The sequence below is a fragment of the Paracoccus benzoatiresistens genome (assembly GCF_026913015.1).
Lineage (GTDB): Bacteria > Pseudomonadota > Alphaproteobacteria > Rhodobacterales > Rhodobacteraceae > Paracoccus > Paracoccus benzoatiresistens.
The window spans coordinates 172,205-229,875 of record NZ_JAPTYD010000004.1 but is presented as its reverse complement, the minus strand read 5'-3'; the positions used below and the strand labels follow the sequence as shown (position 1 = coordinate 229,875).

Genomic DNA, 57,671 nt, shown 5'->3' with positions numbered 1-57,671 from the left:
CAAGGTCGCGAAGATCACCTTCACCGGCTCGACCCGCGTCGGCAAGATCCTCATGCGGCAGGGCGCCGAGACCATCAAGAAGCTGTCGCTGGAGTTGGGCGGGAACGCCCCCTTCATCGTGTTCGACGACGCCGATCTGGATTCGGCAGTCGATGGCGCCATGGCCGCCAAGTTCCGCAATGCCGGCCAGACCTGCGTTTGTGCCAACCGCATCTATGTGCAGTCGGGGGTCCATGACGCCTTTGTCGAAAGACTGACGGCACGCGTGGCGGCGCTGAAGGTGGGCGACGGCCAGTCCGATGGGGTAGCGGTCGGTCCGTTGATCAACCAGGCTGCCCTTGCCAAGGTCGAGGATCATGTCGCCGATGCCTGCGCCCATGGCGCGAGCGTTGCCACGGGCGGGGGGCGTCACGCCCTTGGCGGTACCTTCTTCCAGCCGACCGTGCTGGCCGGCATGACGGCTGCAATGAAGATCGCGCGCGAGGAAACCTTCGGCCCCGTCGCTCCGGTCTGGCGCTTCGAGACCGAGGAAGAGGCGGTTGCCCTGGCAAACGCAAGCGAATTCGGCCTTGCGGGGTATTTCTATTCCCGCGACCTCGGCCGCGTCTGGCGCGTGGCCGAGGCACTGGAGGTCGGCATGGTAGGCGTGAACACCGGCTTGATCTCGACCGAGGTGGCGCCTTTCGGCGGCGTCAAGCAGTCGGGCCTTGGTCGCGAGGGCAGCCACTTCGGTATCGAGGATTATCTCGAGATCAAATACATGTGCCTGTCGATCTGAGATGGGGCCGCCCGGATGGGCGGCCTTCTTTTTGCCTGTCTCGGCGCGGCTTGACCGCTTCAGGGGCAAGGGAGGACTTGCAGTCCTGCGTCCCCGGAACTCGGTCGGTTCGACAGGCGCGGATCCCATCTTGCGAGGTGGCGGAACGTGCAGCCCTCCTCCTCGGCCCGGGCCAGCGCTGCCTTGGCGAGATTAGGGTGGCCCAGGGCCAGGTAAACCGGAGCGATCAGGGAGGGAATGGGGCCAAGGTCCCCGGAAGACGTGAAACGCTCGATCGTCTCGTGGGCTTCATCCGTCCTTCCGGCCCGTGCCAGCGCATAGGCGAACACGCCTGACAGGCTCGATGAGCCCTCGGACAGCGTTTCGGTCAGGCGTCCATGGGCCAGGGCCTCGTCATGGAGGCTCAGCCAGCCTGCCACTTCCGCCAAGGCGGCATGAACGGTCGTCGTGAGCGGCAGAACCTGGACGGCCTCGCGCAGGACCGCCAATGCGTCCTGCGCGCGTCCGGCGCAAAAGAGCACATGGCCATAGGCTCCGATGAGGCCGGGGTTCATCGGGCTCAGGCGCAGGCCCGCCACCATGTCGGCCAGGGCCTCGTCGAAACGGCCGATGCCTCCCAGTGCCCATCCCCGGTAGAACCGGATGAGCCAGCCTTCCGGATCAAGGCGCACCGCGTCATCCAGAAGCGCGAAACCCTCGTCCTTCCCCTCGATGACCGCAAGCGAAAATCCCAGGATCGCCTTGGCGCCGCCAGCTTCGGGAAAGCGCTTGATGGTGTCGCAGGCGACGGCGGCAGCGCGCTGGCCCGCCAGGCGCGGGTGATCGTAACGCCGCATTGCCGAGGCGATATGAAGGTCGCCGATGGCGGTCAGGGCGGGAAGGTAGTTGGGATCGATGGCGACGGATTTCCCAAGCCGCTCCTGCGCCATGGCGAACTCGATCCGGCTGCGTCGTCCCAACAGTTGCAGCGCCTGCAAGAACAGTTCCTCGGCCTGCCGGAAAGACGTCTGCCAGATCGGATTGAGCGTGCCGCCGGACTCCAGGGTGTAGTGCTTGACGGGCAAGGCAAGCCGGTAACCCCGGCGGTGGAAGGTCTCGATGACCGGCTCGGCCGTGAAGCGGGCCAGCTGGGTGCGCAGCATCGACAGGCACCGCGTCAGGCTCTCGGGTCCGACAGGCTCGGTGCCCCACACCCGGTCCAGCAGCAGGCCCACGGGAAGGATGGCGCCCGAGGCCTCGACCAGGCAAGCGAGGAGCCGCGTTTCCTTGGGGGGCAGGCGGACCACCTCGTCCTTGTGACGCAGAAGGCCGTTCTCCAGCGTGAAGCCACCAAACCGGGCCAATGTCGCGGCCGGCGGCGGGGTGTCACCATTGCCCACCCAACCGTCACCCGCCTGGACCGTCCCCCTTGGTCTCATGTCGCCCTGTCTCCCCGGCGGGCCCGACTTGGGCCGACACCGGTGATCGCATCGCAGGTTCCGCGACTTGCCGGGGCTGGCTCCGGCAAGCAGCTTATGCAATTGCAGCTCTTTTCTCAACAATCGCCTTCGCTTCCGACAGCCGCTCCAAGGCCACAGCTTGCAGGTCCTTGGCCTGTTCGTCCGGCATCCGAAAGGCTGACGGCGCTGCCTGCCGATGGGCCCGCCCGTATCTGGCATAGCAGAAGGGTGTCAGTGGGACCCTTTGAACGTAAGGTCTCCATAAGGTTTGCGTGCAGTTCCCCTGCTAGCCTGAGTCCGTCGGATGAGGAGGCATCCTGATGGACAGTCGCGACGAAGCTGCCTTTTGCACGCGCCGGGACCTGATGAAGGGGGCCGCTGCGACAACACCAACCCCTGTGACCCCGGGGGAGGACCTGCACTTCACGTCCGCTGCCGAACCGACCCGGAAGATCCGCGCCAGGACGCCCTTGCCCGTGGAACTGATGGCCGCCCTCCTGGCGCGCAGCGAGCGGCTGAACCGGTTCTCAACACCCGTTACAAAGGACAGCACATCATGGTTCACAAGCTTTCCGCCGAGTTCTTCGGCACGTTCTGGCTGGTCTTCGGCGGCTGCGGCAGCGCAGTGCTGGCCGCAAGCTTTCCCGAGCTGGGCATCGGCTTCGCTGGCGTTTCGCTGGCCTTCGGTCTCACGGTGCTGACGATGGCCTACGCGGTAGGCCAGATCTCGGGCGGGCACTTCAACCCGGCTGTCACGCTGGGCCTGGCAGCGGCCGGCCGCATCCCCTGGTCGGACCTGCCGGGCTACTGGGCGGCGCAGGTGACCGGCGGGCTGGTCGGCGCCATCATGCTTTATCTCATCGCGTCCGGCGCACCCGACTGGACTGCTGGCGGCTTCGCGTCGAACGGCTATGGCGCGCTCTCGCCCGGGGGCTATGGCCTCATGTCGGCGTTCCTGATCGAGGTGGTTCTGACGGCGGCCTTCCTGATCGTCATCCTGGGCGCGACCTCGGCCCGCGCGCCCTTGGGCTTTGCTCCGCTCGCGATCGGGCTGGCGCTGACGCTCATCCACCTGATCTCCATTCCCGTCACCAACACCTCGGTCAATCCCGCGCGCTCCACCGCCGTGGCCTTTCTGGCAGAGACGGGCGCGGTGAAGCAGCTGTGGCTCTTCTGGGTGGCGCCGCTCCTGGGTGCCGCCCTGGGGGCGGTCACCTGGAACGCGCTTTTGTCGGACCGGAAACTCGACACCTCGGGCCCGCAAGCTGCGACGCCGCGCCATCCGGCAGAGTAAGGGCGGGTGCAAAGGTGCCATGCGTCCGGTTCCGCAAAGCGGCCGGACTTCGGCCCGGAGCGGCATCTGCCCGTCGCGACACGGCCCGGCCCGGACAGGTCGGCCAGGGGCTCTGCTGCATCTTCAAGCCGCCTGCCTGAGCGCGAGTCCGACAGGGCATGCGGGCCACCGATTGGATGGATGACGACGACAGGCAAAGGGGGAGGATCACAAGATGAAGCGCAGGACGTTCCTGGCGACATTGGCGGGCGGCGCTGCGGCGCCCCACCTGCGGGCTTGGCCACAGGGCGCAGCGGCGAAGGGTCCGGCGGCGCTCTATCACGGCGGCGACATCCTGACGATGGTGGGCAACGAGCCCGCCTACGCCGAGGCGGTGCTTGTGCAGGACGGCCGTATCGCCTTGGCCGGATCGCTGGCGGAAGCGCGGGCAGCGGCCCCGGCCTCCGCCGTCGAGGTGGACCTCGGCGGGCGCACCATGCTGCCGGGCTTCATCGACGCGCACGGGCATATGCCGGACTACGTCACGATGTGGGGCCAGCCGAACCTGAGCCCGCCGCCGGTGGGCGAGGTCACGGACATCCCCGGCCTGCTCGCCCAGTTCCGCAATCATCTGTCCCGCGAAACCCCCGAGCCCGGCACCGCCCTCATGGCGTCGGGCTATGACGACAGCCTGCTGGCCGAGAAACGCCACCCCACGCGGGCCGAACTCGACTCGGTTTCGGCCGAGATCCCGCTTGTCGCCGTTCACGCCTCGGGGCACCTGCTCGTCGCCAACTCCGCCGCCCTGGCACTGGCCGGGATCACGAAGGACAGCCCCGATCCGGCCGGGGGCGTCATCCGGCGGGACGGTGCCGGAGAACTGACCGGCGTCATCGAGGAACAGGCAATGATGCCGTTCTTCGCCTTGAAGCGGCAGCCGGACCACGAGGAATGGGCCCTGCGACTGGACGCGGTCCAGACGATGTACGCGAGCTACGGCCTCACCACGGCGGCCGATCACATGAGCATGCCGGACACGCTCGGACACATCCGGCGCGCCAACGCCGAAGGGGTGCTGCGCCTCGACCTGATCTCGTATCCGACTTTCCAGCTCTTCGACAAGGTGCTCGATGGCGAGGAAACCGTGGAAGGGGTCGAGTACTTTGCCCCCGGCTCGGCACAGTCCAACATGGGCCGCACGACACCACCCGAGCCCCTGCCTGCCGAGGCAAGCCTAAGGGATCCGGCGACGGGGCGGCTGCCGGTCGGGGTCTATGTGGGCCACAGCAAGATCGCGGGGATCAAGATCACCATGGACGGCTCGCCGCAGGGCAAGACCGCCTACCTGTCGGAGCCATACCTCGTTCCGCCCGAAGGCCAGGACGCCGGCTATCGGGGCTATCCCACGCTCACGCAGGAGCGGCTGGACGCCTGGATGGACGCGGCCTACCGCAACCGGGTGCAACTCATCGTCCACTGCAACGGCGACGCCGCGAGCGAGATGATGATCGAGGCGGTGCGCAAGGCCCGCGCCCTCCATGGCGACCTTGATCTGCGCCCTGTCATGATCCACAGCCAGACCGCGCGGCCCGACCAGCTTGCCGAGATGAAGGAGCTTGGCATCATCCCCAGCTTCTTCACCGCCCACACCTTCTACTGGGGCGACTGGCACCGCGACTCGGTCCTGGGCCCCGAGCGCGCGTCGCGCATCAGCGCCATGAACACGGCTGCCGGGCTTGGCCTGCGCTTCACCAACCACACCGACAGCCCGGTCGTGCCGCCGGACATGATGTTCCTGGTCTGGACGGCGGTGAACCGGATCACGCGCAGCGGCCAGGTGCTGGGCCCGGAGGAGCGGGTCAGCCCCTATGTCGCGCTCAAGGCCATCACCGATCATGCGGCCTGGCAGTTCTTCGAGGAGGGCCGCAAGGGCACGATCGAAGCCGGCAAGCTTGCCGACTTCGTCATCCTTGATCGCAATCCCCTGAAAGTCGATCCGATGGAGATCAAGGACGTCCGAGTAGAGCAGACCCTGAAGGAGGGCGAGACGGTCTTCCTGGCGGAAAGAGAGTGACAGGAACGGCTACCATTCCAAACGGGCGATCCGATTGATGCGCCATCGCGAGTTGAAGCCGCCTTGCCGTGACGGTCAGTTGCAGGCTGCGGCACGAAATTCGGGGGCGCCGTCGCGATCGACAAAGCGGAGCGTGACCGCTTCATCGGTGATCTGCATGGCAATGGCTTCGCGCCCCGCTTCCACCCCTTCCGCCCTCATGGCGTAGACAGCCTGAAACCAGCCATTGCCCAGATCCCGCTTGCCCCCGACGCGGCTATAGTCCGTATCGGTCAGGCTGAACTCGCCCGATCCGATGCGAAGGACACCTTCGCCGCCCGGACCGATGGCGCAGTTCGCGGCATCGAGGCTGTAAAGCTGAGCCGAGGCAGGGGCAGCAAGGATGGCGAGCGCGACAGCTGCAAGAACGGTTTTCATGCAAAAATATCCTTTGTCTGCAATGCGACAGAACCATTGCTGACAGCCAACCGCCTGTCACGTGACATTTTCTTGTGCCTTGGGGCTCGTTCTGCCCGAGCATGGCGGGCCGAAATGATCGCACCCGCAACTGGTACCCGAGCAACGTGTCGATGAGGGTGAGGATGATGGCCTTCGGATCCGCGACTATTCCCTACCGTTCTCGCAGCTGCTCCAGTTCCTCCCGGATATGCGCGGCTTCGGCAGGAGTGTTGGCAAGGACGAGGGCTTGCCCGAAGGCTTCGCGGGCTTCGGCGATGCGGCCCAGCTGCCGTAGGAGCGTGCCACGGAACCCATGATAATAGAAGTAGCCGTTCAACGGCTGCGCGAGTGGCTGGGTCAGGGCAAGCGCCGTCTCAGGTCCGTGGCGCTTCATCACGGCCACTGCGCGGTTCAGCGTAACCACGGGGGACGGCGCGACCTGTTCCAGGGCTGCGTAAAGTTGCTCGATCCTGGCCCAGTCTGTGTCCTCGGGACGGACAGCCTGTGCATGAAGCAATGCGATGGCGGCCTGGATCTGGTATGGTCCGGGATCCTGGCTCCGCATTGCCTTTCCCAGCAGTATTGCCGCCTCGGCAATCATCCTGCGGTCCCATCGTGTGCGGTCCTGGTCTTCCAGCAGGATCGGCCTGCCTGATGAAGCAAAACGGGCCTTTTGGCGCGAATGCTGGACCAGCATCAGCGCCAGAAGGCCCATCACTTCGGGTTCGGCAGGAAACATCCGCAGCACCAGCCGCACCAGACGGATCGCCTCGGCACAAAGCCCTAAGCGTTCGCTGTCGGGATGGGCATCGGTATAACCCTCGTTGAAGACAAGATAGAGCATGGCCGCGACGAGCTCGATCCGCCTGGCGCGTTCGGCGGGGCAGGGGGGCTCAAAGGGGATGCCTGCCTTGGCGATACGGGCCTTTGCCCTTGTGATGCGCTGTTCCATGGCGCTTTCGGTGACCAGAAAGGCCGCGGCGATGCGCGACACCGGTAGCCCCGAGACGATCCGCAGCGCCAGGGCAATCTGCTGCGTGGCCGGCAGATCGGGGTGGCAGCAGACGAAGAGCAGCCTCAGGATGTCGTCTTGGTAACCGCTGGCATCCAGCCGCTCTGCCATGTCCGGCTCGGTCGCGCCGCCGAAGGCGGGGTCGCCGGGCGGAAGCGAAACCAGACGCCCCCTTCGCCGCAGCTGATCCAGTGCGGCGTTGCGCCCCACCATGACCAGCCAGGCCGCCGCGTCCCGGGGCGGGCCTTTCTCGGGCCAGGTCTTCAGCGCCCGAAGGCAGGCCTCCTGAAAGGCCTCCTCGGCAAGATCGAGATTGCGGAACCAATGGAGCAGGGCCGCGACGGCTCTTGGCCTTGCAGCGACCAGGCGCGCCTCGATCCAGCTTGGTTCAGGTTTCCTGGTCATCAGAGATGGTTGCCTTGTCAGAGTGACGGATCAGGTCATGGGCTTCGACAAAACCCACTGGCTCGCGCGTGTCCCCCGTCCGGACGACCGCATCCTGTCGGCGGCACGGGCGGGGGTTAACCGGACCGGGGCAGGGATCACGCGACAGCCGCATCGCCCTGTGAAGAAACCAGACATCGGCTGCTCAGTCGCTCTTGGCCAGTTTCTCATCCGTGCGGCCGAACAGTTCAGCAAGTTCCGGCGTCAAGGTCTCGGCGAAATCCTCCATTTCATAGAGCGGCCGGATTTCCAGCTCGCTTGGACCCGGCATCGGGTTCGGGCAGCGTTTGGCCCAGGCAATGGCCTCGTCCATGTCGCGGACGTTCCACAGCCAGTAGCCTGCCACCAGTTCTTTGGTCTCGGCAAACGGACCGTCGATGACGAGCCGCGAAGGGCCGTCGAAGGCGATCCGCTTTCCCTGGTTCGAGGGTTTCAGCCCGTCGCCCCCAACCATGATCCCCGCATCGGCCAGTTCCTCGTTGAACCGGCCCATCGCCTCCAGCATCTCGGCCGAGGGCATTTCGCCCTTCTCGCTGCTTTCGGTCGCCTTCACGAATACCATCACGCGCATCTGTCTTCTCCCCTGGTGGACCGGCGCCTGCCGCCGTCCGGACTAAAGACGCAGGAAGCCGAGCCATCCCGACATCATGTGAAAAATTACGTGTCCTTCGGGATCACATAGCACGGATCGGCCTGGAGCGCGCGAAACAGGCCGGGCTGTATGGCAAACGCGGCCGCTACCGTCGGCCGCGACCGGCGACAATCCGATAAGCGCCGCCAGGACGTTGAGCGGCAGCCGTCACGACCCCAATGTGGGGGCGGCAGCTTCAAGGCCAAGGCCGGCGTTCAGCCTGCAGTTCATGTTTCGGATTCGGAAGTTCATTGCCATTGCAACAGCACCGGGGCCAGCCTGAGGCGGCAAAACAGTGTCAACAGCCGGGCACCCGTTGCAAAGATGGACGTTCCCTGCAACGCTTCGGCATTTACAGTCAGCAAGGAAACTCCATGATCGACGATCGCGATCGCCAGCATCTGCAACGCTGCGTGGAACTGGCGGCTCAGGCGCTTGCCAGCGGGAACGAGCCGTTCGGATCGGTCCTTGTGTCCGAGGACGGCCGGGTCCTGTTCGAGGACCACAACCGCATAGCAGGCGGCGATCACACCCAGCATCCGGAATTTGCCATTGCACGATGGGCCGCCAGCAACATGACTGCCGAGGATCGCGCCAAAGCGACGGTCTATACCTCGGGCGAACACTGCCCGATGTGCGCGGCCGCCCATGGCTGGGTCGGTCTTGGCCGTATTGTTTATGCAAGCTCGGCGGCGCAGACGGCAGAGTGGCTGGCCCAATTGGGTGTTGGCCCGCTCCCGGTCAGGCCCCTACCCATCGGCGATGTCATCCGCGACACCAGGGTTGATGGCCCGGTCGAGGAGTTCGCACGGCAGGTCCGCGAGCTTCACGTCCAGTCCCATTCCGGCTGACCCATCTGGCACAAGACTGGGGCCGCATCGCCAGCGGTTCGATGTTGCGATCAAGGCAACCTGCTGACCTGGACCTCAGGCAGCGCGTCTCGTGACAGCTGCTGCCGGCTGCAATTGATCGGGGAAGATGCCGTCCTGCACTACCCCTGCCATCTGCGGAGCATGAGCGGCCAGCTGAAGTCTGGCGAGATCGCCGATCGAATGCCAGCTTCCCCCATGCTGGTCGTCGATCCTCTCGAAAGGGTTTGTTGCCTCTCTTGCCACGCCGAACTCCTCCAAAAGTTCTTTTGTGAGTGGAGCGTCAATATGCACCCAAGACAGTGACCTTTTCAGAAACACAGGTCTTCGATCTGGCTCAGGCCAGTCTGTTCCTGTTATGTTCATGCATCCAAGAATGCAAGCGGTAAGTTTTGGCGAGCAGGCCAGCCACCGCCATTTTGGCATCGTTGAAACATGCCCCTTGGTGATCTCGGATAAACTCTTTCGAGAACCGAGGCCGTTGACAGCTGTCAACAACAGCAATCCGCAAAATGCCGGGTCGGAAACAGCCTCCCCGCGATTATGCCCGCCCTTGCAGCCACGCGCGGTGAACCTCGGAAAGATTGTCGACCAACCAGTCCGCGAAATCGCGTCCGCCGGCCTCAAGCTCGATCACTGTTCTTGTCTTGCTGCGACGGACCTGGCCCAGGACAGCGCCGTCGTCAGCCTGCAGAATCTGCGCCTTCTGCGCGGCAGGGGGCGCGCTGATCGCCGCGAAAACAGCGGCAAAGCGGGCATCCGAATTGGCGCCCCGCGCGGCAGCCACAAGTTCCGGGACGGACCGGCCCCTGGCTTTCCGTGCCAGAGCCAGCCAGCGATCACGTCCCGCCGAGGGTGCCGCACCGATGGCCCGGATCAGCTTTTCGGGCAGCGCGTCCATGACCGAAAGCATGCGGGAAATGACCGTCTTGTCGATGGACAGCGCATCGCAGACAAGTTTGCGGTCATAGCCTGCGGCAGTCATCTGCTTGGCGAAATTTGCCTTCTCGATGAAGCTCAGATCCTTGCGGGCCGAGTTTTCCTGCCCCTGTGCCATGATCATGTCGCGGTCGTTGAGGTCGCGCACCATCGCCTTGACCGGGACCCCCAGGCGGCGCATCGCCACCACCCGCCGCCGTCCGAACACCACGTCATAGCGCCCCTCGATACGGGGGGAATGCCGCAGCAACACGGGAACCTGCTGGCCATAGTCGCGGATCGACGCCGCCAGGTCCTCGATCCCCTGCGGGTCGTCGTCCAGCCGGTCGTCCAGTCCGGCATTGTCGATCATCTCGGCCGGAACCTCGATGATGGCGCGGCTTTTCAACTCGCTGATGGACTTCGACACGGCCCCGATGGCGCCGCGGTCCGACCGGGGCAGGGGGGCACGCGCCTCCTCGGGGGTGGAAGGTGCGGCCATCAGGCCCTTCAGCAGGTCCTTGCGTGCCATCATGCCCCCCTTCGGCCCCAGGCCGCCTGAACAAGCCCCTCGATCTCGCCGTTGACGGCGTTCAGGCTTTCCATCGCGCGTTCATAGGTGGCGCGGGTGAACTGCGACTTTTCAACCTCATAGAGGGTCTGCTTGGTGATCCCCGCATCCGAGATCGCGGTGGATTTCAGCACCGGATGGTTCAGGACGTGCTCGCCGAACATCGATCTCATGAAGCTGACCATCTGGTTCTGCGGACCGTCGCCCGGCTCGTAGCGGGTCACGACATAGCGCATCCAGTCATAATCCATGCTGCCCCCCGCATCGGCGACGACCCCCAGAAGATTGGATGTCATCAACAGGAACTGGCACATCGACATCACGTCCAGCATCTGCGGGTGCACGGTCACAAGGATCGCGGTCGCGGCCGACAGGGCAGACATGGTCAGGAACCCCAGCTGCGGCGGGCAGTCGATCACGACGACATCATAGTCGGCCTCGACCTCGGCCAGAACGTCGCCGATCCTGGTGAAGAAATAGCTGCCCGATCGTTCCCGCAGGGCCATGGGGGTTGCGTGCTCGAACTCCATCAGGTCAAGATTGCCGGGGATCAGGTCCAGATTGGTGAAATAGGTGTGCTGGATCACCCGGCGCAGCGGCACGGGGTCATCATAGCGGATCGCATCATAGATCGTGCCGCCATCCGGCAGGTCGAGTTCCGGCTGCACCCCGTGCAGCGCCGACAGGCTGGCCTGTGGGTCCAGGTCGATGGCAAGGACGCGGTAGCCGTCCAGGGCCAGCTTCTGCGCCAGATGCGCGGCGGTCGTCGTCTTGCCGGAGCCGCCCTTGAAGTTGATCACGGTGATGACCTGCAGATGGTCCCCCGGCCGCCGCCCCGGCAGGTATGTCCCAGGAGATTTAGCGCCCTTTTCCAGCAGTTCTCGCAGCGCCTGAATGTCGGCGGGGCTGTAATAGCGCCGTCCCCCGGCGCGCGTCTCGGGCGAAGGACCCTTGCCTTCAAGATCCAGCTTGCGCAGATAGGCATCCTTGACGCCCAGAAGATCGGCGACTTCGCCCGAGGTGAACTTGCGTAACACGCGCTTTGCATCGGGCGGGAACAGCTGTTCGCGATGTGTCTGCAGACGTTCGGACAAGGCTGCGGCATGGCCGCCGACCAGCTTGTCGATACGCGTCTTCAGCGGCATGTAGCCCATGTCCCCGTCCCTGCCCATGGTGCGGGGCGGTTGTTACGCTTTGCCCCGTATTATTCTGTTTATGGCGTAATCAGTCTGATGTTTTTGTGATTCTGGCAAGCCTCTTTCGTGCGGGCGCGGCGGGCAAACCTTGACTGACCCTGCCACGCATGGGGCAAGTGCGCCAGTTTCCCGCCGCAGGAACAGGAACCTGCGGCGAGAACCGATGTCAGTGGCAGTCGCAGGGAACCGGTCTGCCCAGCTGGGGCCGGGACATGTCGCAAGCCGGTGCGGGCTGTCCTGCCCGCAGCGCCTTGGCGGCGGCGACTAGGTTGCGCAGCGCGGCATCCACTTCGCGCCAGCCGCGCGTCTTCAGCCCGCAATCCGGGTTCACCCAGAGACGTTCGCGAGGGATCACGGCGGCTGCCTTGTGCAGCAGCGCCTCGAATTCCTGCTGCGAGGGGACGCGGGGCGAATGAATGTCCCAGATCCCCGGCCCGATTTCGTTCGGATAGGAAAGCTCGGTAAAGACATTCAGCAGTTCCATGTCGGAACGCGATGTTTCGATGGAAATCACATCTGCATCCATCGTGACGACGGCGGGCATGATGTCGTTGAACTCGGAATAGCACATGTGGGTGTGGATCTGCGTGTCGTCCCGCGCCACGCTGGCCGACAGGCGGAAGCAGTCGACGGCCCATTCCAGATAAGCGCCCCATTCTGCGCGACGCAGCGGCAGCCCTTCGCGGATGGCCGGCTCGTCGATCTGGATGGCGCGGATGCCGGCGGCCTGCAGGTCGGACACCTCGTCCCGGATCGCCAGGGCGATCTGCCTGCAGGTTTCGGGCCGGGGCTGGTCGTCGCGCACAAAGGACCATTGCAGGATCGTGACCGGGCCGGTCAGCATTCCCTTGACCACCTTGCCCGTCAGCGATTGCGCAAAACTTGCCCATTTCACCGTCATGGCTGCGGGACGCGAGACATCACCGAAGATCAGCGGCGGCTTCACGCAGCGCGAGCCATAGCTTTGCACCCATCCGAAGCGGGTGAAGGCAAAGCCCGCCAGCTTCTCGCCGAAATACTCGACCATGTCGTTGCGCTCGAATTCCCCATGCACCAGCATGTCGAGCCCAAGCGCTTCCTGGCGCCGGATGCAGGCTTCGGTTTCGGTGCGCAGGAAGGCGGCGTGGTCGGCATCCGACACCAGGCCCTTGCGGTGATCGGCGCGGGCGCGGCGCACCTCGGGCGTTTGCGGGAAGGAGCCGATGGTGGTGGTGGGGAAGGGGGGAAGGCCCAGCACCTCCTGCGCATGGCGCCGCGCGGGATAGGCCGAGGGACGTGTCAGATCGCCTGCGGTCACGGCGGCGGCACGGGCCTTGACCGCCGGATCATGGACGCGGCCCGAGGCCGCGCGAGGGGTGGCCGCATCCGGAAGCGGGGTCCCTTCGTTCAGCGCGCGCGTCAGGGTGACGACTTCGCCCAGCTTCTGCATGGCAAAGGCAAGCCAGGACTTCAGTTCACCGTCGAGGTCCGTTTCCAGTTCCAGATCGACAGGCACATGCAGCAGGGAACAAGAAGGCGCGATCTGCACCGGTCCCGCGCCTTTCGCCAGTTCCAGGGCGCGGGGCAGGTCGGCGCGCCAGACATTGCGGCCGTCGACCAGGCCCAGCGACAGCAGCTTGTCGGTGCGTCCCAGGACCTGCGCCAACTGGCCGGGCGCGCGCACCAGATCCAGATGCAGCCCCGCGACGGGCAGGGACAGCGCAAGGTCGAGATTGTCGTCCAGCGCCCCGAAATAGCTGGCGAGCATGATCTGCGGCCCCGCCAGGTCGTCATAGATGCGAAAGGCCCGGCGTTGCGCGTCGGACAGGTCGGTCACCAGGATCGGCTCGTCGATCTGCACCCACTGGGCGCCTGCCTCGGCCAGTTGACGCAGCACCTGGCCATAGACCGCGGCGACCTGCGGCAGACAGGCGAAGGGATCCACGCCGTCCCTGGACTTTCCCAGGCTCAGCCATGTCACCGGGCCGACCAGCACGGGGCGCGTCTCGATGCCAAGCGCCTTTGCTTCCAGATATTCCCGCACCGGCTTGTCCGAGGACAGCCGGAAATCCTGCCCCTGCGTGAATTCCGGGACGATGTAGTGGTAGTTCGTGTCGAACCACTTGGTCATCTCCATCGCCGGGGCATCCTCGGTTCCCCGCGCCATGGCGAAATAGCCGGCATCGGCAAATCGGGCGGGGACGGCGCCCAGCATCACGGTTGTGTCCAGAACTTGGTCATAGAAAGAAAAGTCGTTCGATGGGATCACCTCGATCCCCGCGTCCTTCTGCGCCTGCCAGTGGATGCGGCGCAGGCGCGCGCCTTCGGCCGCCAGTTCCTCGGCGGAAAGCCTGCCCTGCCAATGTGCCTCGACGGCCGCCTTCAGTTCGCGCCGGGCACCAATGCGGGGAAAGCCAAGGTTTGCTGCCTGATATGTCATGCCTGTCCTCTGTGTCTTGTGGCAAGACCTGGCTAGGCAAAGCAGGCTATGAGCGGAAATGGTATTCTCTCACTGACTCATGAAGGTTCCTCATGCTTGACCGCCAGCATCTTGCCATCCTGCGGGAAGTCGATCGGCTCGGCTCTGTCACGGCTGCTGCCGACCGGCTCAACGTCACGCAGTCGGCGCTCAGCCATACCATCCGCAAGTTCGAGGACCGGCACGGCATCAAGGTCTGGCAGAAAGAGGGCCGCGGGTTGCGGCTGACGCAGGCGGGGCAATACCTGCTGGCCCTGGCGCAAAGGGTGCTGCCGCAGATCGACCATGCCGAACGGGTCCTGGCCGACTTTGCCAAGGGCCAGCGCGGGGCCTTGCGGGTGGGCATGGAATGCCATCCCTGCCAGCAATGGCTGATGCGGGTGGTCGCGCCTTTCCTGGCGGACTGGCCGGACGTGGATCTCGACATCTGCACCGCCTTCCGCTTTGGCGGGATCGGCGCGCTTCTGGGGCACGAGATCGACATGCTCATCACCCCGGATCCGCTGACCCTTCCCGGGATCCACTACACGCGTGTCCTCGACTACGAACTGGTCCTGGCGGTGCCCGAGGCGCATCCGATCCGCGACGTGGCCTCCCCCCGGGAACTCGCGGCCGAGACGGTGATCACCTATCCCGTGGCGCCCGAGCGGCTGGACATCTTCACGCGCTTCCTGGTGCCGGGGAACAGCCTGCCCAAGGCCCACCGGACCGTCGAGACGACGGGGATGATGCTGCAACTTGTCGCGGCGGGGCGCGGCGTCAGTTCCGTTCCCGACTGGATCCTGCGAGAGGAAGGCGCGGGCCTGCCGATCCGCGCCGTCCGCCTTGGCGGCGGGCTCAACAAGGGGCTGCATGTCGGTGTCAGAGCCGACGATAAGGCCATCGACTATGTCGCGGGCTTTCTGCGCCTGGCCCAGAACAAGGGAAGGCAGCCCGCCGCCTGAACGCGGGCCAGCCGCCCCGGGGATCACGCAAGGGCGCGCAGGATCCCGTCGCTGTCCGGCAGCCGCGCCAGGCTCGCCTCGATCCGTTCGCGCCAGCGCGGACCCCGGGACAGGGCGTCGGCGAAGGCCTCGCGAAGATCATCGGGGCGGTCCTGTGCCAGGACGTGGATCAGGAAGGCGGCCTGGCCGCGATCCTTGCGCGACTTTGCCTGATCGGGGCCACCCTGGCGGCGGTCGGCCACGATCAGCTTGTGGATCGCGAAACGCTCGGGCCGCGGGATCTGGACCAGCACGCCGGAACGATACAGCGCGATCGCCGGAATGGGATCGGCGATCAGGAAGTTCAGATAGTTCAGGGCCTGCGCGCTGACCCCAAGCGCCGGCAGGGGCTTGACCCGTTCGTCGCCGAAGGCAGGCGTCAGGAATTCGACCATCGCTTCGCCCCGGTTCTGCCGCCATTTCCAGACCTGTCGATCCTGGAGGCCCGGCACGGCATCGAATTTCAGCGCCTGCAGGATCTCGCCCGGGTTTTCCTCGACATGGTCGCCAAGGGCGACCGACAGTCGCTCGAAGCTGGCGAAGTCGATATCGCCTGTCTGGGCCAGTTCCTCGGAATCGAAGCGCACGCCCAGTTCCCCCTGGTAAAGCGCATAGGCCGCCGTCCCGACCAGCGTTCCGCCAAGGCGAAAGACGCCCGCGCGCGCAAAGGCCAGCAGCAGCGATCCGGTATCCCGGTCCGTCGCCATGAACCCTTCGGCGCGCAGCACGCGGGCCAGCCGCGCCATGGTCGTCCTGCGCCCTTCGGCCTGCGCCTTGAGTTCGCTCGCGCGCGCCAGACGGGCGCGCAGCTCGGGCGTGCCCTCGCCCAGGTAGCGGCTCTTCATCTCGGTGCCGATCCGGAACTTGTCATAAAGATAGGTGCGCCCGTTGCGTTCCCGCTCCTCGATGCTGCCGATCAGCTCCGAGGCAGTTTCGTCCAGATGCAGGCGCAAGAGATCCTGATAGGCCACCTGCGCCGCGCGGGAATGGGAAAGGGGGGTCATCAGTCACCTCCAGCCATGTGCATCAAATATCTTCTTGATGCACATGAGGCAACTGTGCAGCGGAAAGATCTTTGCTGCACACACCGCATTGGAGTTGCGATGCTGTCCAGCCCGCTCAGATGCCCGACTTGATGATCTCTACCGAAACGCCCTCCAGCTGCGGGCTGGTGTTGTTCTGCAGCGTATAGTCATAGGCCTCCTCGTAAGTTGGGAAGACGAGGGGGGCCGCGTTGGCGTCAAAGCCCTGGCCATCCCTGGTCAGGCGGAAATGCGGATTGTCGCGCAAGCAGATACAGTATTCGTCCAAGGTGATTTCTCCTGACGGACCCGATGCCCGCCCATGATGCTGCGGAAGACTTCCGCCATCGCGGGACAGTTGTCCACAATTTCTGTGGATCGTTTCGGGGATAGTTGGCCTGAAGCCCATTCCCCGGCCAAGCTGGTTCAGCATTCTGGCCATGGAGGCGCGAGGCTCGGCTCAAGCCGGCCAAGGGAAAACGACAGCGATCAGTGGAGGGGGGCTTCTCAGCCGGGCGGCGCGCACTCGCAAACAGAAACAAAAGGCCGCTCGGCTGATGGGTTTGTTATGTCTGATCTTTACGTCGGCGGAAAGTTGTCCTTTTGGTCAGCACCACGCTTGAACGCAGCGAACTGCCCGCACCTAACCGCACTGTCCGGCCCTGCGCTGCTTCGGTCCGTCAGCGCGGCGCTGCCGTTGGCGATACCCATCCGTGCCGCAGAGGGCTGCGGCTGTCCGGGGGCGCAGGCGATACATGCCGCTTGCGTGAAAAGGAGCAAGCGGGCATCATCATCGGACACATGTCCGTGACTTATCTTGATCACTTCGGCCTTCGTGGGGCGCCGTTCGACATGACGCCGAAGCCGGCTTTGTTGCACGCTTCGCCGGACCACCAGCGCATGCTCGAATGGATGGAAAAGGGGATCGCGGCGCGCGTGCCCCTGCTTGTGCTGACCGGAGAGGCGGGAACGGGCAAGACGACCCTGCTGAAGCTCTTGCGGGCCAGGCACCGCAAGGACTGGATCATGGGGCTGATCTGGCGCTTTCATCCCCGGGACGACGACATATGCGTGCAGGCGCGCCGGGCGCTGGACCTGCCGGACCGGCGCAACGACAGCCCCGCGCTCTCGGCCAAGCGGATCCGCCGGTTCGCCGCGGCGATGCGGGCAAAGGACAGGATCACCGTGCTGGCCGTGGACGAAGCGGAGGCGCTGGCGATCGACGACATATCCGCCCTGGCCTCGCTGACCGCCGGGGGGCCAGAGGGGGGCGGATTGACGGTGCTGCTGATCGGCAAGCCGGACCTGCGCGCCTTGCTGGCCGCGCCGGAACTGCGCGACCTGCCGATCGAGGAAAGCGCCTGCGCGGTCCTGTCCCGCTTCAGCGAGAATGACACCGCGGACTATGTCGAGCATCGGCTGAGGCGGTCGGGCGCGCGCGAGCCGATCTTCGACCCGGGCGCAATGCAGGTGCTGCATGCCTTTGGCCAGGGCCTGCCCCGGCTGATCAACGTCATGGCCGACCACTGCCTGCGGACCGCTGCATCGAAGAACATGACGCGGCTTGACGCCCCTTGGGTCCGGACCGTGCTGCAGCAAGCAACGACGATCGGCGCGCTGAGCCATCTTCGCCGGGCACCGACAGAGGTGCCGCAATCCGCCGTGCCGACCGCCCCCGCAATACGCCAGATGCCGGACAACGATGCGGCTCCTGCCGTTTCGCCCCCCGTGCCCGCAACCGTCTCAGACACAGCCGATCCGCAAGGCACGCCTCCTCGGCAGGAAACGCAGACGGCACCGGCTGCGCCGGCAGGCGGACCCGGCATTTCTCGCAACATTCTTGAACCGGATGCCCGGCGTTCCGCCCTGGCGGCACGGGTCCAGGCCCGTCATGCCCTGGCCAATCCGGAGCCGCATCCGCCACAGGCCGATCCGGGCAAGCGCCGAGGGACATGGGCGGTGGCAGCAATGGCCGCGTTGGGCATGGCCGCCGGCGCGGCGTTCCTGTGGCTTCAGCCGGACTCGGCGTTGGCCCCGGCCGCCACGATTCCGGCCCGGCCCGCGGCGGACCTGGCGCTGAAACGGGCGGTCGCCCCCGCGTCCGTCCAAGGAACCTTGCCGCTTGCAACCGCCGCGTGGCACAGGGGCATCCCCGACCTCCGGCCGGTCGACGTGACGCCCGAACCGACCGCGGAGGCGCTGATGAAACAGGCGCTGGAGGTCGAGACACGCGACCCCGCCGCGGCGGTCGTCCCCTATGCCCGCGCAGCGATCCGGGGGCGCGCGCGCGCGGGCTATTACCTTGGACAGCTTTACGAAACCGGGGCAGGGGTCGAGCTCAGCCTCGCGTCGGCGCGGCTGTGGTATGCCGCGGCCTCCGGCTTGCCCGCCGCCGGCCGCCGCCTTGAGGCCCTGCCCCCCGCGGATGCGTCGGCGGGCAGCCTGGCCACGCCCCTGCCGATCTTCCAGGCCCTGCTGAACAATGGCGCCAGCGAGATGATCTGGCGCGTGCCCGAAGGCGTCGCGCCCGCCCGGTTTCGTCTGGAGGCCCTTGGGCCGGCGGGCAACGCGCTGCCGCCGCGGCAGACCACGGTGCCGGGCGCGATCCTGCCCTTTCCGGTCAGCGCCTGGCGCGTGACGGCGATCGGCGCGGATGGCAGGGAAAGCGCGCCCTCGGCGTTGGTTCGCATGATGCCCGCGCGGAACTAGCGCCGGGGCGGGTTCCCGTCAGCAGCCTATGGTGGCGCAGATATACTCGCGATAGGCGCGGTTCGCGTCGCTTTCCCCGGGTTCTTCGGCCTGCTCGGGCGCGGCGGTGGCCAGCGGCGCGGTGCATTCAAGCTGGTAATCCGGGCGAAGACCTTCGTTGACGCAGTTGCCGATGTCCCAACCCGCCGGGATGTCCTGCAGGTCCACGTTCTTCCACTTGGGATGGCCGGTTTGCTGCAATTCCGTCAGCCGGGTGAGGATCAGGTTGGACAGGTCGGACACGGCCTTGCAGCTTTGGCGCTGATAGCTGTTGCCGTCCATGTCATATTCGAAGGTCATCAGCAGCGCCTTGACCGCGATGCCGCTGACGGCCTCGGGCTGGAAAGGATAGGTGTTGGCGGGGATGGTTGCCGTGTCATAAACGCTTTGCAGCGTTTCATCCGTGATCGGCACCAGGTGGAACTGTTCCCCGTCGATGCCGCCCTCGGCGAAAAGGGCCGTGGGCGCGCCTGCGACATAGAAGAAGGCGTCGATCTGGCCTGCCTTCAGCGCGGGCAGGGCATCGGCGGGCGCGATCAGGCGCCGCTCGGCGGGTTCGGTGCCGGTCAGGTCCAGCACCAGCGAGGCGGTCAGGAAGGTGCCGCTGTTCTCGACGCCGATCGCCACGCGCTTGCCCGCCAGATCGGCAAGGCTGTTGATGTCCGACCTGGCCAGAAGGTGGACCTCCTCGTCATAAAGCGGGAAGGCGATGCGGACGCCATAGATCGCCCGGGCCACGGCGGGATCGTCGGCGGAATAGGTCTTGAGATATTCAAGCACGTCGTTCTGCACGATGCCGAACTGCGTATTGCGGCGCTGGCGCACGGCCACGAAGTTTTCCAGCGATCCCGCGGATTCGATCACTTCCAGCGTCTGGCCGCATCCGGCCAGCAGCCGGGCCATGTCGCGGCCGATCTGGATATAGGTTCCCGTCGGCCCGCCGGTCATCACCGCCTTGCCGAATTCCTGCGTGGCGGCGGGGCCTGCCGCCAGCGCCAGCAATGCCACAAGTGCCGTGGCGAGCCAGTTGGTCTTGCTCATCCTTTCCCTCCCTTTCGGCTTCGCGGGCCGGATCTCAGTTGCAGGCGCCAAGCTCGGCAACCAGCATGCGCAGGGTCTGGCGGTTGATCTGGCCATAGGCGCCCTTCAGCGCCTCGGGCGCGCATTCGCCTGCGATCAGGCGGCGCCGCAGCTCGTCGCGCTCGGGGCCCATGCCAAGCGCCGGGGCGCGCGACAGGGCTGCATCGACCTCTGCCTCGGGCCTTGGCGATTGCCGGGCGGCGCTGGCGTCCTGCTGTTGCGGCTCGGCGGTCGGCTCGTCTTCGGCGGCCGCACCGGCCCGCGAGGTCGTCTCGGGCCGAGCCGCTTCGGACGCGGCACGACGGCTTTCTGCGGCGGCAATGGCCTGTTCGGCTTCGTCCCGGCGGCGCTCGGCCGCAAGCGCGGCGGCGATAGCGGCGGTCCGCCGGGTCGTCGCCTCTTCCAATCCTTGCCGCAGTTCTGCCTCGCGTTGCTGCGTTCGGGTCAGGGCGGTTTCCGCCTCGCGCCGGCGGGCTTCCAGCGCGGCAATCTCGTCCTCGGCCTTGTCCCGCTGCGCGGCAAGGTCGGCCGCCTGCCCCTGCGCCTGGCCAAGCGACGCCCGGGCGGCGGCGATCTGCTGTTCCAGGGCCGCGCGTTGCTGGTCCAGCTCCGCCAGCTGCCTTTCCCCCTGGGCAGCCTGCTTCTGCAATTCGGCAAGCCGCGCCTCACCACTGGCCACGGCGTCCCTTGTGGCGCTGTCGCGGCGATCGGCCTCTCGCAGGGCGGCCAGTTCCTGTCGCGCGGCATCCCGTTCGGAGGCCAGATCCGCGCGCGCCTGCTCAGCCTTCCGACGGGTGGCATCCGACTCGGCCAGCCGAGGGAGCAGGTCTGCGAGTTCCCGTTCCGCCTCGGCCAGCGCCGCGGCGGCTTCCCTGGCCCTTGCAAGCTCGACCTCGCGCGCTTTCAGGGCCGCCTGCGCCTCGGCCAGCCCTTGCCGGGCCGAGGCCGCGTCGTTTCGGGCAGCCTGAAGCTGCGTGGTCAGGTTCCGGGCCCTGCCTTCGAGGGCTTGCAGGGACTCGGCGGTGGCAGCCTGCTGGGACGCGGCTTGCCGGGCCTCCTGCAGTTCCTTGCTGCGTTCGTTCTGCATGCGCTCGGCGGCGGCCGCCTTTTCCTCGGCTGCCTGCCTTGCCGCCTTGGCCGCGTCCAGCTGCCTTGTCAGATCGGCGATCCGCGCCTCGAGGGCCTGGCTTTCGTCTGGTCTGTCCTCTTGCGCCCGCCCCGCCGCGAGTTCCGAGCGCATGGTGGCAATCTGGCCGCGCAGATCGGCGACTTCCTCCTCCATCTGGACGATGATCTCGCGCAGGGCATTGGCCTTTTCCTGCGTGGGAGGGTCGCCGGCACCGCCGCCGCTCTGCCCCAGGGCCGCCACGGCCATGACGGCCCAGAAACCGCCTGCGGCAACAAGCTTGATCATGACCCAACTCCGTTCAGCGATACGAAGCGCAACATGCTGACTTCCACCGAGACGTGCCTACACCGTGGATTATGCTGGCCGGTTCATGGCTGGGTCAAGTCATGGTTAATCTTCATCCGCCTCAGGGTTGCCGCCGCAAGCCGCCGCGCCAGCGCCTGTCTCATCCAAGCAACAGGGGGCATCCGCCATCCAGCGGCGCAAGGCGGAACTGCTGCTTTCTTCAGCGCCAAGTTTTCAGCCATGTCTTCCTATCACGTTGACACGCTCTGTGTTGTCCGCAAGGATGAAGGCCTCGCTTGGGGTGTTCCGTCACGAAGCTGAACACGCCGCAGTGCGCTTTCCGGTCAGCACTCAGGAGCAGGACGATGACGAGGCGGGTGCTGCCAACCCATGTCGGTTTCATTCCGGACGGCAATCGACGCTGGGCAGCCGGCCATCGCCTGCCCAAGCAGTCGGGCTACCAGGCCGGGATCATGCCGGGCCTCGACCTATACGAGATGTGCAAGAGCCGGGGCATCCCCGAGGTTTCCGTTTTCGGCTTCACCCAGGACAACACCAAGCGCCCTTCGGAGCAAATCCAGGCATTCCGCTCGGCCTGCGTGGCCTTTGCCGCCGAGATTGTCCGCCGCGGCGCGGCCCTCCTGGTGGTGGGTGACGACAAATCGGCACAATTCCCGGACGAACTTCGATCCTTCCGAACCCGGCAGGGAGAGGGCATCAAGGTCAATTTCCTGGTGAACTATCATTGGGAATGGGATCTTGCCGGGTTGAAACATGGCCAGATCCGTTCGCAGGACGTATCCAGGCTCGATCTCATCGTCCGCTGGGGAGGGGGGCGGCGTCTCAGCGGCTTTCTGCCGGTTCAATCGGTTTATGCCGACTTCTTTGTCGTCGATCAGCATTGGCCGGACTTCAGGCCCAAGCATTTCGAGGATGCGCTGAACTGGTTCAAGGAACAGGACCAGACGCTGGGCGGGTAAGCGAAGGTGATCGCCCAAGCGGCGCCAGCGGCGGACCGACCTCAGCGTTGCGACTTGGGTGCGTGGCCAGTGGGATCACAGGCCCCGTCCTGCCACGGATGGCGCCGCTCGTATCCTGCATGACCTTTCGTTCCCTGACCCTGGAGGACGGAAACCGTTGACGATGTCGTCGGGCGCCACCTTTCCGCGGCTGTCAACTGGCGGTTAACGCACAGCACCGCAAACCTTCCCGGTTGCAACGGCGGTGCGCCTTCGGTCGCCTCAGGTCTGCCGTGGAACACCGGAAAGGGAACTGCACCAGTCAGTCCTCATGGTTGAACTCCACGAAGATAACCTATCCTGGTGAATGCAAAGGAATTGCCCAGGGCCAGATCATCTCTCCGAAGGATAAGCCTCGGCCAAAAATGAGGTAAGCTGTTCTTTGCACCGATTGATTCCATGATGAATCCTATCCTTCGAAAACCTTGGAACGCGCCGTCCAATCGATGACAACCTGCGGAGAGGTATAGCATGCTCTGGATTTCCCTATCGCGCCGTATCGGCCTGGTCGCCGCCATTTCGGGAATAATCGGCCTTGTCCCTTTCGGTCCCCGCGCTCAGGCTCAGGAGTCCAGCTTCAGGGATTTCCCCTATGTCATCTTCTGCGAATACGAGCAGATCACCAGCGCCTATTATTTCTCGCGACTCCAGCCAGATGGACGCGCGATCTACATGACCCCCGATCGGCAGGTGGGCGTCATCACGCTTGATGGTGTCGCGCAGCGCGTGGATGGCGAGCGGCCCGGATCGTGCCAGGGCAAGACGCTCGACGAGCTTCGCGCGGCAGGTCGGGCCTTCGATCTGCCGGCTTGATCGCCAGCGATGGAATGGGCCAGCCTGTCAAGCAGGCCCCGATGCCTCAGGCCTTGATGCGCCCGGCACCACCGGCCAGCGTTTCCCAAACGACATGTCAAGGAAAGCGCCTGTTGCGCCCGGCTGTCTTGAATTCGGCAGAGGCCAGAAGGCGAGCCAGTTCTTCGCGGATCACGTCTTGTGTCGATCCCCATCATCTACCGTCCCCTTCCCGGACTGGACGAACGTCACAGTTACGTACTCGAAAGAGCGGCGCCGAGGCAGAACTTCTGGGACAGCCTGTGACATTCCACGGATCCTCTCGGTTGTCCTGCAACAAAGGAGTCTGACCCGCATGCGCGCCGTGGACCTTGCCGTCGGATTTGTCCCGGACTGCGCCGAGGCTGTCAGGCACCTTTACCTGCGAGACGAACAGCTTCGGTCGATTTGCGAGGATCTCCTGCTGGCCCGGGCTTCCTTGCTACGACCTGAGAGTCGGACCGATTCCGAAACGCGCGGAAGGACATCGAGGATTTCAGGAATGTCCTGCAGGAGCTGAAGGCCGAGTTGCGCTCCTATCTCGATGCTTCCGACAAGGTCTGAACGAGCGCCGCTGACCCGGATGAGGGTGAGGTTAACAGTAACTTACACAGCCGCGATGGAGGCCTGCATCCGCAACTTCTAGGATACCGGGACAGGCGGGGGATGACGCCGACCATGACTGGCTGCTCGGCCTGGTTCTCAGGCGTTTTGCTGCTCATGGTACGCTGTCCATGTGCACAAATTTTGGCACCAGCCCGTCGGCAGAGCCAGCGCCCGGCGAGGATCCACCTCGCCGGCGTAGGGAAGGCTTGTCGGGTAACGATTGCACCGACTGTTCGTCGGAACGACCGTTGGGTTCATTGTGGGAGTTGAAAATGTCAAAACTAACTCTGGCCGTTGCAGGCGGGATCGCTCTGTTGTCGGTTGTTTCTGCGCAGGCTCAAGACCGAGAACTGCGGGTCGATTGTGGCGCGACCGACGTGATCATGAGCGTGGATCAGGTGGTGGTCATAAAGGAAAATACCGACATGACCGGAGAGGAGATCGCAGCCCGTACGTGCGATATCTTCAGACAAGTCGACGCGTCGGCCTTTACCGAGCCCACAAACGTAACGGTTACAATGCCGTCCGGTGCTCAGGTCAAGGCGAAGATGCAGGTCAGCCAGAAGTAACCGTAACACGCATCCTTGAATCAAGCCCGCAGCTGGCCGCGCATGCGAACGTGGCCAGCTGTGCCCGCATGACATCGGCACTGATGATGTGGCCGAAATCTGGCTGCTGGAACAAGGCTGAGGATAGCTGTTCCGGCCTGCCCAGGCGGCTTGCAGGGAATGCGCTGATCACTGCGGCGTGATCTTGCAGGAACCTTTGTCGCGCCAAGCCGGTTTTCCTGACACTTGACTGTTAGGGGAGCAATCATGCTGGGCAACAACTTGACGACCAACACAGAGCAAGACGCAGCCCAGGGCACTGCAGGCACAAAGGCGCAGCCGGACCTGGAGGCAAGGTCGGACGCGAGGCTTGGGACACTTGCCGCGCAGCGTATCGCCATCGAAGGGGTCTCGATCGAGATCGACGGCGGCCGCTTCCCTGCCAAGGCCGTCGTGGGCCAGCCCACCATCATCGAGGCTGACATCTTCTCGGACGGGCATGACTCGATTGCCGCCGCAGTCCTGTGGCGTCGTGCCGACGATAGGGAAGCCTGCGAAGCCACGATGACCCTGGTTGAGAATGACCGCTGGGCCACCAGTGTCGTTTTCCCCGAAAATGACTTTTACGAATGCAAGATCATTTCCTGGCGCGATCTGTTCACGACCTGGCACAAGGAAGTGACCAAGAAGCTGGCGGCCGGTCAGCGGATCGCCCTGGAACTGGAGGAAGGCCGCAGGCTGCTGGAGGCCGGGTTGAAGGATGGCCACCCCTCGGGCGATGCGCGCGCGACCCTGGTCGGGGTTCTGGCGGCTGATGCGGCCTATGCCGAGGCTGCCGGAGACGATGCGCCCGCTGACGCCGCTCGGTTTGCACGCTTGGGCGACCCCTCGGTCCTCGCCCTGATGCAGCAGTTCGGCCCCCGAACCAATCTGACCGAATACAAGACGCTGACGGTCTTCGTGGACCGCAAGGCGGCCGCCTTCAGCGCGTGGTACGAGATCATGCCCCGGTCGCAATCTGGCGACGTCAACCGTCACGGCACATTCGACGACGTCATCGCACGGCTTCCCTATGTGCGCGACCTGGGCTTTGACGTGCTGTATTTCCCCCCCATCCATCCCATCGGCAAGACGAACCGCAAGGGCCGCAACAACAGCCTGACGGCGCAGGAAGGCGAGCCGGGCAGCCCCTATGCGATCGGCAGCGAGGAGGGCGGGCATGACGCGATCCATCCCGAGCTTGGCAGCTTCGAGGATTTCCGCCGCCTGATCGCCGCAGCCAGGGATCATGGGCTGGAGATCGCGCTGGACTTTGCCATCCAATGTTCGCCCGACCATCCCTGGATCAAGCAGCATCCCGAATGGTTCGACTGGCGCCCGGACGGCACGATCAAGTTCGCCGAAAATCCGCCGAAGAAATACGAGGACATCGTCAACGTCCACTTCTATCGTGGCGCGCTGCCGTCGCTGTGGTATGCGCTTCGTGACGTGGTGCTGTTCTGGGTGGACCAGGGCGTGCGCATCTTTCGCGTGGACAATCCCCACACCAAGCCCTTCCCCTTCTGGGAATGGATGATCGCCGAGGTGCGCGCCAAGGATCCCGGCGTGATCTTCCTGGCCGAGGCCTTCACCCGCCCCAAGGTGATGAAGCGGCTGGCGAAGGTCGGCTTCTCGCAGTCCTATTCCTACTTCACCTGGCGCAACAGGAAGCAGGAAATCACCGACTATCTGACCGAGCTGACGCAGGAGGAATGCCGCGAATACATGCGGCCGAACTTCTTCGTGAACACGCCCGACATCAATCCCCGTTTCCTGCAGAACAGCGGCCGCCCGGGCTTTCGCACGCGGCTGGTCCTGGCAGCGACCCTTGGCGGCAACTACGGCGTTTATAACGGTTTCGAGATCTGCGAGGCGGCGCCCGTGCCCGGGAAGGAGGAATACCTCAACTCCGAGAAATACGAGATCCGGGCATGGAACATGGATCAGCCCGGACATATCCAGGATGACATCCGCCTGATGAACCGGCTGCGCCGAACCCATCCCGCCTTGCAGCACTTCACGAATGTGAAGTTCTATCATGCCTGGAACGACAAGGTGCTTTCCTATGGCAAGCAGACGGGCAACGATTTCCTGCTGATCCACGTCAACCTTGATCCCCACAACATCCAGTCCTTCGAATTCGAGGTTCCCCTGTGGGAGTTCGGCCTGCCCGACGAAGCCTCGGTCGAGGTGCGCGACCTGGTCCACGGCAACAGCTTCACCTGGCACGGAAAGAACCACTGGCTGGAGCTTGAACCCCATAGCCGACCCTATGCCATCTGGCAGCTTTTCGCCCCCGGAGTTCCCCGCTGATGGATATCCTGCCGGAGTTCATGACCTTGGACGCGCGCGACGGGCGGGTGGCGACGGCCCTCGGGGGGCCCGGGGGGACGCAGTTCACGGATGAGGTCCTGCCGCGATGGCTGCCATTGCAGCGCTGGTTCGCGGGCAAGGACAAGGCGATCAGCGCGGTCCGCATGACACCTCTGGGCGATCTGGCAGGGGGCGAGCATGAGCTGGTTTCTGTCGACGTGACAGTCGGCGTCGAGGATCAAAGCTATCTGCTGCCGATCTCGGCCCGGTGGGGGGATGGGAACCTGCGTGCCGGTGCGTCGGAGCTGTCCTATACGTTGGCCAGGGTCCGCCATAACGACCGGTCGGGAACGCTGATCGACGGCGCCTATGACCAGCGTCTGCCGCAACTGCTGCTGGACGCGATGAAGGAGAACCGCCCTGTCGGATCCCTGCGTTTCGAGGGAACGGACGCCCTGCGCCGGATCGAGAATCCGGGCGATCCCCGGCAGCTTGGCGCGGAACAGTCGAACCTGTCCATCGCCTTCGGTGACAAGATCATCCTGAAGCTCTATCGCCGCATCCGCGAGGGCGAGCAGCCGGATGTGGAAGTTGCGAAGTTCCTGACGGAAGTCGCGGGCTATGAACATACGCCGCGCTTCCTGGGCCAGGTCGCGCATGGATCGACGACCCTGGCCGCGGCATTTGCCTTTTTCCCGAACCGGGGCGACGCCTGGACCGGCATCATCGACGCCCTGGAAGCCGAGATGCACAAGACCGGAACGCGGTCCCCGGGCGGCGAAGGGCGGCCAGAGGACGCCAGCTTCGACTTCCCGCTCAGCGTGGGTTCGATTCTGGGACAGCGCACTGCGGAACTGCACAAGGCCTTGGCGACCAGCACCGACGATCCGGCCTTCGCGACCGAGGACCTGACGCCGGAGCAGCTTGGCAAGTGGTCGCTGGATGCCGAGGCCGAGGCGCAGGCGCTGATTGCGCGGCTGGAACAGGCGCAGTTGCCCGAGCAGGCCGCCCCCCTGGCGCAATCCTTTCTGGCGCAGCGCGAGGCGCTGCTGTCGCGGCTGCGGGCAGTGGCAGACCTTGCGCCAGCCTGCAAGCTGTCGCGCATCCACGGCGACTTCCACCTGGGACAGGTGCTGCTGGCCCGGAACGACGTGGCGATCATCGACTTCGAGGGCGAGCCCGCCCGCAGCCTTGCCGAACGGCGCGAGAAATCCTCGCCCTTGCGCGACGTGGCGGGAATGCTGCGGTCCTTCGACTATGCCGCGATGACCGTGATCTCGCGCCAGAGGGACGGGTCCGGCAGCACGGCGGAACGCAGGCTGGAGCGCGTAGAGACATGGCGGCGGATGGTCATCCGCGACTTCCTGGATGCCTACGGGACCCATTCGGAAGGTGCGGCGAACCTGCCCCAGGATGCCGCATCGCGCGAGGCGCTGCTGGACTTCTTCCTGCTGCACAAGGCGATCTACGAGGCGGGGTACGAGTTGAGCAACAGGCCCGCCTGGATCGGCATTCCCTTGAAGGGGATTCTCAATCTCTTGGAACGGAGTGGCGAATGAGCGGTGCCTCGACAGGCGATATCGAGGCTATCCTGCGTGGTAGCCATCCCAACCCCTTTGCCATCCTGGGCCCCCATGAGGGCGAGGTGCGGGTCTTTGCGCCGCAGGCCTCCGAGGTCGCGGTCCTTTCCGACGGCAAGCGCACGCCCCTGGAACGCATACACCGCGAGGGCTTCTTTGCCGGACCCTTCGGCGGCAACCAGTACCAGTTGGAGATGAAATCCGGCGATCGCACCTGGGTGGTCGAGGATCCCTATCGCTTCGGTCTCGTTCTGGGCGAGATGGACGAATACCTGATCGCCGAGGGGCGGCATCGGCAGCTATACGAAAAGCTGGGCGCGCACCCGATCACCCACGAGGGCGTCGAGGGCGTGGCCTTCGTCGTCTGGGCGCCCAATGCGAGGCGGGTCAGCGTGGTCGGAGACTTCAACGCCTGGGACGGCCGCCGCCATCCGATGCGCAGGCGCTTGGGACCCGGCTTGTGGGAACTGTTCATCCCCGGCCTGTCGGTGGGCGAGCTTTACAAGTACGAGATCATCAGCGCCCATGGCGAACGGATGCCGCTGAAGGCCGACCCGATGGGCTTCTCGCACGAGCAATCGCCCGGAACCGCCTCGGTCATCAGCGGGCTGCCCGATTATCCCTGGCAGGATGGGGACTGGATGACACGCAGGGCTGCGCGGCAGGACCGCAAGGCCCCGATCTCGATCTACGAGGTTCACCTGGGATCATGGCGACGCGGCGGCGAGGGCGAGGTTCTGGACTACGACGCCATCGCCGACCTTCTGGTCCCCTACGTGACAGACATGGGCTTCACCCATGTGGAGTTCCTGCCGGTGTCGGAACATCCCTTTACCGGATCCTGGGGGTATCAGCCCATCGGCCTGTTCGCCCCGACCAGCCGCTATGGCTCGGCCGAGGCCTTTGCGCGGCTGGTGGACCGGCTGCACGCCGCAGGCATCGGCGTCATCATCGACTGGGTTCCGGCGCATTTCCCGGCCGACGCCCACGGACTGGGCCGGTTCGACGGGACCGCTCTTTACGAACATGAAGACCCGCGGCAAGGGTTCCATCAGGACTGGAACACGCTGATCTACAACTTCGGCCGGCGTGAAGTGGCGAATTTCCTGCAGGCCAGCGCGCTTTACTGGCTCGACAGGTTCCATATCGACGCGCTGCGCGTGGATGCGGTGGCCTCCATGCTGTATCTCGACTATTCGCGGCAGCCGGGCCAATGGATCCCCAACCAGTTCGGCGGGAACGAGAACCTCGAGGCGATCGACTTCCTGCGCAACGTGAACGAACGCGTCCACGAGGACTATCCCGGCGCCATCACCATTGCCGAGGAATCCACCGCCTTTCCCAAGGTCAGCCGCCCGGTGAAGGAAGGGGGCCTTGGCTTCGGGTTCAAATGGAACATGGGTTGGATGCACGACACGCTGGGCTATTTCCGTCGTGACCCCCTCTATCGCCGCTACCATCAGAACGACCTGACCTTTGGCCTGGTCTATGCGTTCTCCGAGGACTTCGTGCTGCCGCTGAGCCATGACGAGGTCGTGCATGGCAAGGGATCGCTGATCCGGCAGATGGCGGGCGACAGATGGCAGAAATTTGCCAACCTGCGCGCATACTTCGCCTTCATGTGGACTCATCCCGGCAAAAAGCTGCTGTTCATGGGCGGCGAGTTCGCGCAGGACCGCGAATGGAACCACGACCAGTCGCTGGACTGGCACCTGCTGGAGGATCCCCTGCACAGCGGGATGCAACGGCTGATCAAGGACCTGAACCGGCTTTATCGCGACCTGCCTGCGCTGCACAGGCTGGACTGCGATCCCGACGGGTTCAAATGGATCGATGCCAGCGATGCCGAGCAAAGCGTTCTGGTCTATATGCGAAAGTCGGACGACGATGCTCCTCCTGCGGTGGTCGTGTGCAACCTGACGCCCGCGGTGCGCCACGACTATCGCATCGGTGTGCCGAAACCGGGCGGCTGGCGCGAAATTCTCAACACCGACGCCGACACTTACGGCGGGTCGGGTGTCGTCAACCATGAGCCGCTCCAGACCGAGGACATCGCATGGCACGGGCGTACGGCATCCCTTCGCCTGACGCTTCCACCGCTGGCGACGATCGTGCTGTTTCCCGAATAAAGGACCCGGGTGCCGCAGAAAGCGGCTGCATCCGGGACCAGCAATCATGCCTGCTGGCCAGCCAGCAAACATCATCGCCAGCTTGCCATGCCCGTGGCGAGGCATGGGGATAGCGGCCTTGACTGAGGAACTCGCACTATTTTCTGCTGTTACTGCTAGGCAACGTGAAGATGGGAATACCCTTGATGACCGCAACTCCGGACGCCGACACGATTGATAAGCTGGTTTCCCTGTCAATGCTTTATCAAGCACGGCGCCATGCTGAGAACTATGGTGGCAGGGGCCGCATGTGGCAAAATCCCTATGCGGAATCCAGGCCTCGTGCAGCTTCGGCGATCGCTCCGGTATGGTTTACGGCCTATCCGCCTTCCATCATCACGCGCCCCGGCGAGTCGGTTCTTGGGGCACTGGGCGATGCCCGGCTGTGGTCGGCACTGGCCTCGATGGGGGTTCGGGCGATACACACCGGCCCCACCAAGCAGGCGGGGGGTTACAGGGACGGAAGATATACGCCGACGATAGATGGCAATTTCGACCGGACCGGATTCGGAACGGACCCTGTTTTCGGAACAACGGAAGAATTTCTGGCGATCAGCCGCATGGCGGCCGCCCACAATGCGGTCGTCATTGATGACGTGATACCCGCCCATACCGGCAAGGGACCCGACTTCCGGTTGGCGGAGATGAACCACTCTGTCTATCCCGGTCTCTATCACATGGTGGAGGTTCCCGAAGAGGAATGGCCCCTGCTTCCCGACGTTCCAGAGGGGCGGGATGCCGCCAACCTGTCTCCGGCAATCGTCGATCACCTCAAGGAACGCGGACTGATCGTCGGGCAGTTGCAACGGGTCATTTTCTTCGAGCCAGGCGTCAAGGAAACCGACTGGAGCGTGACCGGCCCGGTGGTCGGCGTGGATGGAAAAGTCCGCCGTTGGGTGTACCTTCACTATTTCAAGGAAGGCCAGCCCAGCCTGAACTGGCTCGATCCCTCCTTTGCGGCGCAGCAGATGATCATCGGTGACGCCCTGCACTCGATCGATCACATGGGTGCGCGGGGGCTGCGGCTCGACGCGAACGGGTTCCTTGGCGTAGAGCGCCGGACCGAGGGCCCCGCCTGGTCGGAAAGCCATCCTCTCTCCGTCACCGGGAACGCCTTGCTTGCCGGCATGATCCGGAAGGCCGGGGGCTTTTCGTTCCAGGAGTTGAACCTCACGGTTGACGACATCGCCACGATGTCGAAAGGCGGGGCGGATCTTTCCTACGACTTCATCACGAGGCCTGCCTATCACCATGCGCTTCTTACCGGTAATACGGAGTTTCTGCGCATGATGCTCCGGATGGTGCATGATTTCGGCATTGATCCGGCATCCCTGATCCATGCCCTTCAGAACCACGATGAACTTACCACGGAGCTGGTCCATTTCTGGACCCTGCACGCCGACGATATCTACACCTTTGCAGGCAAGACCTGGCAGGGGCGCACGCTGCGAATGCATTTGCGCGATGAAATCAGGGAAAAGCTGACCGGGACCAACGCGCCCTACAATCTTCCTTTCGTGACCAACGGAATTGCCTGCACGACTGCAAGCGTGATAACCGCCGCACTCGGCATTTCCGACCTTGACGAGATAGCCGGCGAAGATATCCAGCTTATCAAGAAGGTCCACCTGCTGCTTGTCATGTACAATGCATTCCAGCCAGGTGTGTTTGCCCTGTCGGGTTGGGACCTTGTCGGGGCGTTGCCCTTGAACCCCGGCGAAGTGCAGGATCTCATGTCGGACGGTGACACGCGCTGGATAGAGCGTGGAGCGTATGACCTTACCGGACAGGCCGCGGAGCAGGCCTTTTCACCGGACGGCATACCAAGGGCCCGTTCTCTTTACGGATCGGTCTGCGAGCAACTGGAACAACCTGATTCCTTCGCGTCGCAGCTCAAGCGTCTTCTGGCTGTCAGGGAAGCCTATGGCATTGCCGCAAGCCACCAGACCCATATTCCCGATGTCTCCGCGGCAGGTCTTCTGGTGATGGTTCATGTCCTGCCCAACGGGCGGGGAACACAGGTGACAGCGTTGAATTTCAGCGCCGAGCCAATCCAGGAAACCATTCACCTGTCCGAAGTTCCGCCCGGGCCGGTGGTCGATATGATCGCAGAAACGATCGTCGGGGATTTGGATGAAGATGGCGCTCTCGCAATCAAGCTTGATCCATACGAGGGTCTGTCGCTGCGTATCGTGAGCACGTCCCCCTCGCTTTGAGGACGTCGCCTGAAAAAGACAACGACCTTTCCACCGGTCCTGGCGCAAGGCTGAGGTTTGCGGATCGGCAGCTTGGCGCCTTGTACATGGCAACGGCGTCGGGCTGAGGCCATGTCTGTGACAGACCTCCGCCGTCGCATTCCGGCCTCTTGTTCCTTGCGCCGGATGCACTGATCCTGCCGGATTTCCAGCCCGGCACCCGAAAGCTGATCGTCGATCTGGGGCCGCAGCATCTTGAGGCGTTGGACGGTGCGGTGCTCTTCGCGCATCGTGCGAGGCGGTCCGGCCCTTGGGCGGACTGGCGGGACAAGCGCACGGATGCTGCCCCTGCTGACCTTCCTGCTTTCCGGTATCGGGATGCAGCGGGGCAGCGCATCTGATGCCGCCCGGCCAGGCAATTTCGGTCAGGCTCAATATTCTTCTTGCGCGATGGAAGCTTTATGCATGAAATTGTTTCCAACAACAAATAACGAAGCACCCAACAGGAACCTGTCCGCATGCGCCTTCTGGCCCTTTCTACCGCCCTGACTCTGTCCTTCGTGTCGGGCGCCCTTGCCGAAGACCCGGTCAAGATCGGCGTCCTTCTGACGCTGTCCGGCCCTCCCGCCGTTCTGGGCGAACATGCCCGCGACGGCGTGCTGCTGGCCGAAAAGGCCCTGGGCGGCAAGATCGGCGGGCGCGAGGCCGAGATCATCGTCGTCGACGACGAGGGCAAGCCCGACATCGCGGCCCAGAAGGCCCGCGAACTGGTGGAAGGGCAGGGCGTCGATTTCGTGATCGGGCCGATCTTTTCCAACATCATGACCGCCATCGCCGCTCCGGTGACGCAGGGCGGCGCGATCCTGGTATCGCCGAATGCGGGTCCGTCGAACTTTGCCGGCAAAGACTGCAATGCCGACATCTTCGTGGTGTCCTACCAGAACGACCAGATGCCCCAGGTCCTGGCCGAGCATATGAACAAGCAGGGGATCGCCAATGTCTATCTGCTGGCGCCGAACTATCAGGCGGGCCAGGACAGCCTGAACGGCTTCAAGGCCGTCTACAAGGGCGACGTCGCGGGCGAGCTGTTCGTACCGCTGGGCCAACTGGATTTCTCGGCGGAGCTGGCCCAGATCGCCGCGTCCCAGCCTGCTGCCGTCTATGCCTTCATGCCGGGCGGCATGGGCGTGAACCTGGTCAAGCAATGGGGGCAGGCGGGGCTTTCCTCGATCCCGCTGATGTCGGCCTTCACGGTCGATGAAACCACGCTGCCCGCCGAACAGGATGCCGCACTGGACATGCTGACGGGGTCGAACTGGGCGCCCGACCTGGACACGCCGGGCAACGCGGACTTCGTGGCAAGCTTCAAGCAGGATTATGGCCGCGTGCCCTCGCTCTATGCGATGGGGGGATACGATTCGCTGATGCTGATCGACAGCGCCGTGAAGGCCGCCGGGACCGAGGACCGCGAAGCCCTGCGCGCGGCCCTGAAAGCCGCCGACTTTCCCAGCCTGCGTGGAGAATTCGCGTTCTCGACGAACAACTTCCCCGTCCAGGACTTCTACCTGACCAAGGCCATCAAGGATGACGAGGGCAACTACCGCACCTCGGTCGTCGAGAAGGTCTTCACCGCAGCGGCCGACAGCTATGTCGGCGAATGCCCGATGAAGTGACGCCCCCTGGCGGGCAACGGCGCTGATTGGCCGGCCCTATGGGGCCGGGCGGACCCCCCATGCGAACAAGGGACGGCCGATGTTCAACCTTTTCCTTCTTCAGCTTCTGAACGGCGCCCAGTTCGGGATCCTGCTGTTCCTGGTCGCCGCCGGCCTGACGCTGGTCTTCGGGATCATGGATTTCATCAACCTGGCCCATGGCGTCCTTTACATGGTGGGCGGCTATGTCATGGCGATGATGATGGGCGCGACGAACAATTTCTGGCTGTCGCTGGCGATGGTGCTGCCGCTGACGCTGGCCGTCGGCCTCGTCCTCGAGGTGCTGGTGTTCCGGAGGCTTTATGACCGGTCGCACCTGGATCAGGTCCTGGCGACCTTCGGCCTTGTGCTGGTGCTGTCGGAACTGGTGCGGATCATCTGGGGGTCGGCGCCGCTGTCGGTGGCCATGCCCGAAATCCTGTCCGGCTCGGTCCCTCTGGCCGGCCCGGTTCGCTATCCGGTCTATCGCCTGGGGGTGATCGGCGTCGGGCTGGGGGTGGCGCTGGCGCTGTGGTTCGTGATCGCCCGGACCCGTGTCGGGATGCTTCTGCGGGCGGGGGCCGCGAACCGGTCCATGGTGTCCGCCCTGGGAACCGACATCAACCGGCTGTTCATGCTGGTCTTCGCCGCAGGCGCGATGCTGGCGGGCTTTGCGGGGGCCATTGTCTCGCCCATCCTGTCGGTCGATCCGGGCATGGGCGACAGCATCCTGATCCTGACCTTCGTGGTGATCGTGATCGGCGGGGTCGGATCGGTGAAGGGCGCCTTCTGCGCGGCCCTGCTGGCGGGCATCGTGGATACGCTGGGCCGCATGTTCGGACCGATCATCCTGAAATCGATCATGGACCCGGCCGCGGCCGCCCAGGCCGGGCGGACCATCGCGCCGATGCTGGTCTATGTCCTGATGGCGGCGGTGCTGTTCTGGCGTCCCGCGGGCCTGTTCGGGCGGAGCGTCGCGCGATGACAGACCTTAGCCAGGCATTGGCGCCCGCACGTCCGCGCCTAGCCGGACGGCTGAAGCTGGCGCTGTGCATCTTTGCCCTCATGGCCGCGGTGCCACCCCTGGCCCATGCCTTGGGCGAGCCGTTCCTGATCGTCGTCGCCACCCGCATGATGGTCTTCGCGATCGCCGCGCTGTCGCTGGACCTGATCCTGGGCTATGGCGCGATGGTGTCCTTCGGCCATGCCGCCTATCTGGGCTTCGGCGCCTATGCCGTGGCGGTCCTGTCGCGGGCGGGCATCGACGACCTGTTCCTGCACCTGCTGGCGGGGATCGCGGCTTCGGCCGTCTTTGCCGCGCTGACGGGCGCGATCAGCCTGCGGACGCGGGGCGTCTATTTCATCATGATCACCCTGGCCTTCGGGCAGATGGCGTTCTTCTTCTTCGTGTCCTTCTCGACGCTGGGGGGCGACGACGGGGTGGCCCTGACGGCGCGGTCCACGGTGCTGGGAATGCCGCTGCTGCAAGGGGCGCAGGGCATGTTCTATGTCACGCTGGCGCTGCTGGTCCTGGTCTTCGCCGGGCTCTACCGGCTGACGCTGTCGCGCTTTGGCCGGGTGCTGACCGGCACGCGCGAAAGCGCGCTGCGCATGCAGGCCATCGGCTTCAGGCCCTTTCCCTACCAGCTGACCGCCTATGTCATCGCCGGCTGCCTTTGTTCGATCGCGGGGGTTCTGCTGGCCAACCAGGCCATCTACGTCTCGCCCGCCTACATGAGCTGGCACCGCTCGGGCGAGATGATCGTGATGCTGGTCCTGGGCGGCATCGGCAGCCTGACCGGCGCGATGGTTGGCGGCCTTGTCACCATCGCGCTCGAGGAAGGGCTGGCGCGCTATTCCGAACACTGGCGTCTGGGCTTTGGCCTGATCCTGGTGCTGGTCGCGCTGTTTTCGCCGGGCGGGCTGTCGGGCCTGCTGCGCCGCCTGGGCCTGGGGAGAGACGCGACATGACCGCTCCGCTGCTGAGCGTGCAGAACCTGTCGAAATCCTATGGCGCGCTGAAGGTCACGCAGGACGTGTCGCTGGATGTCCGGGAAGGCCGGATCCACGCGATCATCGGTCCCAACGGGGCAGGCAAGACGACGCTGATCTCTCAGCTATCGGGCCAGTTGCGGCCCGACAGCGGCCGGGTGGTTTATGATGGACGGGACATCACCCGCCTGGACATGGCGGGACGCGTCCGCCTGGGCTTAGCGCGGTCCTTCCAGTTGACCACGCTGCTGCCCGGCTTCACCGCCCTGGAAAACGTCGCCCTGGCGGTGCAGGCGCGCGAGGGATCGTCCTTCCGCTTCCTGCGCCCGGCCGCGACCGAAGGCGCGCTGAACGACCAGGCGATGGCCTGCCTGGCCGACGTGGGCCTGGCCGACCGCGCCCGCAGCCAGGCCGGGTCGCTGAGCCACGGCGAAAAACGCCAGCTTGAACTGGCCGTGGCGCTTGCGACCCGGCCGCGCCTGCTGCTGCTGGACGAACCCCTGGCCGGCACGGGACACGAGGAAGCCGCCCGCCTGATCGCCATGTTCGGCGGCCTCAAGGATCGCGTGACGATGGTGCTGATCGAACACGACATGAACGCGGTCTTCGCCCTGGCCGACACGGTGTCGGTGCTGGTCTATGGCCGGATCGTGGCCAGCGGCAGCCCCGCCGAGGTGCGCGCCGATGCCCGCGTCCGCGCCGCCTATCTGGGAGAGGAGGCCGCCTGATGCTGACCGTCGAAGACCTGCAGGCATCCTATGGCGACAGCCGCGTGCTGTTCGGAATCGACCTTTCGGTCGCGCGCGGAGAGGTGGTGACCCTTCTTGGCCGCAACGGCATGGGCAAGACGACCACGGTGCGGTCGATCTTCGGCCTGCTGCGGCCACGGGGCGGGCGCGTCAGCATCGACGGTCGCGACCTGACGGGCGCGGCCCCGCATCTGGTCGCCCGCGCGGGCTTGGGACTGGTGCCCGAGGGCCGCCAGGTCTTCGCCCCCCTCACGGTCGAGGAGAACCTGGTCGCCACGGCGCGCAGCAAGGGAAAATGGACGCTGGAGAGGGTCTATGCGCTGTTTCCGCGCCTGAAGGAGCGCCGCCGCAATATGGGCGATCAGTTGTCGGGCGGAGAACAGCAGATGCTGGCCGTGGGACGGGCGCTGATGACCAATCCCGCGCTGATCGTGCTGGACGAGGCGACCGAGGGGTTGGCCCCCTTGATCCGCGAGGAGATCTGGTCCTGCCTGCGCCACCTCAAGGACGAGGGCGAGGCGATCCTGGTCATCGACAAGAACGTGGACGCGCTTGTCCGTCTGGCCGACCGGCATGTGGTCATCGAAAAGGGAAGGGTGGTCTGGACCGGGTCGAGCGCGGACCTGATCGCCACGCCGGATGTGAAGACCCGCTTTCTCCAGGTCTGACGAAAGGCCGCGGCTGCTTCGGCGCGGCCAGATGCATGAAGTTCAAAATATCGAAGTGCAAAACAATAACGATGACCAACAGGGAACGCTTGCGATGCTTGGACCCAGCACCCACACGGATACCTTCTGCCGCGACAACCTGCCCCCGGCGCACCGGCAGCCGGACTTCCTGCTGGATCGCTTCACCTATCCCGAAACGCTGAATGCCGCGGTCGAACTGACCGACCGCATGGTGGAACGCGGCTTCGGCAACCGCGTGGCGCTGGTCGGGCAGGGGCGCAGCCGCAGCTATGCGGAACTGGCCGACTGGACCAGCCGCATCGCCCGCGTCCTGGTCGAGGATCACGGCATCCAGCCCGGCAACCGCATCCTGATCCGGTCGCCCAACACGCCCGCGCTTGTCGCCTGCTGGCTGGGTGCGACCAAGGCCGGGGCCGTGGTCGTGAACACCATGCCGCTGCTGCGCAAGAAGGAACTGCTGCAACATACGGAAAAGGCGCAGGTCTCACTGGCACTATGCGACTTGCGGATGCTGGACGAGATGCAGGCCTGCATGGAAGACAGCGCCCATCTGAAGCGGATCGTGACCTTTGACGGCACCGCCGGACTGGAGGGCGACCTGGACCGCGCCGCCGCCGCCAAGCCCGCCGGTCCCTTCTGGGTCGAAACGGGGCGCGACGACGTGGCGCTTCTGGGCTTCACCTCGGGCTCGACCGGGGTGCCCAAGGCCACGATGCATTTCCACCGCGACCTGCTGATCATCGCCGATGCCTATGCGCGGGAAATCCTGGAGGTGCGGCCCGACGACGTGTTCGTGGGATCTCCGCCCCTGGCCTTCACCTTCGGGCTGGGCGGGTTGGCGATCTTTCCGCTGCGCTTCGGCGCCTCCTCGGTCCTGCTGGAAAAGGCCGCACCGGCCGATCTGATCGGCATCATCCAGTCGCACAGGGCTACGATCTGCTTCACCGCCCCCACGGCCTATCGCGCGATGATGGCCGCGATGGAGGACGGGGCCGACCTGTCGTCGCTGCGCTGCGCGGTATCCGCGGGCGAAACCCTGCCCGCGCCGGTCTTCACGTCATGGGTCGAAAAGACCGGCCGTCCGATGCTGGACGGCATCGGCGCGACCGAGATGCTGCACATCTTCCTGTCGAACCGCCTGACCGATGCCCGCCCGGGCGTCACCGGCAAGCCCCTTGCGGGCTACGAGGCGAGGGTCGTGGACGACCACATGAACGAGGTGCCGCGCGGCACGCCGGGCCACCTGGCGGTGCGCGGCCCGGTCGGCTGCCGCTATCTGGCCGACGACCGGCAGTCCAACTATGTCCGCGACGGCTGGAACCTGACCGGCGACACCTTCATCCAGGACGAGGACGGATATTTCCGCTTTGCCGCCCGGTCGGACGACATGATCGTTTCGGCGGGCTACAACATCGCCGGCCCCGAGGTCGAGGCCGCGCTGCTGGCCCATCCCGATGTCGCGGAATGCGGCGTGGTGGGCGCACCGGACGAGGCGCGGGGCACGGTCGTCCAGGCCCATGTCGTGCTGCGCCCCGGTGCCCTTGCCTGCGAGGACAAGGCGAAAGAACTGCAGGACTTCGTCAAGCGCACCATCGCCCCCTACAAATACCCCCGGTCCATCGTCTTCACCGACGCCCTGCCGAAGACCGAGAGCGGCAAGATCCAGCGGTTCCGCCTGAAGCAGGGCATGGCCACGCAATGATGCACAAGATCGCCGAAGGGAACGTCGTGCCCGGATAGCACCTGTCCTGGCAGGGCGCGGCGCCGACCGCGGGTCAGGCAGCGGCGCGCGTGACGCAGGCATCGGCCATGGCGGCGATATGCCGGTGGTCGGTGCCGCAGCAGCCGCCAAGCACGCGAAGCGCTGGCAGAAGCCGCTGGAGCGCCACATAGTCCTGGCCAAGCCCGGCCGGATCGCCTGCATCAAGCTCCGTCGCCTCGTCGAGTTCGGCATGGCTCTTGCGCGAGGCATTGGCGCGGACGCCGCCGATCCGGCTCGTCCAGGGGCCGCCAGCGGCAAGCACGTCGCGGAAATGGTCGGGATGCGCGCAGTTGATCATGAAGTATGTGGGCGCCGCGCCCGAACCGTCTATCTCCTCGATCGCCTCGGCAAGCGGCTGGCCGGTGGGCAACCTGCCGTCGGTCTCGAGGGTGAGGCCCATCGACACCGGCACGCCCGCCGCCTTCGCAGCCCGCGAGATGCCGATCGCCTCGCCCGAATGGGTCATCGTCATGACGGTGATCATGTCCACCCCGGCATCCGCGAATGTCGCGACCTGCGCGCTGTGATAGGCCTCGGCCTCATCCGGCTTCATCGTCCGGTCGGGGGCATAGCCGTCGCCGCGCGGCCCGATGTTGCCGCTGACGACGACCGGCGTGCCCGGCCGTTCCCAGGCGTCGCGCACTGCGACCATCAGGGCGACTGCCTCGCGGTTGAGGACGTCGAGGTCCTCCGCGTCGAAGCCCAGCTTCTCGCCCCAATCGCGGCTCGCGCGCCAGGTCGGCGTGTCGGCGATGAACCCGACGCCGCGCGATACGGCGATCTCGGCATGGCGGTCGAAGTAGCGGCGGAGCGCGGCCTTGCCCTCCGGCCTGCGGAGGAGCGGGAACGACGCGAAGCGGCAGGTCGAGGCCCTCGTGGAAGATCAGGGTCGTCTCGAGGCCGCTGTCGGTCAGCATCGGCTGTCCCGAAAGCTGCGGCAGCGCATGGCGGTAGCGAGCTGTGGTCATTGGGATTGCTCCTTTTGGGCCGGAAGTGCGGTTAAGCGGGAATGAGGCGTGCCTTGCTGTCGGGAAATGAAGTCTGGGTCACGCAGGAAGGAGGTGGGAAGATAGCGCATCTCTTGCATCCGGGCGGGGGGAGGGGCGCGGGCGACCCCTGCGCCCGGGGTCTTTCGTGTTGCTCCGGACGCCCGGGCGGTGGTCCGTGACTTCATGGATCGTTGCCTTTCTTCTTTGGCCGAATGCCCGGAGCTTTCCGGTGTCTCGACCCAAGGGCGTGAGGTCGGCCCTCACGGATGTGAGGAGCGGCGCCTCACGCCTTCGCTGCCCCGCCCTGTGCTTGATTTGCTGTCGGCCGGTGCTACAATCTTTGGCGTCCTCATCCTGATGAGCGTCCGATGCGGCATGGAAGCGCGGTTCTGGTCGTCCTGCCCTTCCAGACCCCGAGCAGCACGGGGGCCGAGGCTATGCTTTCCCAGGGCCTGCTCGAGGACATCACCGGCGAACTCAGCCGCTTCGCGACGCTGCACGTGCTGGCCTGGAGCGTTGGCGCCGCCGTCGCGGGCCTTTCCGACGCCGAGATCCGCGACCGCCTGGAGGTGAGCCATGTGCTGCGCGGCAGCCTCCGCCGCGCCGGCGAGCGGCTCCGCGTTGCCGTCGATCTGGTCGACTGCGTGGCCGGGACGCCCGTCTGGAGCGAGCGGTTCGATTTCCCCGCCGAGGACCTGTTCGAAGTCCAGGACGACGTGGTGGCCCGCATTGTCGCGACGCTTCACGTCAGGCTCGAGCAGGCGGCCCTTGTCGAGGCGCGGCGTCGCCCCGCCGAAATGGCCGCCTATGAGCTGACACTCGAGGGTTTCGCCAGGCTCCGGGAGGGAACGCTGGAGGCCGACGAGGCCGCGCGCGACCTGTTCGAGCGCGCCATCCGGGTCGATCCGCACTATGCCCGCGCCCATGCAGGGATCGCGCTCAGCTGGTTCAACGAGTGGAGCTGCCAGTTCTGGGACCGCTACGAGGAAAGCGCCCGGCGCGCCTATGCGAGTGCTCACGGCGCGCTGGCGCTGGACGATCGCGATGCCCATCTTCATCACATCCTTGGCAAGCTGCACCTTTTCCGCCGGGACTGGGAGCGCGCGTCATGGTACTTCGACCGCGCCTTGCAGCTTTGCCCGAACGATGCCGAACTGCTGATCGGCCAGGCGGTCTGGGAAAGCTATCTGGGCCGGCCCGCGGCCGGCATCCGCCTTGCCGAGCGGGCGATGCGCCTCAATCCGTGTCATCCCGGCTACTATCCCGGTGCCGCGGCGCTTACGCATCTGCTGATGGGGGACTTCGGCACCGCGGTCGATCTTGCCAGGCGTTCGACCGGCATGATCTACGTCGACACACCCGCCTTCTGGGCGGTGGCCTGCGCGCATCTGGGCCGTATCGGCGAGGCTCGCAGCTATTTCTCGCAATACGAGGCGAACTTCCGCGACAAGATCCTGTTCGGGCGCGCGCCGCAGCCAGGGGAGGCGGTGCGCTGGTTCTTCGACAACAATCCCTTGCGCCTCGGGGAACACAGGGAGCTGATGATGGAAGGCTTTCGCCGGCTGGACGCGCCACTGCCCCTGTCCAAGCGGCCCGCGACCCGGGATGCAGGGTCCGTATCGCGTTTCGCCCGGGTCGGCCAGGGATGGGTCGTCGCATTCGAGGGCAGGCAGGCCCTTCTGCCGGATCTCAAGGGATTTTCCGACATCTGCCGACTGCTGGAGCGCCCGGGCGAGGAGGTGCATTGCCTCGACCTGGCCGAGCGCCTGCCGGCCGAGCATGGGGGCGACGCCGTGCTGGACGACCGAGCGCGTGCGGCACTCAAGGCGCGGATCCGCGACCTTCAGGAAGAGATCGCAGACGCGGAGGAGCGCAACGACATCGGCCGCACCGAGCGGCTCAGGAACGAATTCGAAACCCTTGTCGAGACGCTGTCCGACGCGCTAGGCCTTGGCGGGCGCAGTCGGCGGCTCGGCAGCCTGGCCGAGCGCGCGCGCACGACCGTCACCTGGCGCATCCGCCATGCCGTCAAGCGGGTCACGGCCGCGCATCCCGAGCTTGGCCGTCACTTCGCTCATACCCTGCACACCGGCACCTTCTGCTGCTATAATCCCGAGCGCAGCGTAGCCTGGCGGCTGACGCCCGATCCGGCGGCAAGCCTGGCTCTTGGAGCCTGACGCCTTGGCCATGATCCTGACGCCGGCGAGTGCTTCCGCCTTTAGAAATCGTATGAACTTCCTGCGGTAAAAATCTGCTTGCGAAAGGATTTCTTCCGGACGTGGTCCGTCTTACCTGTCTGCACGGCAATCATGACGATCCCAACCGACATCGAAGGGACGCAGCCGCCGCCGCATGCAGTCGATCAGCCCGGCCAGAGGTTCAGGTGGCGCAGGGTGACGGGCTTTTCGGCCCGGGCGACACCGGCATAGGCGGGTGGGATCGCCCTTAGATCGTAGCCGGTGGCAAAGACGAAGGGGATGCCCATCTCGCGCAGCAGGTCGGCGATGGGCCAAGCCATCTCGCCTTGCAGGTTGATGTCGAGAATGGCCATGTCGGGTGCGCGTTCGCGGCGCAAAAGCTCCAGAGCCTCGGCCACGGTGGGCACCGGCCCCAGCACCTCCGCACCCTCGCGCTCGAGCTGATCACGCAGATCCTCGGCCAGCATGTATTCGTCCTCGACGACCAGGACGCGCCGGCCCCGGAACGGGGATGTGGCCGGAGGCCCGGATGATGGGGTCCTGTCAGGCATTCTTCTTCTCCATGTCCATGCCGCCCGCATCCGGCGCCGAGGAAAGCGGCAGGATGATCGTGCAGCGCACCCCTCCGGGCGCAAGTTCGTAACTCGTCTCGGCCTTGAGCTGGTAGGGAAGCGCCCGCTCGATCAGTTCCCGGCCATAGCCGCGCCGACGAAGCGGCTTGCCGTCAATGGTCCCGCCGCCCGGGGCCGTATCGGGCATTGCAACCTCAATCCCCGTCTCGCGCCAGTTGACCAGCAGCCGCCGCTGGCCGTCCGGGCCGGGAACAAGTCTCCAGGAAATGTCCAGCCGCCCCTCGGGCCGGGACAGCGCGCCGTATTTCAACGCGTTGGTGGCAAGCTCGTGAAGGCCCAGGGCCAGCGTCTGCACCTGCGAGGAGCGCAGCCGCAAGCCCCTGGGGCCCTGCAGGCTCACCTGCAGTCCCTGGTCGCTGCCGTCGATCACGCCATGGCCCCTGAGTTCGGTGCGGATGAGTTCGTCAAAGGTGATGCGGTCGCCTTCGTTCAGGCGCGAAAGAAGTCCGTTCACCCGGGCAAGCGCCCCCAGCCGGTCGCGGATGCGCTCCTGGAAATCCTCTAGCGAGGACGATCCGGCCAGCGTCCTGTCGGTCACGCTCTGCACCACGGCCATGAGGTTGCGGGTGCGGTGCTGCAACTCGTGGACAAGCACCTGGAGCCGCTCTGCGGTGGCCTGCTCCTCGGTCGCGTCATGGCCCACGCCGCCGATGCGGGTGATGTGCCCGGCCGCGTCGCGGATCGGGAAGTCGGTGTCCCGCAGCAGGCGGACTTCGCCGTCCGAGGGACGGATGATGCGATAGTCGAAGACGACCCGCTCACCCTGGCGGGCCTTCTCGATCTGGTCCCGGGCGCGCTTGCGGTCTTCCGGCAGGATCAGGTCCAGCCAGTTCGCCATGGTGTCGCCGCGCAGCGCCGCCTCTCGGGTGATCCCGTAGATGCGCTCGAAGGCGGGGCTCAGGTATTCCCAGGCAAGCGTCTTGGCGTCGCGGATCCACAGCAAGTCGGAGGACGCCTCGCCAAAGGCGCGAAGCTGCTCCTCGTTCACGCGCAGCGCCCCCTCGGCGCGCGTTCGCTCCACCGCGCCCCAGGTGCGTTCGGCCACGTCATCCAGGGTCCGCAGGTCGTCGGTGCTCCAGTCGCGCGGAACGCTCGAATGCACGCCGATCCAGGCGACCAGACGCCCGCTGCTCATCAGCGGAACCGCTGCCCAGGCCGCGACGCCGATGGCCGCATAGGTTTCGGGCGCCGCGACCAGTTCGCCCTGGACGCTTGCGTCGGCGACCATCAGCGTGCGCCCGGAGCGGTAGGCGTCGCCCAGAGCGGGCGAGAAGTCCGACAGGCGCATGCGTTCGGGCATGGGCATCGAGTCATGCTCGAACCGCGCCGCCAGGTGAAAGCTGTCGCCGTCTTCCTCCAGCTCGAAGTAGCTCGCGCGCATCACGCCCAGATGTTCGGCCAGCAGCCTCATCGCCGTGGTCTGCATCGCAGCCGGGTCGGTCAGCGGCCGCATGGCATCGGTCAGCTTCAGCAGGAAGGCTTGCCGCGCCTCGCTGGCGCGCAGCGCCGCCTCGACCTCGCGCCGGGTGGTGATGTTCTGAAAAGAGGATGGCTACCCGGGGCGGGCTGTTCTTTGTCCCTCCCCCTCCCTGACCCGCGCCCGCGTCCGTCATGGGAATGACCTGGAAGTCATACCACTGCCCAAGGTTCACGGCATAGCGCTCCAGGCGCTCGGCCATGCCGGTCCGGGCGACACGGTCATAGATCTCCAGCCACTCAGGTTCGGCCCCCGGCATGATCTCGCTCCGCCGGCGGCCGGCGTAGTCGGCCACGCCCGTGAGCCGCGAGGCGGCAGGGTTCCCTTCGACGTAGAGGGCGTCCACGGGCCGCCCCCCGGCGTCATGGATCAGTTCGGCGATCACGAAGCCCTCGTCGATGGCCTCGAAAAGCCGTCGGTATTTCGCCTCGCTCACCCGCAGCCGCTCCTCGGCCGCCTTGCGCTCGGAGATGTCGCGCCAGAAGACCGCCAGCCCCTCGGGCACGGGATAGGCCCGCGTCTCCAGCCAGCGCGCCTGCCCGTTCTCCCAGGTGTAAAGGTGCTCAAACGAAACGGGCCTGCGCTCTTCCATGGCGCGCTTGAGAAGGCGCCCGATCTCGCTGTTCTCGCTTCCCGGGTAGACCTCCCAGTGGGTGCGCCCCAGAATGTCCTCCAGCCGGCTGGTCCCGAGGCGCAGCGCCGCATCGTTGAAGGTCAGGATGCGAAAGTCGCGGTCCATGAGACCGAAGGCCTCGTCCATGCCGTTCAGCACGTTGCGAAGCCGAGTTTCGCTTGCGTGCAGCGCGATCTGCGCACGTTTGCCGCGCACCTTACCCGTTGCATCCACCGTGACGTTGAGAAGACCCGCCACCGTCCCCAATTCGTCCCTCACGGGCGAGCATGAGAAGTCCCACCAGGTTTCTTCTGGATAGCCATGTCGGGTCATCACCAGCGGCATTTCGAAGCGCACCGTCTCACCCGCGAACACGCGCTCGACAAACGGTTCGATTTCCGTCCAGATGTCGGTCCAAACTTCGCGAAACGGCAGACCTAAGGCGCCGGGGTGGCGGCCCCCCAGCATCGGCGCATAGGCATCGTTATAAAGGATGGTCTGCTCGGGGCCCCAGGCCAGCTGCATGGCGTGGCCCGATCCCAGCAGGATGTCCACGGCGGTCCTGAGGCTCTGGGGCCACCCCGCCACGGGGCCGAGCGGGGTCGCGGCCCAATCGTGCTCGCGGATGCGGCGGGCCATCCCGGTCTCGCCGGTTGGCCAGTCTGGAAGGCGCTCGTGTGCAGTCATTTGTCAGGGTTCTGGAATGGAGGGCAAGATCTGGCAACCAGGGGCGAAGCGAAACGTTCCTGGCTATCTGCCCGGCGGGACATGCGACCATAACAGCGCCAGCCTGCCGGGGATCGTCCTGCCTGTCAAAGGGGCCTGTGCATGCCAGCGGCCGTTCTGTTCATGCCCTCACGGCCTTGCCTAGTTGGCGTCACGGCCTGCCCTGACAGGCATCCGGGTGGTTTCACTCGGCAGAGGCAAAGCGGTAGCCTATGCCTGGTTCAGTGAAGATCATCCGCAGGGCCGCCGCGTCATCGCCCAGTTTTTCGCGCAGGTGCCCCACGGCAATGCGCAGGTAGTGACTGTCGCCCAGATGCGCCGGTCCCCAGATGGTCTGCAGCAATTCCCGATGCGTCAGCAGCCGCCCCGCGTTGCGCGCCAGCAGCGCCAGCACGTCGAATTCCTTGCGAGTCAGGCGCACGGGCAGGCCGGCCATCGTCACCGTCCGGGCAGCCAGGTCGATGCCGAGATCGCCATTGGTCATGATAAGCGGGGACCCTCCGGCGCTCCGGCGGCGGACAAGGGCGCGCAGGCGGGCAAGCAGCTCGGCCGGGGCGAAGGGCTTGGTGACGTAATCGTCGGCACCCGCGTCAGGCGCCGCAACGATGTCCGCTTCGGCCGAACGGACCAAGACAACCACGATCGGCACGTCGGACCATTCGCGGATGGCGGCGATCACGGCCTTGCCGTCCATGTCGGGAAGACCGAGATCCAGCACCACCGCCGACGGCGCCCCTGTCGCTGCGCGCTCGATCCCCTCGCAGCCGCGCGCGGCCCCGTCCATGACATGGCCCGCGCCTTCCAGCACGATCCGCAGGAAGCGGCGGATCGGGGCCTCGTCCTCGATCAGCAGCAGGCGGAGCGGCGAAGGTGCGTCAGGCATCGGTGTCCTCGGGTGCTGCGGCGGCCTCGGCGGGCATGTAGACCTTGCCCTCGCGCATCCGCTGGATCGGGTCCTGGGGCGGCAGGTCGATCAGCTTGATCTCGTCAGCCATCTGCAGCACCGTGTCGGGCACGGTTTCCTGCACGCGGACGCCCGTGATGCGGGCCACCAGATCGTTCAGGCTTTCGATGTGCTGGATGTTCAGCGTCGAATAGACGTCGATGCCTGCGGCCAGCACTTCCTCGACATCCTGCCAGCGTTTCGGATGGCCGTCCCCGAGGCATAGGCATAGATCCGTTCGGACAGCCCGTGCGGGCCCGCGTCCTGGACCGAGGCTTGCGCATCGCCGGTCAGGATGGACGACGCCGACAGCACCAGGACGCCCACCGGCATGACCAGCAGCGTCAGGGCCGCAAGCTTCATCTCGCGCGCCTCGATCTTCTTGCCCAGCCATTCGGGCGTGCGCCCGACCATCAGCCCGGCGATGAAGACCGTCAGCACGACATACAGGACCATGCCATAGAAGCCCGCCCCCACGCCGCCATAGATGATCTCGCCCAGAAGCATGTTGAACAGGGGGATCATGCCGCCCAGGGCCATCAGGCTGTCATGCATGGGGCTCACCGCCCCGCAGGACGCGACGGTGGTGGCGACGACGAACAGCACCGTCTGCGCAAGGTCGAAGCGGGTTGCCTTGCCCTCCATGCTCACGCTCGGTTCGGTGATGGCGGCGTGAAGCGGGTTGCCCCGGGCTTCAGCGAAATAGGCGAACAGAAGAACGGCCACGAACATCGCAGTCATCGCGGCGAAGATCACCCAGCCTTGCGGCCGGTCGCCGACCATTCGGCCGAAGAAGAACGGAAAGGCCGCGGGAATGGCCAGGATCGCGTGGATCTGCACCAGGTTCGTCAGCGGGGTGGCGTTTTCAGAGGGATGGGCGGCGTTGGCGTTGAAGAAGCCGCCGCCGTTGGTGCCCAGCATCTTGATCGCCGCCTGGGACGCGACCGGCCCCTGGGCGATGACCTGCTGCGCGCCCTCCAGCGTGGTGGCCGTCACACCCGCCGCCAGCGTCTGCGGCATGCCCTGCCAGACCATCACCAGCGTGATCAGGATAGCGCCGGGCAGCAGCAGATACAGCGTCGCCCGCGTCAGATCGACCCAGAAGTTTCCCAGATCCGCCCCCGACCGCGAGGCAAGGCCCCGCACGACGGCAACCGCCACCGCGATCCCGGTGGCGGCCGACACGAAGTTCTGAACCGTCAGCCCGGCCATCTGGCTGAAATGGCTGACGGTGGTCTCGCCCCCGTGGCTCTGCCAGTTGGTGTTGGTCATGAAGCTTATGGCGGTGTTGAAGGCCCGGCTGGCCTCCATCGCGCCAAAGCCTTGCGGGTTGAAGGGTAGGAAGCCCTGAAGCTGCAGGATCAGATACAGCAGGACGAACCCCGCCGCGTTGAAGGCCAGCACCGCCGCCGCATAGCCTGTCCAGCGCTGGCCCTGGCCCGTGACCCCGGCCGCGCGGTAAAGCGGACGCTCGACAAAGTCCAGAAACCGGACCTGCCCGGTGAAGACCCGCGCCATCCAGGGTCCAAGCGCCATCCCCATCAGGGTCAGTCCCGCCAGGAACAGCGCGAAGAACGTCAGATCGCCAGCCATTTCAGAACCTTTCCGGCGCCAGAAGCGCGATCAGGAAATAGACCAGCAGCACAACCGCAAGGCCGCCCCCCAGCACGAGTTCGATTGTCATCATGCCCTCACAGCCGGTCGGCGCCGCGCACGGCAAGGCCAGCCAGCAGAAACGCTGCAAGCCTGCCCAGAATAAAAAGAATGTCGGACAGCATTCATGCCCCCTTTGCTCAGATGGCGCGAGAATGGGGGCATGATGCGTAAAGCGGCGATATGGAAACCTGACGGAGGCGTAAAGCGGGTGTAAAATCCGGGCCTGTTCTCCGGAAACCCGGGGTGGCAACCCCCACCTTGCCTTGCGCTCTCGCATGGTCTGGGCAAGTCTTCGGGGACTGCGAAAAGGGGTTGATCTTGCCATGACGGATCATGCGACCGGCCGGAGGGCCGTCGTGACAGGTGGAGCGGGGCTGATCGGGCGGGCCATCTGCCAGCGGCTTCTTGATGACGGATGGGAGGTTGCAAGCTTCGATCTTGCGGAAGGCCATGCCGGGCGGCAGATACGCTGTGATATCGCCGACGAAGGCTCGGTCGCCGAAGGTCTTGCCGCGCTTGGCTGGGACCGGCTGGACCTGCTGGTCAACAACGGCGGCAGGACCGGCCCCCTCGATCTCGACCTTTCCACCGCGACCTTGGCGGACTGGAGCGGGTTCATCGACACCCACCTGACCGGCGCATTCCTGATGAGCCGGGCCGTGCTGCCGATGATGGGCGAGGGGGGTTCGATCATCATGATGGCCTCGACGCGGGCTTTCATGTCCGAAGGTGGCGATTTCGCCTATGCCGCCGCCAAGGGAGGCATGATCGGGCTGATGCAGGCCCTGGCCGTGCAACTGGGCCCCAGGGTCCGGGTGAATGCCATTGCCCCCGGCTGGATCACCGATGCCGACGACCTGACCGACAAGGATCACAGCCAGCATCCGGTGGGCCGCGTCGGACGGCCGCAGGACATCGTTGACGCGGTCGGCTATCTGGCAACGGCCGGTTTCGTCACCGGACAGGTTCTGACGGTTGACGGCGGGATGACCCGAAAGATGATCTATGCCGACTAGATTTGTGCCGTGATGCATGCAGACCGCACCAGCACGAGCGTCGGGGTCCGGCGGACTGGCCCGTTGCTCCGGCGCATCCAGGCGCACGGAACCCCTTGCCGCAATGAGGTTGCAACTGATTCTGGCGTGACGCGATGACCTGGTTTTCCCCGACCGATAGCTACTGCGAGCGGACCGGGCCAGAGTACTGGTCCGAGCCGGTCAATGCGGTGACGAACCTCGGCTTCCTGATCGCTGCCGCCGTCATCTGGCCGCGCCTGAAAGGGCGGGACATGGCGATGGGGCGGGCGCTGGCGGCGGTGCTGTTTCTCATCGGCATAGGCTCGTGGCTGTTTCACACCCACGCGAACCGGCTGACCGGGGTGGCGGATGTCCTGCCGATCCTTGCCTTCATCCTGCTCTACGTCTTTGCCGCCACCCGCGATTACTTCGGGGTGCGTCCGTGGGTTGCTGTCTTGGTGACGGCGGGCTTCGTGCCTTATGCCGCCCTGACCGTGCCGATCTTTGCCATGATCCCCGGCCTGGGATCATCGGCGGGTTATGCACCCGTGCCGCTGCTGATCCTGATCTATGCGCTGCTTCTGCGCAGGCGGCTGCCCGACACGGCCCGGGGCCTTGCCATCGGGGCCGGGATCCTGATCGTGTCGCTGACGTTCCGGACCCTGGACCAGCCCTTGTGCGATACCCTTCCCGTCGGCACGCATTTCCTGTGGCACCTCCTCAATGCCCTGATGCTGGCCTGGATGATCGAGGTCTGGCGCCGGCATCGGCTGGCCTGACCGCCGGACCGGCAGGGTCTTGCCGGCAGGTTCACGGACGCGGCTGGTGCGGGCGGCCAAGGCGCAGGGCAAACAAGGGCAACACCCTCTAGAACACGGCCGGCACGAAGTTGCGGGGCGTGCGGTCGGGTGTGTAGTCCTCGGGCTGCTTCTGCCGCTTGCCCAGATCCGGAACGTCGAACTTCACCTTCTTGTAGGGAATGGAAGACAGAAGATGGCTGATGCAGTTGATCCGCGCCGCCTTCTTGTCGTTCGAATCGACGATCCACCATGGAGCGTGCGGGGTGTCGGTCAGGCGGATCATCTCGTCATAAGCCTTGGTATAGTCCCACCAGCGGCGATAGCTTTCGACATCCATGGGAGATAGCTTCCACTGGCGGACCGGATCCTCGATGCGCTTGTGGAAGCGGCGCTCCTGCTCCTCCTCGTCCACGGTCAGAAAGTACTTGAACAAGTTGATCCCGGCCTCGACCAGCAGGGCTTCGAGATGCGGGATCTCCTGAAGGAAGCGCTTGGAGGCCTCCTCGGTGGTGAATCCCATGACACGCTCGACGCCCGGACGGTTGTACCAGCTGCGATCGAATATCACCACTTCGCCGGCGGCCGGCAGATGCTCGATGTACCGCTGCATGTAGATCTGGGACTTCTGCCGGTCCGAAGGCGCGGGAAGGGCCACCACGCGGAACACGCGCGGACTGACGCGTTCGGTGATGCGCTTGATCATCCCGCCCTTTCCGGCCGCGTCGCGGCCTTCGAAGATGATGACGATCCGCGCCCCGCTGGCCTTCACCCAAGCCTGCAGGTTGGCGATTTCGACCTGCAAGCGGGCAAGCTCTGCTTCATAGGCCTTGTTGCGGGCCTTCCTGGCCTCGCCGGGATCCGGCGCGGCTGCCAATTCAGCCTCGGCTCGCTCCTTCTTCTTTTTCTTGTTCACGGCTTTCCTCCCTGCGGTCGGCCTGTTCGAATGCGCGCAGCGCATCCTCCAAGTCATCAAAGATCATGTCTGGGCCGATGTCCCCCAAAAAGCCGGATCGCTCCAGAAGGTCCCGGACATCGGCGTTCAACTCGGCAAGCCCGAAGGCGATGCCGCGTGATGCAAGGTCGTCACGCACTTCCGCAAGCACCGCCGCGGCGGTCGAGTCGATCTGTGAAATCGCCCCGGCGTCAAGGACCAGCCAGCGGGTGCCCGGAGCCGCGGCCTCTGTGATAGCGCGGAACCGGCCTTGCACATGGGTGACGTTGAAAAACAGAAGATCGCCCTGGATGAGCACGATCGCCAGCCCCGGCACGGCCCGGGCATCGGCGCGCCGGTGCAGCTTGTAGAAGCCCTCGCGGCCCGGCACGCGGCCCAGCAGCGCATCGCGTGGATACATCATCTTGCGTAGCAGGTAGGTGAACGTGGCCCCGATGGCGATGAGCACGCCGTTCAGGACGCCGAGCGTGATCGGGGCGACCAGGGCGATCATCGCGAAGGCGAATTCGATCCTGCTGATCCGCCAGATCTCGCGAAGCGCGGAAATGTCTATCAGGCTGAGGGCAGCCGAGATCAGGATCGCGCCGAGCGCCGGAATGGGCAGGATCGACAGGGCCGGCCGCAGGTACAGGATGGTCATCAGCAGCGCGGCGGCGGCCACCACGGCAGCAAGCTGCGAGCGGCCCCCGACACTGGCGTTGATGGCCGTGCGGGAATCCGAGGCGGTGATCGGAAAGGCCGAGAAAAGGCCCGCCGCGATGTTTGCGGCGGCAAAGCCGGTCATCTCGCGGGCGGTGTCGACCGGATAGCCGCCTCGCTGGCCAAAGCTTCGGGCGGTGATGACACCGGCGGCGAAGCTGACGAAGAAGATGCCGAAAGCGCCAAGGAGAAGCTGTGCGGCTGAGGCTCCTCCGGTGCTGGGAAGGGCAAGCGCGGGAATTCCGGGCGGGATGTCGCCCACGGTGGCGATCCCGTAGCCCTCCATGTCCAGCAGCGCCGACAGGATGATCGCGAGCACGACCACGATGACAGGTCCGGGAATGGGCAGGCGAACCAGGCGGGAGATCTGGAGAATCGCGAACATCGCCAGCGCCATCGCCAGGGTGGGCCAGTGAATCTGGTCCGCCTTGCGGACGAGATCGACAAACGGGGCGACAAGCCCGTCGGAGGTGACCGGGGCCCCGGTGACGCGCTTGAGCTGGCCGATGATGATGGAAAGGGATATTCCCGCGAAGAAGCCTACCAGGATCGGCCGCGACAGGAAGGTCGAGAACACGGCGAAGCCGAGCGCCCGGCCGCCAAGGTAAAGCCCCCCCACGATCAGCGCGAGCATCGCGGCGACGGCGGGACGGTCGGCATCCCCGAGGGTGGTGATGCCGGCAAGGACCGCCGCCGTCACGGTGATGGTCGCCGCGTCTGGACCGACGATCAGCTGCCGCGAGGGACCGAAGACCGCATAAGCCAGAAGCGGCGCGATCGAGGCATAAAGGCCGGTCTCGGGGGGCAGCCCTGCAATCGCCGGATAGGCGATCGCGCTTGGCAGGCCCACGGCGGCGATCGCGAGTCCGGCCGGAAAGTCCGTCTTCAGCCACTTCAGCCGATAGCCCTGAAAGCTGGCAAGTATCGTCCGGGATGTGGATTCGACGGATACCATGCCCAGTTTCCCCGAAACTGCCGACACATTCGAACCCACGCGCCGAGAAAGCCTGAGCCACGGAGGCCTTGGAGGGGATTTTGGCATGAACATGGCGATTGTGTAAATGCTTGGGTCGGGTGCCTGCCGAAGTTTGCGTGCCGCGCGGCCCACGCGCTTCAGACAGCGAAGCCCCGCCGGGCGTCATGGCGCACCGATTGCGGCCTGCAAGTGGCCGGGGGTCCTTCGAGCTATCCGCCAATGCTGCTTGCGTTGGCATCCGCAGGATGAACGGATGGTTCATCGCCGGACTTCGGGCTTCCGGCGTAAAGGCGATACACGCCCGGACCTTGCTCTTGCGCGGCCACTGCGGCGCTGGCGGCCATCACGCAAGCGACGGCTTCCCGGCCATGCTGGATCGCGCGCACCATGGCAGCAGAACTGAAGCGGCAATCGGCCGTAATCTCGGGTCCCGCCCAGGGCGGCAGGACCAGCGGGTGATCCTCGGCCGGAAGCTCCACATCGGCGGTCACCAGCCCTGACAAGGGACCCGTATACTCGTCCACATGCCACACGAGGCTTGAAACTGCGACATCGTGGCGGCGCTTCCTCAGGGGCGGGGCACCCCCGAACTCCTCGGCCATCAAGGCAGCTTCGGCCAAGGTGAGCGGCACATGGAACTCGCTGCGGCGGATCCCCTGCCGATTGCCCTTGAGGGTCAGGGCCGCCGTCCCGGCACAGATCCGAATGCGTACCTTTCCTTTCGGAAACACCGCGATCAGGTGATCCTCAATGTGCTGGCTCCTTACGATTCTCGAACGCCAGGTGTCATGTACAACAAGGAACTTGCGCTCGATTTCCAAAGCCAAACCGGCTCTCCCGTGGTCTGAAGTGCCGTTACCTACGGGGGCTTTGCGACATTCGCGCGGCACTTGCTGTCTTGTCCCAAGCTTCCGCCATGCGTGCTCGGCAGCCCTTGGCAGCGGCTTCCTGTCTCCGGCGGGGAGGGGCTCGCCCGCTCCAAGGAGAATCATTAGAATAGTATCACAATCTTCGAATTTACCCGAATGCATCAGGCCCGGCAGGAAGACCTGCCTTGTCCAGCGCCGTCACCGGCAAGGCCGCCTTGAGTGTCAGAACCCCGGCCTTCTTGCGGGGGGTTGAGGCCTGTCGGGTGCTGGACACAAGGGGCGCAGGAACGCAGCCATGATGCGCAAGAGATGAAGAAAGGCCGCAATACAGGACCCCAGCCGTCCACCCCGTGCATTATTCGCTTCCGAAATTGAGCCAATGAAGTATATACGGGCATCCGCAAATTGCGGATACAGAAAGGGTGACCGGGCCCCTCTGGCGGATGTGGCGGCACATCCGCGATGTCGGCACTGATCCTGAACCAGCCGCCTGGACTTTTTCTCATGGAAAACGGACTGTCTTCAAATGGCGTGAGCTCCGACGCTCGGCCGATGCTTCACTATTTTACCTGGGCCTTCATCGTCACGGCGGTGGGCCTGATGCTTGGAGTCTTCCTGGGCTGGCAGATGACCGGAACGATGGGCGGCATGCTGACCATCTTCTTCATCTGCTTAGTCTTGGCGGTCCTCGAGATCTCGCTGTCCTTCGACAACGCAATCGTCAACGCTAACAAGCTGAAGGAGATGACGCCGGAATGGCAGCATCGCTTCCTGACCTGGGGCATCATCATCGCCGTCTTCGGCATGCGGATCGTGTTCCCGCTGCTGATCGTCGTGATCGCCGCCAAGATCGGGCCGTGGGAAGCCGTCGTGCTGGCCGCCGCCCAGCCTGAAGAGTACGCCCGCATCATGCATGACGCCCATCTGCCGATCGCGGCCTTCGGCGGCACCTTCCTGATGATGGTGGGCCTGTCCTTCTTCTTCGACCACGAGAAGGACGTCCACTGGGTGCGCTGGCTGGAAGCCAAGATGCAGAAATACGCCACCATCCGCGGCATCGAGGTCGCCGTGGTGCTGTCGCTGATCCTGATCTTCTCGCGCTTCCTGGACCCCGCCGAATCCCAGGTCTTCTTCAGGTCCGCGATCTGGGGCTTGCTGACATTCCTCCTGGTCGAGGTTCTGGGCGGTCTGCTGGACAGCACCCAGGAAGCGCTGGTCGCAGGCGCCAAGGGCGGTTTGGGGGCGTTCCTTTATCTTGAGGTTCTGGACGCGTCCTTCAGCTTCGACGGCGTGATCGGGGCCTTTGCGCTGACGCAGAACCTGTTCATCATTGCCATCGGTCTGGGGATCGGGGCGATGTATGTCCGGTCCATGACCATCATGCTGGTCGAGAAGGGCACGCTCGCCCAATATCGCTACCTCGAACATGGCGCGTTCTATGCGATCATCGCGCTGTCGGTGATCATGTTCCTGCAGTCCTTCGTCCACATCCCCGAAGTGATCACGGGCCTTGGCGGAGCGACGCTGATCGGTGTCTCGCTGTGGTCCTCGATCCGCTGGAACCGCAAAAGCCAGCAGGCGCACGGGTAAAATCCAGCCGGCCGCGGAGCGATCCGCGGCCGGTTTGTATCAATAACCTTGAGCGGCCTCGAGAAGACCGGGGCCGAAGGCGAGGTCACGCTGAACCGCGCCAAGCCCGACATGCGGGCGAAGCGGAGCACCGGGTTTCTCTCGGAAGCGCAGGTCGGCGCAGGCAGCCGACGCCGATCCAGCCGATGGACGAGACCTTGCATCAGAGCCCGATAATGCGGGCCGGGTGCGATCGGGATCGCGCTTCCCCTGCGCCCTGCAAATGGCAAGAGGCCGGCCGGAACTCGCCAATGGCCCTCATCAAGCCGCAAATGGATGCTCAAAAAGCTTGATCCGGGAGAGATTCTCCCGGATTAAAAAAAGACCCCCTTGGGGCAGGCCAAGCCTACAGACGCAGTTGCAGCCGCTCCGACGATGGAGGATCAACATGCAGATCGACCAGAGCAGTTTCCTGCTTCCGGGCAATGTCCATAGCCGAAGGGGGGTGATGCGGGCGACCTCCGCGGGGGCGGCAGGGCGGGTCGTCGATCCCCGGGCAGTCACCAGCCTGCGACGCGCGCTGGTCTTCATGCGTCCCACAATCCTGAACTTTGCCGGCTGGCGCCTTCTGCGCCGGTCCGAAACCGCCTGGCCCGCCGCCGCCGTGGCCGAGGTGATGGCCGTGATCATGCAGCGCTATGTCGGCTGGCCTGTGACCTACTGTGCCTATCGTCCTGCGGAAGCTGAGGATGGCGCGGAAGGGTCGCGGCAGGCGCAGGGCACGGCCATTTTCCAGACGACAGATGCGCGGATCGGCCTGCCGGCCGCGCAGGCGGGTTTTGCGGTCGTCCAGGCGCTGGTGGACGGGGTCACCGGCCCGGAACTGCGAAGGGCGATCCGAAGCCAGTTGCGAGCGTTCCTGGAGCCGACAATGCCCGCCACTCCCTCGGCCGATGCACTGCTTCTGGCGCGGGTGGCAGGCGAACGAGGCATCCCTTGGCAGGTCGTCGGACGTTCCGGATATGTGCAGATCGGCCTGGGTCGGCAGGCCTGCATCGTCAAGGGCACGGAATCGACCCTGACCAGCGCGATCGGTGTGAAGATGGCCAAGGACAAGGGCATGGCCAACCGGGTGCTGGCCGATGCCGGGCTGCCGGTCGCAGGGCAGCGCACCGCACGAACGGAAAAGGCGGCCCTCGCCGCCGCGCGGGAACTGGGCTATCCGCTTGTGGTCAAGCCCTTCAACGGCAACATGGGCCGGGACATCACGGTCGGCGTGTCGAATGAGGACGAGATGCGCAAGGCCTTTGCCCGCGCCGTGGGCCACTCGGGCAAGGCCGTGATCGAGACCCTGATACCGGGCGAGGAAACGCGGCTGCTGGTCGTGGGCGGCAAGTTCCTGGCGGCGATGAACCGCCAGCCGGCGCAGGTCACGGGCGACGGGACCCGCAGCGTTGCGGACCTGGTCAAGGAGGAAAACAGGCGCCCCGAGCGTGACGGCCTGTTGAAGGGCGCGCATGCGCTGATGAAGCCGATCCAGCTGGACGAGGACGCGCGGGCCGTCCTGGCTCAGCAGGAGCTGACCGTGGATGCGGTCCCCGCGGCGGGGCGGCAGGTGTTCCTGCGGCGCGAGTCCAATCTTTCCCGCGGGGGCGTGGCGATCGACGTGACGGACAAGATTCATCCATCGATCCGCCAGGTCGCCGAGGCCGCGGCGCGCAGGCTGCGCCTGGACGTCTGCGGCGTCGATTTCCTTTCCACCGACTTCACCCGCCCGTGGCAGGAGACCGGCGGCGCGATCTGCGAGGTCAACAGCCGGCCGGGAGTAAGTATGCAGCTCGCGGCCACCCCCGAGGAACGGCGGGATGTCATCCTGTCCAGCATCTTCGACGCTCTGGTGGGCGAGGGTGAATATCGTGGCCTGCCCGTCGTCGCGCTGGTGGGCGCGCCCGAGGCGACCGCAAGGATGCGCCAAACGCTGGAGACGCTGGCGGGGCGCGCGGGTTGCAGGCTGGGGATCATGGGC

47 protein-coding genes (2 of these 47 running past the window's edge) are annotated in these 57,671 nt (G+C 65.3%); 24 read left to right on the top strand and 23 right to left on the bottom strand.

What is annotated here, in order from left to right; genetic code table 11:
* Window positions 1-778, top strand: the 3' portion of a protein-coding gene (locus OU682_RS05645) for an NAD-dependent succinate-semialdehyde dehydrogenase (protein WP_371832208.1). The gene continues 689 nt to the left of window position 1, outside the view; 778 of the gene's 1,467 nt are visible here — the last part of the coding sequence; its start codon lies off the left edge, out of view; it ends in the stop codon at window positions 776-778.
* A gap of 59 nt (window positions 779-837) precedes the next feature.
* Here OU682_RS05645 and OU682_RS05640 read toward each other — a convergent pair whose 3' ends face one another.
* A complete protein-coding gene (locus OU682_RS05640; protein WP_268941095.1) occupies window positions 838-2,196 on the bottom strand; it encodes a winged helix-turn-helix domain-containing protein in 1,359 nt (452 codons plus the stop codon).
* Window positions 2,197-2,773: 577 nt separating this feature from the next.
* Between OU682_RS05640 and aqpZ the strand changes: the two genes are divergently transcribed.
* Window positions 2,774-3,511: an aquaporin Z gene (gene aqpZ, locus OU682_RS05635; protein ID WP_268941094.1), complete on the top strand. Its 738-nt coding sequence runs from the start codon at window positions 2,774-2,776 to the stop codon at window positions 3,509-3,511.
* A gap of 214 nt (window positions 3,512-3,725) precedes the next feature.
* On the top strand, window positions 3,726-5,564 hold the full coding sequence (locus OU682_RS05630; RefSeq protein ID WP_268941093.1) for an amidohydrolase: 1,839 nt from the start codon (window positions 3,726-3,728) through the stop codon (window positions 5,562-5,564).
* 75 nt (window positions 5,565-5,639) lie between these two features.
* Here OU682_RS05630 and OU682_RS05625 read toward each other — a convergent pair whose 3' ends face one another.
* The 3 genes from OU682_RS05625 to OU682_RS05615 form a co-directional block, all read right to left on the bottom strand.
* Window positions 5,640-5,981 (bottom strand): hypothetical protein, encoded by a 342-nt coding sequence (locus OU682_RS05625; protein WP_268941092.1) that lies wholly within the window; start codon window positions 5,979-5,981, stop codon window positions 5,640-5,642.
* Between the two features lie 193 nt (window positions 5,982-6,174).
* Window positions 6,175-7,419: an RNA polymerase sigma factor gene (locus OU682_RS05620; protein ID WP_268941091.1), complete on the bottom strand. Its 1,245-nt coding sequence runs from the start codon at window positions 7,417-7,419 to the stop codon at window positions 6,175-6,177.
* Window positions 7,420-7,603: 184 nt separating this feature from the next.
* Window positions 7,604-8,029, bottom strand: a complete 426-nt coding sequence (locus OU682_RS05615; protein WP_268941090.1) for a YciI family protein — start codon at window positions 8,027-8,029, stop codon at window positions 7,604-7,606.
* 434 nt (window positions 8,030-8,463) lie between these two features.
* On the opposite strand from OU682_RS05615, the gene OU682_RS05610 reads away from it, so the two are divergent.
* Complete coding sequence (locus OU682_RS05610) at window positions 8,464-8,940, top strand: nucleoside deaminase (RefSeq protein ID WP_268941089.1); 477 nt, start codon at window positions 8,464-8,466, stop codon at window positions 8,938-8,940.
* Between the two features lie 75 nt (window positions 8,941-9,015).
* Here OU682_RS05610 and OU682_RS05605 read toward each other — a convergent pair whose 3' ends face one another.
* The 4 genes from OU682_RS05605 to metE form a co-directional block, all read right to left on the bottom strand.
* A complete protein-coding gene (locus OU682_RS05605) occupies window positions 9,016-9,453 on the bottom strand; it encodes a hypothetical protein (RefSeq protein ID WP_268941088.1) in 438 nt (145 codons plus the stop codon).
* A gap of 46 nt (window positions 9,454-9,499) precedes the next feature.
* On the bottom strand, window positions 9,500-10,408 hold the full coding sequence (gene repB, locus OU682_RS05600) for a plasmid partitioning protein RepB (protein WP_268941087.1): 909 nt from the start codon (window positions 10,406-10,408) through the stop codon (window positions 9,500-9,502).
* On the bottom strand, window positions 10,408-11,592 hold the full coding sequence (repA, locus tag OU682_RS05595) for a plasmid partitioning protein RepA (RefSeq protein WP_268941108.1): 1,185 nt from the start codon (window positions 11,590-11,592) through the stop codon (window positions 10,408-10,410). The genes repB and repA overlap by 1 nt, the downstream gene beginning before the upstream one ends.
* A gap of 217 nt (window positions 11,593-11,809) precedes the next feature.
* Complete coding sequence (metE, locus tag OU682_RS05590) at window positions 11,810-14,062, bottom strand: 5-methyltetrahydropteroyltriglutamate--homocysteine S-methyltransferase (protein ID WP_268941086.1); 2,253 nt, start codon at window positions 14,060-14,062, stop codon at window positions 11,810-11,812.
* Between the two features lie 92 nt (window positions 14,063-14,154).
* On the opposite strand from metE, the gene OU682_RS05585 reads away from it, so the two are divergent.
* The gene (locus OU682_RS05585) at window positions 14,155-15,045 is read left to right on the top strand and encodes a LysR substrate-binding domain-containing protein (protein ID WP_268941085.1); all 891 of its coding nucleotides are present in this window, start codon (window positions 14,155-14,157) and stop codon (window positions 15,043-15,045) included.
* 23 nt (window positions 15,046-15,068) lie between these two features.
* On the opposite strand, the gene OU682_RS05580 is transcribed toward OU682_RS05585, so the two are convergent.
* Both OU682_RS05580 and OU682_RS05575 read right to left on the bottom strand, forming a co-directional pair.
* Window positions 15,069-16,088, bottom strand: coding sequence for a nucleotidyltransferase family protein (locus tag OU682_RS05580; RefSeq protein ID WP_268941084.1), 1,020 nt, complete (start codon window positions 16,086-16,088; stop codon window positions 15,069-15,071).
* A 115-nt stretch (window positions 16,089-16,203) separates the two neighbouring features.
* Window positions 16,204-16,395 carry a hypothetical protein gene (locus OU682_RS05575; RefSeq protein ID WP_268941083.1) on the bottom strand — a complete coding sequence of 64 codons (192 nt, stop codon included), beginning with the start codon at window positions 16,393-16,395 and terminating at the stop codon, window positions 16,204-16,206.
* Between the two features lie 611 nt (window positions 16,396-17,006).
* Between OU682_RS05575 and OU682_RS05570 the strand changes: the two genes are divergently transcribed.
* Window positions 17,007-18,815, top strand: a complete 1,809-nt coding sequence (locus OU682_RS05570) for an AAA family ATPase (protein ID WP_268941082.1) — start codon at window positions 17,007-17,009, stop codon at window positions 18,813-18,815.
* Window positions 18,816-18,833: 18 nt separating this feature from the next.
* Here the strand turns inward: OU682_RS05570 and OU682_RS05565 are convergent, their stop codons facing one another.
* Window positions 18,834-19,895, bottom strand: a complete 1,062-nt coding sequence (locus OU682_RS05565; RefSeq protein WP_268941081.1) for a TAXI family TRAP transporter solute-binding subunit — start codon at window positions 19,893-19,895, stop codon at window positions 18,834-18,836.
* A 34-nt stretch (window positions 19,896-19,929) separates the two neighbouring features.
* Complete coding sequence (locus OU682_RS05560; RefSeq protein ID WP_268941080.1) at window positions 19,930-21,348, bottom strand: coiled-coil domain-containing protein; 1,419 nt, start codon at window positions 21,346-21,348, stop codon at window positions 19,930-19,932.
* Window positions 21,349-21,713: 365 nt separating this feature from the next.
* Between OU682_RS05560 and OU682_RS05555 the strand changes: the two genes are divergently transcribed.
* The 13 genes from OU682_RS05555 (at window position 21,714) to OU682_RS05495 (ending at window position 39,470) form a co-directional block, all read left to right on the top strand.
* Window positions 21,714-22,328 carry an undecaprenyl diphosphate synthase family protein gene (locus OU682_RS05555; protein WP_268941079.1) on the top strand — a complete coding sequence of 205 codons (615 nt, stop codon included), beginning with the start codon at window positions 21,714-21,716 and terminating at the stop codon, window positions 22,326-22,328.
* A gap of 510 nt (window positions 22,329-22,838) precedes the next feature.
* On the top strand, window positions 22,839-23,180 hold the full coding sequence (locus OU682_RS05550; RefSeq protein WP_268941078.1) for a hypothetical protein: 342 nt from the start codon (window positions 22,839-22,841) through the stop codon (window positions 23,178-23,180).
* Window positions 23,181-24,076: 896 nt separating this feature from the next.
* Window positions 24,077-24,373 (top strand): hypothetical protein, encoded by a 297-nt coding sequence (locus tag OU682_RS05545; protein WP_268941077.1) that lies wholly within the window; start codon window positions 24,077-24,079, stop codon window positions 24,371-24,373.
* Window positions 24,374-24,619: 246 nt separating this feature from the next.
* Window positions 24,620-26,704: an alpha-1,4-glucan--maltose-1-phosphate maltosyltransferase gene (locus OU682_RS05540; RefSeq protein ID WP_268941076.1), complete on the top strand. Its 2,085-nt coding sequence runs from the start codon at window positions 24,620-24,622 to the stop codon at window positions 26,702-26,704.
* Window positions 26,704-28,263 (top strand): putative maltokinase, encoded by a 1,560-nt coding sequence (locus OU682_RS05535; RefSeq protein ID WP_268941075.1) that lies wholly within the window; start codon window positions 26,704-26,706, stop codon window positions 28,261-28,263. Before OU682_RS05540 ends, OU682_RS05535 begins: the two co-directional genes overlap by 1 nt.
* Window positions 28,260-30,413 carry a 1,4-alpha-glucan branching protein GlgB gene (gene glgB, locus OU682_RS05530; protein WP_268941074.1) on the top strand — a complete coding sequence of 718 codons (2,154 nt, stop codon included), beginning with the start codon at window positions 28,260-28,262 and terminating at the stop codon, window positions 30,411-30,413. Before OU682_RS05535 ends, glgB begins: the two co-directional genes overlap by 4 nt.
* A gap of 185 nt (window positions 30,414-30,598) precedes the next feature.
* Entirely contained in the window at window positions 30,599-32,668 is a 2,070-nt protein-coding gene (gene treS / locus OU682_RS05525; protein WP_268941073.1) for a maltose alpha-D-glucosyltransferase, read from the top strand.
* 497 nt (window positions 32,669-33,165) lie between these two features.
* Window positions 33,166-34,320: an ABC transporter substrate-binding protein gene (locus OU682_RS05520; RefSeq protein ID WP_268941072.1), complete on the top strand. Its 1,155-nt coding sequence runs from the start codon at window positions 33,166-33,168 to the stop codon at window positions 34,318-34,320.
* Between the two features lie 79 nt (window positions 34,321-34,399).
* Window positions 34,400-35,323 carry a branched-chain amino acid ABC transporter permease gene (locus OU682_RS05515; RefSeq protein WP_268941071.1) on the top strand — a complete coding sequence of 308 codons (924 nt, stop codon included), beginning with the start codon at window positions 34,400-34,402 and terminating at the stop codon, window positions 35,321-35,323.
* A complete protein-coding gene (locus OU682_RS05510; protein WP_268941070.1) occupies window positions 35,320-36,309 on the top strand; it encodes a branched-chain amino acid ABC transporter permease in 990 nt (329 codons plus the stop codon). The genes OU682_RS05515 and OU682_RS05510 overlap by 4 nt, the downstream gene beginning before the upstream one ends.
* Window positions 36,306-37,058: an ABC transporter ATP-binding protein gene (locus OU682_RS05505; RefSeq protein ID WP_268941069.1), complete on the top strand. Its 753-nt coding sequence runs from the start codon at window positions 36,306-36,308 to the stop codon at window positions 37,056-37,058. Before OU682_RS05510 ends, OU682_RS05505 begins: the two co-directional genes overlap by 4 nt.
* Entirely contained in the window at window positions 37,058-37,747 is a 690-nt protein-coding gene (locus OU682_RS05500) for an ABC transporter ATP-binding protein (RefSeq protein WP_268941068.1), read from the top strand. Before OU682_RS05505 ends, OU682_RS05500 begins: the two co-directional genes overlap by 1 nt.
* Window positions 37,748-37,841: 94 nt before the next feature.
* Window positions 37,842-39,470, top strand: coding sequence for an AMP-binding protein (locus OU682_RS05495; protein ID WP_268941067.1), 1,629 nt, complete (start codon window positions 37,842-37,844; stop codon window positions 39,468-39,470).
* 73 nt (window positions 39,471-39,543) lie between these two features.
* Here OU682_RS05495 and OU682_RS05490 read toward each other — a convergent pair whose 3' ends face one another.
* Window positions 39,544-40,236 carry a homocysteine S-methyltransferase family protein gene (locus OU682_RS05490; protein ID WP_329609779.1) on the bottom strand — a complete coding sequence of 231 codons (693 nt, stop codon included), beginning with the start codon at window positions 40,234-40,236 and terminating at the stop codon, window positions 39,544-39,546.
* 651 nt (window positions 40,237-40,887) lie between these two features.
* On the opposite strand from OU682_RS05490, the gene OU682_RS05485 reads away from it, so the two are divergent.
* Window positions 40,888-42,696 carry a tetratricopeptide repeat protein gene (locus tag OU682_RS05485; protein WP_268941066.1) on the top strand — a complete coding sequence of 603 codons (1,809 nt, stop codon included), beginning with the start codon at window positions 40,888-40,890 and terminating at the stop codon, window positions 42,694-42,696.
* Window positions 42,697-42,881: 185 nt separating this feature from the next.
* Here OU682_RS05485 and OU682_RS05480 read toward each other — a convergent pair whose 3' ends face one another.
* The 7 genes from OU682_RS05480 to OU682_RS05450 form a co-directional block, all read right to left on the bottom strand.
* A complete protein-coding gene (locus OU682_RS05480) occupies window positions 42,882-43,268 on the bottom strand; it encodes a response regulator (protein ID WP_268941065.1) in 387 nt (128 codons plus the stop codon).
* Window positions 43,261-44,730 (bottom strand): sensor histidine kinase, encoded by a 1,470-nt coding sequence (locus OU682_RS05475; protein WP_268941106.1) that lies wholly within the window; start codon window positions 44,728-44,730, stop codon window positions 43,261-43,263. Before OU682_RS05475 ends, OU682_RS05480 begins: the two co-directional genes overlap by 8 nt.
* Complete coding sequence (locus OU682_RS05470; protein WP_268941064.1) at window positions 44,660-46,078, bottom strand: PAS domain-containing protein; 1,419 nt, start codon at window positions 46,076-46,078, stop codon at window positions 44,660-44,662. Before OU682_RS05470 ends, OU682_RS05475 begins: the two co-directional genes overlap by 71 nt.
* A 271-nt stretch (window positions 46,079-46,349) precedes the next feature.
* Window positions 46,350-47,048, bottom strand: a complete 699-nt coding sequence (locus OU682_RS05465) for a response regulator (RefSeq protein ID WP_268941063.1) — start codon at window positions 47,046-47,048, stop codon at window positions 46,350-46,352.
* The gene (locus tag OU682_RS05460; RefSeq protein WP_371832207.1) at window positions 47,041-47,286 is read right to left on the bottom strand and encodes a hypothetical protein; all 246 of its coding nucleotides are present in this window, start codon (window positions 47,284-47,286) and stop codon (window positions 47,041-47,043) included. The genes OU682_RS05465 and OU682_RS05460 overlap by 8 nt, the downstream gene beginning before the upstream one ends.
* Complete coding sequence (gene kdpA, locus OU682_RS05455) at window positions 47,250-48,701, bottom strand: potassium-transporting ATPase subunit KdpA (protein WP_268941062.1); 1,452 nt, start codon at window positions 48,699-48,701, stop codon at window positions 47,250-47,252. The genes OU682_RS05460 and kdpA overlap by 37 nt, the downstream gene beginning before the upstream one ends.
* A 1-nt stretch (window position 48,702) precedes the next feature.
* Entirely contained in the window at window positions 48,703-48,792 is a 90-nt protein-coding gene (locus OU682_RS05450) for a potassium-transporting ATPase subunit F (protein WP_268941061.1), read from the bottom strand.
* A 295-nt stretch (window positions 48,793-49,087) separates the two neighbouring features.
* Here OU682_RS05450 and OU682_RS05445 point away from each other — a divergent pair, with 295 nt between their 5' ends.
* Together OU682_RS05445 and OU682_RS05440 are read left to right on the top strand one after the other, a co-directional pair.
* Window positions 49,088-49,780, top strand: coding sequence for an SDR family NAD(P)-dependent oxidoreductase (locus OU682_RS05445; protein ID WP_268941060.1), 693 nt, complete (start codon window positions 49,088-49,090; stop codon window positions 49,778-49,780).
* 134 nt (window positions 49,781-49,914) lie between these two features.
* Window positions 49,915-50,559 carry a ceramidase domain-containing protein gene (locus OU682_RS05440; protein WP_268941059.1) on the top strand — a complete coding sequence of 215 codons (645 nt, stop codon included), beginning with the start codon at window positions 49,915-49,917 and terminating at the stop codon, window positions 50,557-50,559.
* Between the two features lie 88 nt (window positions 50,560-50,647).
* Here the strand turns inward: OU682_RS05440 and ppk2 are convergent, their stop codons facing one another.
* The 3 genes from ppk2 to OU682_RS05425 all read right to left on the bottom strand — a co-directional run bounded on the left by ppk2 (window position 50,648) and on the right by OU682_RS05425 (window position 54,097).
* Entirely contained in the window at window positions 50,648-51,493 is an 846-nt protein-coding gene (gene ppk2 / locus OU682_RS05435; protein ID WP_268941058.1) for a polyphosphate kinase 2, read from the bottom strand.
* The gene (locus tag OU682_RS05430; protein WP_268941057.1) at window positions 51,456-53,186 is read right to left on the bottom strand and encodes a SulP family inorganic anion transporter; all 1,731 of its coding nucleotides are present in this window, start codon (window positions 53,184-53,186) and stop codon (window positions 51,456-51,458) included. Before OU682_RS05430 ends, ppk2 begins: the two co-directional genes overlap by 38 nt.
* A 230-nt stretch (window positions 53,187-53,416) precedes the next feature.
* Window positions 53,417-54,097, bottom strand: a complete 681-nt coding sequence (locus OU682_RS05425) for a CYTH domain-containing protein (protein ID WP_268941056.1) — start codon at window positions 54,095-54,097, stop codon at window positions 53,417-53,419.
* 531 nt (window positions 54,098-54,628) lie between these two features.
* Between OU682_RS05425 and OU682_RS05420 the strand changes: the two genes are divergently transcribed.
* Window positions 54,629-55,666 carry a DUF475 domain-containing protein gene (locus OU682_RS05420; protein ID WP_268941055.1) on the top strand — a complete coding sequence of 346 codons (1,038 nt, stop codon included), beginning with the start codon at window positions 54,629-54,631 and terminating at the stop codon, window positions 55,664-55,666.
* A gap of 427 nt (window positions 55,667-56,093) precedes the next feature.
* Window positions 56,094-57,671, top strand: the 5' portion of a protein-coding gene (locus OU682_RS05415; protein WP_268941054.1) for an ATP-binding protein. The gene runs 330 nt beyond the window's last position; only the first 1,578 of its 1,908 coding nucleotides appear in the window; its start codon is at window positions 56,094-56,096; its stop codon lies beyond the right edge, outside the window.

Coding starts and splice junctions, on each gene's coding strand:
- treS (WP_268941073.1), top strand. CDS start 30,599: ATGACCGCAACTCCGGACGCCGACACGATTGATAAGCTGGTTTCCCTG.
- OU682_RS05580 (WP_268941084.1), bottom strand. CDS start 16,088: ATGACCCCCCTTTCCCATTCCCGCGCGGCGCAGGTGGCCTATCAGGAT.
- OU682_RS05470 (WP_268941064.1), bottom strand. CDS start 46,078: ATGGCCCGCCGCATCCGCGAGCACGATTGGGCCGCGACCCCGCTCGGC.
- OU682_RS05585 (WP_268941085.1), top strand. CDS start 14,155: ATGCTTGACCGCCAGCATCTTGCCATCCTGCGGGAAGTCGATCGGCTC.
- OU682_RS05620 (WP_268941091.1), bottom strand. CDS start 7,419: ATGACCAGGAAACCTGAACCAAGCTGGATCGAGGCGCGCCTGGTCGCT.
- OU682_RS05570 (WP_268941082.1), top strand. CDS start 17,007: ATGCTCGAATGGATGGAAAAGGGGATCGCGGCGCGCGTGCCCCTGCTT.
- OU682_RS05550 (WP_268941078.1), top strand. CDS start 22,839: ATGCTCTGGATTTCCCTATCGCGCCGTATCGGCCTGGTCGCCGCCATT.
- OU682_RS05475 (WP_268941106.1), bottom strand. CDS start 44,730: ATGCGCGCGAGCTACTTCGAGCTGGAGGAAGACGGCGACAGCTTTCAC.
- OU682_RS05500 (WP_268941068.1), top strand. CDS start 37,058: ATGCTGACCGTCGAAGACCTGCAGGCATCCTATGGCGACAGCCGCGTG.
- OU682_RS05565 (WP_268941081.1), bottom strand. CDS start 19,895: ATGAGCAAGACCAACTGGCTCGCCACGGCACTTGTGGCATTGCTGGCG.
- OU682_RS05640 (WP_268941095.1), bottom strand. CDS start 2,196: ATGAGACCAAGGGGGACGGTCCAGGCGGGTGACGGTTGGGTGGGCAAT.
- OU682_RS05610 (WP_268941089.1), top strand. CDS start 8,464: ATGATCGACGATCGCGATCGCCAGCATCTGCAACGCTGCGTGGAACTG.
- aqpZ (WP_268941094.1), top strand. CDS start 2,774: ATGGTTCACAAGCTTTCCGCCGAGTTCTTCGGCACGTTCTGGCTGGTC.
- OU682_RS05540 (WP_268941076.1), top strand. CDS start 24,620: ATGCTGGGCAACAACTTGACGACCAACACAGAGCAAGACGCAGCCCAG.
- OU682_RS05445 (WP_268941060.1), top strand. CDS start 49,088: ATGACGGATCATGCGACCGGCCGGAGGGCCGTCGTGACAGGTGGAGCG.
- OU682_RS05510 (WP_268941070.1), top strand. CDS start 35,320: ATGACAGACCTTAGCCAGGCATTGGCGCCCGCACGTCCGCGCCTAGCC.
- OU682_RS05495 (WP_268941067.1), top strand. CDS start 37,842: ATGCTTGGACCCAGCACCCACACGGATACCTTCTGCCGCGACAACCTG.
- OU682_RS05440 (WP_268941059.1), top strand. CDS start 49,915: ATGACCTGGTTTTCCCCGACCGATAGCTACTGCGAGCGGACCGGGCCA.
- OU682_RS05545 (WP_268941077.1), top strand. CDS start 24,077: ATGTCAAAACTAACTCTGGCCGTTGCAGGCGGGATCGCTCTGTTGTCG.
- OU682_RS05465 (WP_268941063.1), bottom strand. CDS start 47,048: ATGCCTGACGCACCTTCGCCGCTCCGCCTGCTGCTGATCGAGGACGAG.
- repA (WP_268941108.1), bottom strand. CDS start 11,592: ATGCCGCTGAAGACGCGTATCGACAAGCTGGTCGGCGGCCATGCCGCA.
- OU682_RS05615 (WP_268941090.1), bottom strand. CDS start 8,029: ATGCGCGTGATGGTATTCGTGAAGGCGACCGAAAGCAGCGAGAAGGGC.
- OU682_RS05625 (WP_268941092.1), bottom strand. CDS start 5,981: ATGAAAACCGTTCTTGCAGCTGTCGCGCTCGCCATCCTTGCTGCCCCT.
- OU682_RS05480 (WP_268941065.1), bottom strand. CDS start 43,268: ATGCCTGACAGGACCCCATCATCCGGGCCTCCGGCCACATCCCCGTTC.
- OU682_RS05630 (WP_268941093.1), top strand. CDS start 3,726: ATGAAGCGCAGGACGTTCCTGGCGACATTGGCGGGCGGCGCTGCGGCG.
- OU682_RS05450 (WP_268941061.1), bottom strand. CDS start 48,792: ATGACAATCGAACTCGTGCTGGGGGGCGGCCTTGCGGTTGTGCTGCTG.
- repB (WP_268941087.1), bottom strand. CDS start 10,408: ATGGCACGCAAGGACCTGCTGAAGGGCCTGATGGCCGCACCTTCCACC.
- glgB (WP_268941074.1), top strand. CDS start 28,260: ATGAGCGGTGCCTCGACAGGCGATATCGAGGCTATCCTGCGTGGTAGC.
- OU682_RS05505 (WP_268941069.1), top strand. CDS start 36,306: ATGACCGCTCCGCTGCTGAGCGTGCAGAACCTGTCGAAATCCTATGGC.
- OU682_RS05485 (WP_268941066.1), top strand. CDS start 40,888: ATGCGGCATGGAAGCGCGGTTCTGGTCGTCCTGCCCTTCCAGACCCCG.
- OU682_RS05535 (WP_268941075.1), top strand. CDS start 26,704: ATGGATATCCTGCCGGAGTTCATGACCTTGGACGCGCGCGACGGGCGG.
- OU682_RS05555 (WP_268941079.1), top strand. CDS start 21,714: ATGACGAGGCGGGTGCTGCCAACCCATGTCGGTTTCATTCCGGACGGC.
- metE (WP_268941086.1), bottom strand. CDS start 14,062: ATGACATATCAGGCAGCAAACCTTGGCTTTCCCCGCATTGGTGCCCGG.
- OU682_RS05560 (WP_268941080.1), bottom strand. CDS start 21,348: ATGATCAAGCTTGTTGCCGCAGGCGGTTTCTGGGCCGTCATGGCCGTG.
- OU682_RS05520 (WP_268941072.1), top strand. CDS start 33,166: ATGCGCCTTCTGGCCCTTTCTACCGCCCTGACTCTGTCCTTCGTGTCG.
- OU682_RS05515 (WP_268941071.1), top strand. CDS start 34,400: ATGTTCAACCTTTTCCTTCTTCAGCTTCTGAACGGCGCCCAGTTCGGG.
- kdpA (WP_268941062.1), bottom strand. CDS start 48,701: ATGGCTGGCGATCTGACGTTCTTCGCGCTGTTCCTGGCGGGACTGACC.
- OU682_RS05430 (WP_268941057.1), bottom strand. CDS start 53,186: ATGGTATCCGTCGAATCCACATCCCGGACGATACTTGCCAGCTTTCAG.
- OU682_RS05420 (WP_268941055.1), top strand. CDS start 54,629: ATGCTTCACTATTTTACCTGGGCCTTCATCGTCACGGCGGTGGGCCTG.